49 protein-coding genes (2 of these 49 running past the window's edge) are annotated in these 57,671 nt (G+C 38.7%); 46 read left to right on the top strand and 3 right to left on the bottom strand.

The window, feature by feature from the left end; all coding sequences use genetic code 11:
* The 18 genes from yfmH to pduL form a co-directional block, all read left to right on the top strand.
* Positions 1 to 735, top strand: the 3' portion of a protein-coding gene (gene yfmH / locus ABE099_RS07355) for an EF-P 5-aminopentanol modification-associated protein YfmH (RefSeq protein ID WP_430028868.1). Its footprint begins 549 nt before the window's first position; the window shows 735 of its 1,284 coding nt (coding positions 550-1,284); its start codon lies beyond the left edge, outside the window; it ends in the stop codon at positions 733 to 735.
* Entirely contained in the window at positions 736 to 1,500 is a 765-nt protein-coding gene (gene ymfI, locus ABE099_RS07350) for an elongation factor P 5-aminopentanone reductase (protein WP_430028866.1), read from the top strand.
* 78 nt (positions 1,501 to 1,578) lie between these two features.
* Entirely contained in the window at positions 1,579 to 1,833 is a 255-nt protein-coding gene (locus ABE099_RS07345; RefSeq protein WP_210087792.1) for a DUF3243 domain-containing protein, read from the top strand.
* A 192-nt stretch (positions 1,834 to 2,025) separates the two neighbouring features.
* A complete protein-coding gene (locus ABE099_RS07340) occupies positions 2,026 to 2,784 on the top strand; it encodes a DUF3388 domain-containing protein (protein ID WP_430028864.1) in 759 nt (252 codons plus the stop codon).
* A gap of 39 nt (positions 2,785 to 2,823) precedes the next feature.
* Positions 2,824 to 3,840, top strand: coding sequence for a RodZ domain-containing protein (locus ABE099_RS07335; protein WP_430028862.1), 1,017 nt, complete (start codon positions 2,824 to 2,826; stop codon positions 3,838 to 3,840).
* A gap of 106 nt (positions 3,841 to 3,946) precedes the next feature.
* Complete coding sequence (locus tag ABE099_RS07330; protein ID WP_430028860.1) at positions 3,947 to 4,117, top strand: hypothetical protein; 171 nt, start codon at positions 3,947 to 3,949, stop codon at positions 4,115 to 4,117.
* 131 nt (positions 4,118 to 4,248) lie between these two features.
* Entirely contained in the window at positions 4,249 to 4,740 is a 492-nt protein-coding gene (locus tag ABE099_RS07325) for a YajQ family cyclic di-GMP-binding protein (protein ID WP_430028858.1), read from the top strand.
* Between the two features lie 129 nt (positions 4,741 to 4,869).
* A complete protein-coding gene (gene pgsA / locus ABE099_RS07320; protein WP_430030526.1) occupies positions 4,870 to 5,469 on the top strand; it encodes a CDP-diacylglycerol--glycerol-3-phosphate 3-phosphatidyltransferase in 600 nt (199 codons plus the stop codon).
* A gap of 56 nt (positions 5,470 to 5,525) precedes the next feature.
* Positions 5,526 to 6,800 carry a competence/damage-inducible protein A gene (locus ABE099_RS07315; protein WP_430028856.1) on the top strand — a complete coding sequence of 425 codons (1,275 nt, stop codon included), beginning with the start codon at positions 5,526 to 5,528 and terminating at the stop codon, positions 6,798 to 6,800.
* A gap of 253 nt (positions 6,801 to 7,053) precedes the next feature.
* Positions 7,054 to 8,115 carry a recombinase RecA gene (gene recA / locus ABE099_RS07310; RefSeq protein ID WP_430028854.1) on the top strand — a complete coding sequence of 354 codons (1,062 nt, stop codon included), beginning with the start codon at positions 7,054 to 7,056 and terminating at the stop codon, positions 8,113 to 8,115.
* A 229-nt stretch (positions 8,116 to 8,344) separates the two neighbouring features.
* On the top strand, positions 8,345 to 9,121 hold the full coding sequence (locus ABE099_RS07305; RefSeq protein WP_430028852.1) for a regulatory protein RecX: 777 nt from the start codon (positions 8,345 to 8,347) through the stop codon (positions 9,119 to 9,121).
* A gap of 288 nt (positions 9,122 to 9,409) precedes the next feature.
* Complete coding sequence (gene rny / locus ABE099_RS07300; protein WP_430028850.1) at positions 9,410 to 10,954, top strand: ribonuclease Y; 1,545 nt, start codon at positions 9,410 to 9,412, stop codon at positions 10,952 to 10,954.
* A 72-nt stretch (positions 10,955 to 11,026) separates the two neighbouring features.
* Positions 11,027 to 11,821, top strand: a complete 795-nt coding sequence (locus ABE099_RS07295; RefSeq protein ID WP_430030523.1) for a TIGR00282 family metallophosphoesterase — start codon at positions 11,027 to 11,029, stop codon at positions 11,819 to 11,821.
* A gap of 115 nt (positions 11,822 to 11,936) precedes the next feature.
* Complete coding sequence (locus tag ABE099_RS07290; RefSeq protein ID WP_210087783.1) at positions 11,937 to 12,197, top strand: stage V sporulation protein S; 261 nt, start codon at positions 11,937 to 11,939, stop codon at positions 12,195 to 12,197.
* An 80-nt stretch (positions 12,198 to 12,277) separates the two neighbouring features.
* Positions 12,278 to 13,261, top strand: a complete 984-nt coding sequence (locus ABE099_RS07285) for a dipeptidase (RefSeq protein ID WP_430028848.1) — start codon at positions 12,278 to 12,280, stop codon at positions 13,259 to 13,261.
* A 99-nt stretch (positions 13,262 to 13,360) separates the two neighbouring features.
* On the top strand, positions 13,361 to 14,095 hold the full coding sequence (locus ABE099_RS07280; protein ID WP_430028846.1) for a tRNA(His) guanylyltransferase Thg1 family protein: 735 nt from the start codon (positions 13,361 to 13,363) through the stop codon (positions 14,093 to 14,095).
* A gap of 30 nt (positions 14,096 to 14,125) precedes the next feature.
* Positions 14,126 to 14,581 (top strand): AAA family ATPase, encoded by a 456-nt coding sequence (locus tag ABE099_RS07275; RefSeq protein ID WP_430028844.1) that lies wholly within the window; start codon positions 14,126 to 14,128, stop codon positions 14,579 to 14,581.
* A gap of 122 nt (positions 14,582 to 14,703) precedes the next feature.
* Positions 14,704 to 15,276 carry a phosphate propanoyltransferase gene (pduL, locus tag ABE099_RS07270; protein ID WP_430028842.1) on the top strand — a complete coding sequence of 191 codons (573 nt, stop codon included), beginning with the start codon at positions 14,704 to 14,706 and terminating at the stop codon, positions 15,274 to 15,276.
* Positions 15,277 to 15,363: 87 nt separating this feature from the next.
* On the opposite strand, the gene ABE099_RS07265 is transcribed toward pduL, so the two are convergent.
* Complete coding sequence (locus ABE099_RS07265; RefSeq protein ID WP_430028840.1) at positions 15,364 to 16,230, bottom strand: DUF421 domain-containing protein; 867 nt, start codon at positions 16,228 to 16,230, stop codon at positions 15,364 to 15,366.
* A 315-nt stretch (positions 16,231 to 16,545) separates the two neighbouring features.
* On the bottom strand, positions 16,546 to 16,932 hold the full coding sequence (locus tag ABE099_RS07260; protein ID WP_430028838.1) for a helix-turn-helix domain-containing protein: 387 nt from the start codon (positions 16,930 to 16,932) through the stop codon (positions 16,546 to 16,548).
* Positions 16,933 to 17,129: 197 nt separating this feature from the next.
* Between ABE099_RS07260 and ABE099_RS07255 the strand changes: the two genes are divergently transcribed.
* The 15 genes from ABE099_RS07255 (at position 17,130) to ABE099_RS07185 (ending at position 36,156) form a co-directional block, all read left to right on the top strand.
* Positions 17,130 to 17,366: a helix-turn-helix domain-containing protein gene (locus ABE099_RS07255; RefSeq protein WP_430028836.1), complete on the top strand. Its 237-nt coding sequence runs from the start codon at positions 17,130 to 17,132 to the stop codon at positions 17,364 to 17,366.
* A 40-nt stretch (positions 17,367 to 17,406) separates the two neighbouring features.
* On the top strand, positions 17,407 to 19,416 hold the full coding sequence (locus ABE099_RS07250; protein WP_430028834.1) for a chemotaxis protein CheW: 2,010 nt from the start codon (positions 17,407 to 17,409) through the stop codon (positions 19,414 to 19,416).
* 38 nt (positions 19,417 to 19,454) lie between these two features.
* Positions 19,455 to 21,179 carry a methyl-accepting chemotaxis protein gene (locus ABE099_RS07245; protein ID WP_430028831.1) on the top strand — a complete coding sequence of 575 codons (1,725 nt, stop codon included), beginning with the start codon at positions 19,455 to 19,457 and terminating at the stop codon, positions 21,177 to 21,179.
* A gap of 27 nt (positions 21,180 to 21,206) precedes the next feature.
* Positions 21,207 to 21,698, top strand: coding sequence for a chemotaxis protein CheW (locus tag ABE099_RS07240; RefSeq protein ID WP_430028829.1), 492 nt, complete (start codon positions 21,207 to 21,209; stop codon positions 21,696 to 21,698).
* 19 nt (positions 21,699 to 21,717) lie between these two features.
* A complete protein-coding gene (locus ABE099_RS07235; RefSeq protein ID WP_430028827.1) occupies positions 21,718 to 22,524 on the top strand; it encodes a CheR family methyltransferase in 807 nt (268 codons plus the stop codon).
* A 12-nt stretch (positions 22,525 to 22,536) separates the two neighbouring features.
* Positions 22,537 to 23,619, top strand: a complete 1,083-nt coding sequence (locus ABE099_RS07230; protein WP_430028825.1) for a protein-glutamate methylesterase/protein-glutamine glutaminase — start codon at positions 22,537 to 22,539, stop codon at positions 23,617 to 23,619.
* Positions 23,620 to 23,859: 240 nt separating this feature from the next.
* Positions 23,860 to 25,443: a tRNA (N6-isopentenyl adenosine(37)-C2)-methylthiotransferase MiaB gene (gene miaB, locus ABE099_RS07225; RefSeq protein WP_430028823.1), complete on the top strand. Its 1,584-nt coding sequence runs from the start codon at positions 23,860 to 23,862 to the stop codon at positions 25,441 to 25,443.
* A gap of 11 nt (positions 25,444 to 25,454) precedes the next feature.
* Positions 25,455 to 25,862: a RicAFT regulatory complex protein RicA family protein gene (locus ABE099_RS07220; RefSeq protein ID WP_430028820.1), complete on the top strand. Its 408-nt coding sequence runs from the start codon at positions 25,455 to 25,457 to the stop codon at positions 25,860 to 25,862.
* Between the two features lie 112 nt (positions 25,863 to 25,974).
* Positions 25,975 to 26,373: a PaaI family thioesterase gene (locus tag ABE099_RS07215; protein WP_430028818.1), complete on the top strand. Its 399-nt coding sequence runs from the start codon at positions 25,975 to 25,977 to the stop codon at positions 26,371 to 26,373.
* Between the two features lie 43 nt (positions 26,374 to 26,416).
* Positions 26,417 to 27,202, top strand: coding sequence for an NUDIX domain-containing protein (locus tag ABE099_RS07210; protein ID WP_210087773.1), 786 nt, complete (start codon positions 26,417 to 26,419; stop codon positions 27,200 to 27,202).
* Positions 27,203 to 27,264: 62 nt separating this feature from the next.
* Positions 27,265 to 28,719 carry a nicotinate phosphoribosyltransferase gene (locus ABE099_RS07205; protein WP_430028815.1) on the top strand — a complete coding sequence of 485 codons (1,455 nt, stop codon included), beginning with the start codon at positions 27,265 to 27,267 and terminating at the stop codon, positions 28,717 to 28,719.
* A gap of 1,016 nt (positions 28,720 to 29,735) precedes the next feature.
* Positions 29,736 to 30,749, top strand: a complete 1,014-nt coding sequence (locus tag ABE099_RS07200; protein WP_430028813.1) for a 2-oxoacid:acceptor oxidoreductase family protein — start codon at positions 29,736 to 29,738, stop codon at positions 30,747 to 30,749.
* Positions 30,750 to 30,776: 27 nt separating this feature from the next.
* Positions 30,777 to 33,083, top strand: coding sequence for a thiamine pyrophosphate-dependent enzyme (locus tag ABE099_RS07195; protein WP_430028811.1), 2,307 nt, complete (start codon positions 30,777 to 30,779; stop codon positions 33,081 to 33,083).
* A gap of 26 nt (positions 33,084 to 33,109) precedes the next feature.
* Positions 33,110 to 34,114 carry an acryloyl-CoA reductase gene (locus tag ABE099_RS07190; RefSeq protein ID WP_430028809.1) on the top strand — a complete coding sequence of 335 codons (1,005 nt, stop codon included), beginning with the start codon at positions 33,110 to 33,112 and terminating at the stop codon, positions 34,112 to 34,114.
* A 299-nt stretch (positions 34,115 to 34,413) separates the two neighbouring features.
* Positions 34,414 to 36,156 (top strand): SGNH/GDSL hydrolase family protein, encoded by a 1,743-nt coding sequence (locus ABE099_RS07185; protein ID WP_430028807.1) that lies wholly within the window; start codon positions 34,414 to 34,416, stop codon positions 36,154 to 36,156.
* 32 nt (positions 36,157 to 36,188) lie between these two features.
* On the opposite strand, the gene ABE099_RS07180 is transcribed toward ABE099_RS07185, so the two are convergent.
* Positions 36,189 to 36,983: an AraC family transcriptional regulator gene (locus tag ABE099_RS07180; RefSeq protein WP_430028805.1), complete on the bottom strand. Its 795-nt coding sequence runs from the start codon at positions 36,981 to 36,983 to the stop codon at positions 36,189 to 36,191.
* 118 nt (positions 36,984 to 37,101) lie between these two features.
* Here ABE099_RS07180 and ABE099_RS07175 point away from each other — a divergent pair, with 118 nt between their 5' ends.
* The 13 genes from ABE099_RS07175 to ABE099_RS07115 all read left to right on the top strand — a co-directional run.
* On the top strand, positions 37,102 to 39,969 hold the full coding sequence (locus ABE099_RS07175) for a glycosyl hydrolase 115 family protein (RefSeq protein WP_430028803.1): 2,868 nt from the start codon (positions 37,102 to 37,104) through the stop codon (positions 39,967 to 39,969).
* A gap of 259 nt (positions 39,970 to 40,228) precedes the next feature.
* Positions 40,229 to 42,325 (top strand): alpha-glucuronidase family glycosyl hydrolase, encoded by a 2,097-nt coding sequence (locus ABE099_RS07170; protein ID WP_430028801.1) that lies wholly within the window; start codon positions 40,229 to 40,231, stop codon positions 42,323 to 42,325.
* A gap of 215 nt (positions 42,326 to 42,540) precedes the next feature.
* Positions 42,541 to 44,100, top strand: a complete 1,560-nt coding sequence (locus ABE099_RS07165) for a helix-turn-helix domain-containing protein (protein WP_430028799.1) — start codon at positions 42,541 to 42,543, stop codon at positions 44,098 to 44,100.
* Between the two features lie 75 nt (positions 44,101 to 44,175).
* Positions 44,176 to 46,005, top strand: coding sequence for a sensor histidine kinase (locus tag ABE099_RS07160; protein WP_430028797.1), 1,830 nt, complete (start codon positions 44,176 to 44,178; stop codon positions 46,003 to 46,005).
* Positions 45,995 to 47,527 carry a response regulator transcription factor gene (locus tag ABE099_RS07155; protein ID WP_430028795.1) on the top strand — a complete coding sequence of 511 codons (1,533 nt, stop codon included), beginning with the start codon at positions 45,995 to 45,997 and terminating at the stop codon, positions 47,525 to 47,527. The genes ABE099_RS07160 and ABE099_RS07155 overlap by 11 nt, the downstream gene beginning before the upstream one ends.
* Positions 47,528 to 47,647: 120 nt before the next feature.
* The gene (locus ABE099_RS07150) at positions 47,648 to 49,336 is read left to right on the top strand and encodes an extracellular solute-binding protein (protein WP_430028793.1); all 1,689 of its coding nucleotides are present in this window, start codon (positions 47,648 to 47,650) and stop codon (positions 49,334 to 49,336) included.
* A gap of 73 nt (positions 49,337 to 49,409) precedes the next feature.
* The gene (locus ABE099_RS07145; RefSeq protein WP_430030520.1) at positions 49,410 to 50,381 is read left to right on the top strand and encodes an ABC transporter permease; all 972 of its coding nucleotides are present in this window, start codon (positions 49,410 to 49,412) and stop codon (positions 50,379 to 50,381) included.
* Complete coding sequence (locus ABE099_RS07140; protein ID WP_430028791.1) at positions 50,381 to 51,325, top strand: carbohydrate ABC transporter permease; 945 nt, start codon at positions 50,381 to 50,383, stop codon at positions 51,323 to 51,325. Before ABE099_RS07145 ends, ABE099_RS07140 begins: the two co-directional genes overlap by 1 nt.
* A complete protein-coding gene (locus ABE099_RS07135) occupies positions 51,326 to 52,882 on the top strand; it encodes a glycoside hydrolase family 43 protein (RefSeq protein WP_430028789.1) in 1,557 nt (518 codons plus the stop codon).
* Between the two features lie 22 nt (positions 52,883 to 52,904).
* Positions 52,905 to 53,915 carry an endo-1,4-beta-xylanase gene (locus ABE099_RS07130; protein WP_430028787.1) on the top strand — a complete coding sequence of 337 codons (1,011 nt, stop codon included), beginning with the start codon at positions 52,905 to 52,907 and terminating at the stop codon, positions 53,913 to 53,915.
* Positions 53,916 to 53,965: 50 nt separating this feature from the next.
* Positions 53,966 to 54,952, top strand: a complete 987-nt coding sequence (locus ABE099_RS07125) for a glycoside hydrolase family 43 protein (protein WP_430028785.1) — start codon at positions 53,966 to 53,968, stop codon at positions 54,950 to 54,952.
* Positions 54,953 to 55,152: 200 nt separating this feature from the next.
* On the top strand, positions 55,153 to 57,468 hold the full coding sequence (locus ABE099_RS07120; RefSeq protein ID WP_430028783.1) for an endo-1,4-beta-xylanase: 2,316 nt from the start codon (positions 55,153 to 55,155) through the stop codon (positions 57,466 to 57,468).
* A 150-nt stretch (positions 57,469 to 57,618) separates the two neighbouring features.
* On the top strand, positions 57,619 to 57,671 hold the start of the coding sequence (locus tag ABE099_RS07115) for a CobW family GTP-binding protein (RefSeq protein ID WP_430028781.1). Its footprint extends 958 nt past the window's final position; 53 of the gene's 1,011 nt are visible here — the first part of the coding sequence; its start codon is at positions 57,619 to 57,621; its stop codon lies off the right edge, out of view.

Below are 57,671 nucleotides of genomic sequence, written 5' to 3'. Positions count from 1 at the left end.
AAGGAAACGCTGTACACCTGTTACAATTCGTTTTACCACCCTAGCAACATGTTATTGTTTGTGGTTGGTGGGGTTGATGCTGAGGAAGTAATAAATGTGGTTAGAAGTAATCAGGAGCAAAAGAAATATGAGCCACAAGGCAATATTGAGCGTTACTTTGAACCTGAGCCAACCGCTGTACACGAAGCAAGAAAAGTGATTAATTTACCTGTTTCGTTACCAAAATGCCTATTTGGATTTAAAGAAAAAGTTACAGGCTTAACGAAGGAAGCATTAATTCGGCGAGATATGGTCACTAAATTAGGTTTGGATCTGTTGTTTGGTTCAAGCACTAAGCTGTACCAAAAGTTATACGATGAAGGCTTAATTAACGATGGATTTGGTCATGAGTACAATAGTAATCCTAACTATGGCTTCTCAGCGGTTGGGGGAGATACAAAAGACCCTGAAGCATTACTATCTATTGTTAAGCAAGAAGTAAGTAAGATGTTAGAGACAGGTATTGCGGCTGAAGATTTTGAACGTGCTCGCAAAAAGAAAATGGGTGGGTACTTACGTATGTTGAATTCACCTGAAAATATTGCTCATGAATTTACAAGATATGCGTTCCGCGGTGGTGATTTGTTTTCTGTACTTAATGTGTATGAATCTATTACGCTGCAGGAAGTAAATGACCGCTTACATGAGCATATTGATTGGGAGCAGGTATCTGTGTCGCTTGTGGTGAGCCCATAAATGTTATCAAATAAATTGGATAAGACGTTACAGGAAATGACGGTATTAATTACAGGGGCAAGTAGAGGTATTGGTGCAGATATTGCACTTCGCTTTGCCTCTGTAGGCATGAATGTCATCATTCATTATCTTAATTCGCATGAAATGGCGAACGATGTCGCAAGAAAGTGTATGGAGCTGGGTGCTAATGTGTTAACGGTATCTGCGGATTTAAGGCAACGTGCAGATATTGTGAAAATGAAAGAAAAATTAGACTCCCATCAATTAAAGCCGGATATTTTAGTTAATAATGCGGGTATCTCTCACTATAGTATGGTTGCAGATGTAGATGAAGATAAATGGGACGAAGTCATGGCAGTCAATTTGAAAAGTGTATTTTTATGTAGCCAGCTTTTTATGCCATATATGATCACACAGCGCTTCGGAAGAATTATTAACGTTTCCTCAATATGGGGGATTTCTGGAGGATCATGTGAGGCTGTTTATTCTGCAGCTAAAGGTGGGGTAAATGCTTTTACTAAAGCACTTGCTAAGGAGCTAGCCCCTTCTGGTGTTACTGTTAATGCAGTTGCACCTGGTGCAGTAAAAACCGATATGATGGAGCGCTTTGGTGAAGAGGAACTAAAAATGTTGGCGGATGAAATTCCACTTGGACGATTAGCTGATCCTGAAGAGATCGCTTCACTTGTATACTTCCTTGCTTTGCCGGAATCGAGCTATATTACAGGACAGATTATTTCTCCAAATGGTGGATGGCATACGTAGTGTATAAAAAGTAATCCTTTAACGCATATTACAACTGTTGATTTTAAATCTATAGCTTCAGGTGAAGGAGGATTTAGGATGTCAACAGTGCTTAAAAATTTCGATACCTGGAAAAAGTTTTTGGGTGAACGTGTCAAGCAAGCAGAGAAAATCGGCCTAAGTGAAGATACAATTTCTAATCTCGCATATGAGATTGGTGGTTTCCTCGATGAAAAGGTTGATCCTCAAAACACTGCTAACCGCACACTCAAAGAACTTTGGGATGTGGGCACCGAAGAGGAGCGTAAAACAATTGCGCATCTAATGGTGAAGCTTGCGAAGAAAAATGCATAGCTTGATGACGGAAGAGCTCTCCTGTGTAGGAGGGCTTTTCGCCCATTTTTGTATAGAACTTGCCTTTCAAAAAGAAATTATATATGATTAGACACGTATTGTTTTTTTTTGAAATATGGCAGGAAATAAGACCTAATTTGTCGAATTTCGAATAATAATGTTTTAGAATTTAAAAAAAGGTGTTTTTGTATAATGAAACAGTGGTATATGGAATATAAAATTCATAAAAATAGACCAGGCTTACTTGGAGATATTGCTTCGATGCTTGGTATGTTAGGCGTAAATATTATAACTATTAATGGTGTCGAAGGACATACTCGTGGTATGCTGTTAGAATGTAATGATGATGAAAAAATGAAGCAGATTGGCGAATTACTAAGTAATGTAGATGGCATTACAATTACAGCCTTTCGAAGTCCTAAGCTTGTTGATTTATTAGCAGTAAGACATGGGCGTTACATTATGCGAGATTCGGATGATGAAAAAACATTTAGATTTACGCGTGATGAACTTGGATTGTTAGTCGATTTTTTAGGTGAAATTTTTAAAAGACCAGGTCATCAGCTTATTGGTCTTAGAGGCATGCCCAGAGTAGGGAAAACAGAGTCGCTAATTGCTGGAAGTGTATGTGCCATGAAACGTTGGACTTTTTTGTCTTCCACGTTATTGCGTCAGACAGTACGTAGTCAGCTGTCAGCAGAGGAAATGAACCCAGAACATATTTTTATTATTGATGGCATAGTAAGTACGATTCGATCAAATGATAAGCATTACCAACTGTTACAAGAGGTTATGTCGATGCCTTCTACAAAAGTTGTGGAGCACCCTGATATTTTTATTCAGGAGTCTGCTTACAATTATGACGATTTTGACATAATTATTGAATTGCGTAACAATTATGATGAGCAAATCGTTTATGAAACGTTTACTACTATTTATGAAGATATGTAACTATAAATTATATACTGAATAACAATGGAGGTGATGATGGTGTCTGATTTGGGTCAGAAATTAAAGGAAGCCCGTCTTGCGAAAGGGTTGTCCTTAAATGATATACAAGAATTAACTAAAATTCGTAAACGATATTTAGAAGCCATCGAAGCGGGGGATTATAAAGTATTACCAGGGAGCTTTTATGTGCGGGCATTTATTAAAACCTATGCGGAAACCGTTGGACTTGATCCTGACGAGCTACTAGCAGAACATAGTGATCATGTTCCTGCTGCAGTGCAGTCAGAACAAACGATGGAACCAGTGATCCAAAAAAGACGTAGTCGGTCAGAAGTAACTCAAAATGCAAAATGGTTATCCACGGCATTAATGTGGTCGTTTGCTGTTCTTATTTTAGTCGTTATTTATTGGTATATTTCAAGCTATGGCAAAACAGATGAAGTTAAAAATACGCCTGATGATGGTAAAATTACACAAACGCAAGATCCAAAAAATTCAACAAATCCATCGAATCAAGGGAATACCACAACGCCTACTACACCAAGTAATAATGAAACAAAAGAGCCACAAAATAACACAGAGCAGCCTCCTACGGGACAGCCTAATTCCGAACAACCCCCTGGGACAAATGAGCCTAACCCAGTTGATTCATCTTCTAATCAGCCTACAGGTCAAATTGTAGTGGCCCAGGATGGAAAGGACGGCAGTGCAATTAAGTATAAAGTACAGAACTCTGGTGGAAAACCTGTAGAGGTAGTCATTACAGCAACAGGAAAAAGCTGGATGGAAGTGCGTAAAGGAAATAAAAATGGCGAAAAGCTTTATTATGAAACAATAGATAACGGAACTGAAATAAAATTTGAATTAGCTTCTGAGGGACTATTTATTAAATCTGGAGCGGCTAAAAATACATCGATTAATGTAGGTGGTACCGTTGTTGAGGATGGAAGAAATACAGCTCGTATCCAGTTAAATCTTAGTGATGAAACTAATACAGATGCATCGAATGGAAATTCATCAAATACAGATAATAATCAAAATGTGACAACACCATAACGAACTAACTAGATAACTAGTTTTTTGGTGAATAATGGATGTTTCTTATGGAGAGACTAGTGTTTGCATGGAAAACTTATCTCTTCATAAGTGAGGTGTTAGCATAATGACAGTCAGCTGGATAGTTACTGGAGTTGGTATCGTTGTAACTCTGTTAGGTTACTATTTAACGCCTAGTGCTTGGGGCTATGGGATTTTAGGATTTGGCTTAGCTCACGTTGTACTGGGGATTCTGGATATGTTTCGTAGTCCAGAGCGTCGCAAGAGTGGAAGTTAGGTTGACGCTTTAAGCGTTGCAGTGTTTTTAAAAGCTGCAACGCTTTTGTTTCGTACAAAACAACCTCCCATGGACTTTGGGAAAACTTTTACATATAATTAAATGATGATAAAGAGAAAGGGTTGTTGATGATGGCTTCAGAAAGTTCTTATGATATTGTTTCAAAAATGGATATGCAGGAGCTTACAAATGCAATAGACCAGACTGAACGTGAAATTGCAAGTCGGTTTGATTTTAAAGGGAGTAAAAGCGAATTGAAGCTAGAGAAGGATGTCCTTGTTGTCTTATCTGATGATGAGTATAAGCTCAATGCGGTTATTGATATTTTGCAGTCCAAAATGATTAAACGAGGTTTACCGATTAAAAACTTGGATTATGGCAAAATTGAGCCAGCTTCTTTAGGTGCAGTTCGTCAACGTATTGGGCTGAAAAGTGGAATTGATCAAGAAAATGCTAAAAAAATTAATGTGTTAATTCGTGATTCAAAATTAAAAGTAAAAAGTCAAATTCAAGGTGATCAAATACGCGTCACAGGTAAAAGTAAGGATGATTTACAGCAAATTATGCAGCTTTTACGTAAAGCGGATTTAACTGTTGATGTACAATTTACAAACTTTAAATAAAGATGATGGTAGTGAAAGCTGATGGCTTGATATTATTGGGGGTAGACTAATGCCGGAAAATGTAAAACATGACATGGCGGTTGAATATCTTTACACTTCTCTGTTTGTTAGGGAGGAATTAGTGTGAATCTGAATTTACCAAACCGTATTACGCTTCTTCGAATTTTTATGATTCCTTTAATGCTTATTGCTTTGTTAGTTGATGGACAATGGTGGACACAGGAATTAACGATGGGTACATATCATTTACCACTTAACCAGCTTGTAGGTGCGGTTTTATTTATTGTTGCTGCTGGCACTGATGGAATTGACGGTTATCTCGCACGCAAGCATAATCAAGTTACCAATTTAGGTAAGTTGCTTGATCCGTTAGCGGATAAGCTGTTAGTAACAGCTGTATTAATCGCACTTGTTGCAATGGGCAAATGCGAGTCTTGGATGGTCATTGTAATTATTAGCAGAGAGTTTGCGGTAACTGGCTTACGTGAGGTTGCTTTACTGGATGGCTCGGTCATTGCTGCTAGCAAATGGGGGAAGGCAAAAACAATTACTCAGATTGTAGCTATTTCTGCGCTTTTATTAAACAATTTCCCATTTGAATGGTTAAATATTCCTTTTGATTATTATGCAATATGGTTAGCGGTCATTATTACTATCTATTCAGGTATTGACTATTTTGTAAAAAATAAAAAATTGTTTTTATTTTCTAAGGTGAACCCAAAGTCGTAAATCATTAAATGTATTTTGACTTGATTGCTACTCTAATTCGCAAGGAGACATATGTAATGAAGGCAGAAATTATTGCAGTTGGTACAGAATTGTTGTTGGGACAAATTGTGAACTCCAATGCTCAATACTTGTCTCAGGAGCTTGCATCCCTTGGTATTGATGTGTATTTCCAAAGTGTTGTTGGTGATAATATGGGGCGGTTATGTGAAGCGATCCAAATTGCTTCTGACCGAGCAGATGTTGTTATCTTTACTGGTGGGATTGGTCCTACTCAAGATGATTTAACTAAAGATGCGCTTGCTGCTGTATTAAAGAGACCACTGCATATTGATAGAATGGCGATGGATCATGTTGATCGTTTTTTCAAGGATCGTGGTGTTCCGATGACAGAAAACAATCGTAGACAGGCTTTAGTGATAGATGGAAGTACACCTCTGCCAAATGAAACTGGACTAGCCGTAGGAAATGCCATTGCACAGGATGGACACTTTTATATCGTACTCCCTGGTCCTCCTAAAGAAATGAAGCCAATGTTTGAACTGCAAGCTAAGCCATGGATACTACAGCATGTTTTAACGGATGAAATGCCGATTTATTCTAAAATGCTTAAGTTTGCTGGTATCGGAGAATCTTTGCTTGAAACTAAGCTATTGGATCTTATCGAAGCACAAAGCGATCCTACAATTGCTCCTTATGCTAAAGAGAGTGAAGTCACAATTCGTATTTCAACAAAGGCGAATAGTGAGCTTGAAGCGATGAGTAAGCTTGCAGGAACAGAGCAAGAAATTCGTAATCGTTTAGCAGAGCATTTGTATGCAACAGAAGATGTACCCATTGAAAAAGTGATTGTAGATATGATGACTGAACAAGGGACTACAGTAAGTGTTGCAGAGAGCTGTACTGGTGGATTGCTTATGGAGACGATCACAACGATTCCAGGAAGTGCTACTGTCTTTTCAGGTGGTATCGTTACATATTCTAATGCAATGAAGGAAAAGCTGCTGAATGTGCCTCATAAGCTGTTAGAGGGTGAGGGGGCTCCTGGGGCTGTAAGTGAAGAGACTGCAATTGTAATGGCTGAGCAAGTTCGAATGATTGGTGATGCCGATTATGGATTATCGATTACGGGTGTAGCTGGACCCGCTTATTCTGAACGCAAACCGGTTGGATTAGTTTATGTTGCCCTAGCAATTCGTGATCAAGGGACAGAGGTATACGAGTTGCACCTCAAGGGGAATCGTGATACGATTCGTGTAAGATCAGCGAAAACGATTCTTTATTATTTGTGGCGAAAGTTGAAGCAAAAAGAGTCTGAAGGCTCGCAAGCCTAATATGTTCAACGTAATCGTATATAACGAAATGCATTTAATTTAATAAGGTACGGAAGCGCCGTAACCAATAGTAATTACTATCTGGTTGCGGTTTTTTTGTTTTTTTAATATGTATTAATTCCTTGGTTAGGAGGTGAGGGATACGGAGCTAAAAAAATGTGCGAATGTATGTTCGAAAAAATGCTTGGCAAAGTAACAAAAACAAGGTACAATTAATTACAAGAAGTTTAAAGATGATAAGGATGTGAGCTGATTGTCAGATCGTCGTGCTGCGCTGGATATGGCGCTTCGTCAAATAGAAAAACAATTCGGTAAAGGTTCCATTATGAAGCTTGGAGAGTCCACGCATATGCAAGTTGAGATTATTCCTAGTGGATCTCTTGCGCTTGATATCGCACTTGGTACTGGTGGTCTTCCTCGTGGACGAATCATTGAGGTATATGGTCCGGAATCTTCAGGTAAAACAACGGTTGCGTTGCATGCTATTGCAGAAGTTCAAAAGGTTGGTGGACAAGCTGCATTTATTGATGCAGAGCATGCACTTGATCCTACTTATGCAAGTAAATTAGGCGTCGATATAGATGAGTTATTGTTATCCCAACCGGATACTGGAGAGCAAGCGCTAGAGATTGCTGAAGCATTAGTACGTAGTGGTGCAGTAGACATTATTGTTATTGACTCTGTAGCAGCTCTTGTTCCAAAAGCGGAAATTGAAGGGGATATGGGTGATTCTCACGTTGGTTTACAAGCGAGATTGATGTCCCAAGCACTTCGTAAGTTGTCTGGTGCGATTAGCAAATCTAAAACTATTGCGATCTTTATTAACCAGTTGCGTGAAAAAGTTGGGGTTATGTTTGGTAACCCAGAAACAACGCCAGGTGGTCGTGCATTGAAGTTCTACTCTACTGTTCGTCTAGATGTTCGTCGTATTGAGACAATTAAGATGGGCAACGATATGGTAGGGAACCGTACAAGAATTAAAGTAGTAAAAAATAAAGTAGCACCACCGTTTAAACAAGCGGAAATTGATATTATGTATGGTGAAGGTATTTCAAAAGAAGGTAGTATTATCGATATTGGTGTAGAGCAAGATATTGTGGATAAAAGTGGTGCTTGGTATTCATATGAAGGTGAGCGTCTAGGTCAAGGTCGTGAAAATGCGAAGCAATACTTGAAAGACCATCCAGAAATTTGTAATAAAATTGAGCTGAAAATTCGTGAAGTAAGTAATTTGTCTTCTACTACGACTTCTCCTTCTGAAGCAGAACTTGCAGAGGAAGCAAAAGAAGAACAGGCATTATTTAGCGAAGAATAATAGTTTGCTTATATTTTAGTGGTTTAATGATCTAATTGATGTCAAAATGCTCTGAACGCCGATAAAATGAGGCGGTATCAGGGCATTTTTTATATTACTCAGCTAGTATTATTGAATTTAGGTGAAATCATTTACATTTTTGATGATGTTGCTTAAGCAGAACATGCGTTAACCGCTTAACGAGATGATATAATGAAGTAGGGTTCTACAGGTAACAGGAGGGAAGGAATTGAATCCAAAAAAAAATAAGTATAACAGCTATGATGATGACGTTATTGATATTTCAGAGCAAGATGATTGGACGAGGCTACAAAGGGATGAAAAAGCTGAGGAAGCTACTTCACTATCTTCAATTTTAGAGCTAAGTGATGAGACAGAACTCACTGTGACAGCTGTTCAAAAGCTAAAAAAACCAAAATGGCGTTATCGAATTATATTTGGTCAATACAGTATTGATGTCCATGAAGATATTATGATTAAATATCGTATGCTTCAAGGTGCTGTGTTCTGTAAGGGGGATTTAGAAGATATTGTAGCGGCAGATGAACAGCAGCAGACTTATGCGGATGCCCTGTCTTATTTAGCACGAAAGCCTAGAACAGCCTATGAAATAAGTATGAAATTACGTGAAAAAGGCTGGGGAGAGACGGCGATTGTAACTAGTATTGAAAGATTAAGCAACGAAGGTTTCATTGACGATACAGCATACGCACAGCAATGGGCAAATCAGCGAGTTAAAAGCAAAGCTAAGGGAAAGTTATGGGTCAAACAAGAATTGCGTCAGAAAGGCATTTCTAAGCCGCTCATAGAGGAAGCTTTAAATGGAATAAGTGAAGACGAAGAATTTGAGAGTGCATTACAGCTCGCAACAAAAAAATGGAACCAAACTTCTGGTGAACGGATAGACAAACAGAGGAAAACAGGATCATTTTTGCTTAGACGTGGTTATTCTGGAAGCTTAGTGTCAAGAGTATTAAGACAGGTCGATGAAGATAATACAACATAAATAGGCAATTGCTTGACAATATCTTTCTGACAATAATAAAATGGAATGGAATCTATAATTATTTGAGTCCAATTTTCCTTCCAGTAATGTTGGATTCGTTAAGGTTCTGTTCGCCAATCATGAAGGTTTGTTGCTCCGTCTTGAGTACGGACGGTCATGCTTGCATGCCAACCTATCTGAATCGGCTTATAATCGATTCTTAGTATGAATGATGAATGAGAAGTAGAGGAAAAAATTGAAAACAATCCCAAGGAATGCCTTGGAGGAACCAGCGAGGGGGGTGAACAGATGTTGCCAATCTGGGTCGAAATCGTTCTCGTTGTAGCCGCTTTATTCTTGGGGTTCGTAGCAGGATATTTTATTCGCAAATCTCTTGCAGAAGCTAAAATTTCCAGTGCGGAGCATGCTGCAAGTCAAATCTTGGAGAGTGCTAAGAAAGATGCCGAGGCACTGAAAAAGGAAACAGTTCTTGAAGCTAAGGATGAGGTCCATAGAGTGAGAGCTGAAGCTGATAAAGACATTCGTGAACGTCGCAATGAAATTCAACGGCAAGAAAGACGATTGTTGCAAAAGGAAGAGTCGCTGGATAAAAAATTGGATTCGCTTGAACGCAAAGAAGAGCAAGTGGCAAGCAAAGAGAAACGTATTGAAGAAACACAACAGCAGATTGATTTAATTTACAAAAATCAAGTGCAGGAATTGGAGAGAATTTCCAATTTAACGATGGAGGATGCTCGGGGCATTATTTTAAATAATGTGGAACAAGAGGTTCGCCATGAAACCGCACAAATGATCAAGGATATTGAGCAACAGGCAAAAGAAGAAGCAGACAAAAAATCTCGTGAGATTATTACTACTGCTATCCAACGTTGTGCTGCTGATCATGTCGCAGAGACTACAGTATCTGTTGTTACATTGCCTAATGAAGAGATGAAAGGACGTATTATCGGTCGTGAAGGTCGTAATATTCGTGCCTTGGAAACTTTAACAGGAATTGATCTCATTATTGATGATACGCCGGAAGCCGTAATTCTATCAGGATTTGATCCGATTCGTCGTGAAATTGCTCGAACTGCTTTAGAAAAACTAGTAGCAGACGGTCGAATTCATCCTGCTCGTATAGAAGAGATGGTTGAGAAATCTCGTCGCGAAGTAGATGAAAGAATTCGTGAGTATGGGGAACAAGCTACGTTTGAAGTAGGTGTTCATGCACTTCATCCGGATTTGATCAAGATATTAGGTCGTTTAAAATTCCGGACAAGTTATGGTCAAAATGTGCTCAAGCATTCCATGGAAGTTGCTTATCTAGCTGGCTTAATGGCTGGCGAGCTAGGCGAAGATATTGTACTTGCGAAAAGAGCAGGATTATTACACGATATCGGTAAAGCACTTGACCATGAAGTGGAAGGTTCTCATGTTGAAATTGGTGTAGAGCTAGCTAAGAAGTATAAAGAACATCCAGTTGTCATTAACAGTATCGCTTCTCACCATGGAGATTGTGAAGCTACATCTGTAATCGCAATGTTGGTTGGTGCAGCTGATGCATTATCAGCAGCAAGACCTGGCGCACGTCGGGAAACACTTGAAACGTATATTCGTCGTCTTGAAAAGCTTGAGGAGATTTCTGAATCCTTTGAGGGTGTTGAAAAATCGTATGCAATTCAAGCTGGGCGTGAAGTACGTGTTATGGTACAACCTGATAAGATTGATGATGCTGAAAGCTTCCGCTTGGCACGTGATATTACGAAGACAATTGAGAATGAACTGGATTATCCTGGTCATATCAAGGTTACTGTCATTCGTGAAACTAGAGCGGTTGAATACGCGAAGTAAAAGCTTTGTGAGAAGGGGCCTCTTATGGGCCTCTTTTTCATTCAAGGCAACCTAAGTTAGGAGTGGAGTATCATAAAAGTTTTATTTATTGGTGATATCGTAGGAAACACTGGAAGAAAAGCATTAAAGGAAACTTTACCGCGTTTGAAAAGCAAATATAACCCACATATCATTATTGCAAATGGTGAAAATGCGGCAGCAGGTCGAGGGATTACAGGGAAAATTGCTAGGGAATTTTTTGAAATGGGGATTCATGGCTTAACGATGGGGAACCATACCTGGGATAATAAAGAGATTTTTGACTTTATTGATGATGAACCACGAATGATTCGTCCAGCAAATTATCCAGAGGGAACACCTGGACGTGGATATACAATTATTCAAGCGGGCGGTAAGGAATTAGCGCTAGTAAATTTGATGGGAAGAACGTTTTTGCCAGCAATTGAAGACCCGTTCCGCTATGCGGATGAAATTGTGGATGAGCTTCGTAAAAAATATAAGCATATCCTTGTTGATTTTCATGCTGAAGCAACCTCTGAGAAAATTGCAATGGGATGGCATTTAGATGGACGTGCTTCTCTTGTAGTGGGTACGCATACGCATGTGCAAAGCAATGACGATATTATCTTGCCACAGGGCACTGCCTATTTAACGGATGCGGGTATGGTTGGCTCACGTGAAGGTGTATTGGGGATGCAACGTGAAGCTGTGTTGCAGAAATTTATTACTCAACTTCCAGTTAGATTCCAAGTATGTGAAGGAAAATGGCAGTTCCATGCGGTTATCGTTGATTTAGATGATCAGACAGGACGAGCTAAAAAGATTGAAAAGATTCGTTTACTTGAAGACGAATGGATTATGGATTAACCTCCATATAATATAAATAATTAGATCACGTCATAAATAAATGACATGTTCTGGGTAAGTAGTGAATATCCTCTAAGTAGTGGAATCAACCATTATTCCCAGGGAGGTACTTACCATGGAAGTATTAAAAGTTTCAGCAAAATCCAATCCTAACTCCGTTGCGGGCGCGTTAGCTGGTGTGTTAAGAGAACGAGGAGTAGCTGAGCTACAAGCAATTGGGGCAGGAGCATTAAATCAAGCGATTAAAGCTGTTGCAATTGCTAGAGGATTTGTAGCGCCAAGTGGTGTTGATTTAATTTGTATTCCTGCTTTTACGGATATCGTTATTGATGGAGAAGATCGAACAGCGATTAAACTAATTGTAGAACCAAGATAGCATGAAAAATGCTAAGAACAGACCTGTTTACGATGTAGACAGGTTTTTTTGTCAGTTTTACAAATTGGGGTGAAGAGCTAATGAAAAATAAAAATAACGAAAATATGAATTTGAACAAAAATATTTCAGTTATTGATTTTCATTGTGATGTATTAAGTAAGCTACAGCAGCAACCAACGCTTAGTTTTGTTGATAGTGATCAGCTTGATATGTCGTATGAAAAAATGAAGGCGGGTAACATTGCCTTACAATGCTTTGCAATTTATTTATCGGAAAAGCTAGGTCAAGCTTCTTTTAGTCATATTGATGAGCAGATTCAGATTTTTAATGAGCAGGTCGTTCCTTATGGTATTTTCCCGATAACAAATAAGCAAGAGCTTTTAAAAGCCAAGCAGCTAGGGCAGATAGGAGGGATTTTATCAATTGAAGGCGCAGATGGACTAGCAGGTAATTTCAATAATCTGGAGCAATGTTATGAGCGAGGTGTACGCCTCCTTGGTCTAACATGGAATTATGCGAATTGGGCAGCAGATGGCGTTTTAGAGCCACGTAATGGTGGATTAACAGATAAAGGAGTTCAGCTTGTACATAAGTGTCATGAGCTAGGGATGATTATGGACGTATCACATTTGTCTAAAAATGGGTTTTGGCATTTAAGTGAATTGGCTCATGAAGTGAATAAACCATTTATTGCATCACATTCTAACGCGATCGAGGTTTGCAGAAATGTCCGTAACTTAAGTGATGAGCAAATCCGTGACATTATTGGATTACAAGGCAGAATCGGCTTGAATTTTTACCCACCGTTTGTTACTAGTGAGCCTTTTCCAACTGCAAAAAGTTTATTGCCACATATTGAACATATTTGTGAGCTAGGTGGAGCAAAGCATATAATGATGGGTGCTGACTTTGATGGCATAGACCGACATTTAGCTGGATTAACAGACGGAGCCTGTTATCCTTATTTAACGGAGCTTCTACTACGATACTATGATGAGGATTTAGTAAGAGACTGGATGTATAACAATGCTTATTCTTTTTTGGAGTCATGGCTCCCTCACTAAGGATAGGGCATTGGAGACATGCTCGTTGATTATAGGTTAAATATGATAAAATAATCTCGTGAATATTTATTTAGTATAAATGCAGGAGGTTATTTTATTATGCAAAGAGATGATTTTGGAAATCGTATGAAAAAATATGAAAATTGTTATCGTTATCAGCTTCCTCAAAGACTTCCCGTCATTATTCGTATAGATGGCACTCATTTTCATACATATACTAAAGGCATGGAAAAGCCGTTTGATCAAAAGTTAATTGAAGTATTTTGGGAGACTGGCAAATATCTTGCGAAAAATATAATGGGCTGTAAGCTCGTCTATCACCAAAGTGATGAAATATCGTTGCTCCTTACAAATTATGATAAATTAACGACACAATCTTGGTTTCAAAACAACCTACAAAAAATGGTGTCTGTTGCAGCATCTATGACTACGGCTAAATTTAATTATGAGATGGCAAAGGTATATCCAGATAGAGGTTTGGCTACATTTGATGCAAGAGCATGGGTACTTCCGCTAGATGAAGTAACAAATTATTTTTTATGGAGACAACAGGATGCTACAAAAAACAGTATTTCTATGGTAGCTCAAGCTCATTTTGCCCAGTCGGAAATTCAAGGCTTAAGCGGAAAGCAGCTTCAGGATAAGTTGTTTTTAGAAAGAAATATAAACTGGAATGACCTCGAAGTATGGAAAAAGAGAGGAATTTGTATCCTCAAGCAAAATTACCTTAAAGGGGAAACTACAAGAAGTAAATGGGATGTTGATAACAATACTCCGATATTTTCACAGCAAAGAGAGTATATTAATCAATTTGTTTATTTAGATAATAAATGACTTGGGAGATTACTGAAAGAGGTGTAACGATTGCAATGTGTTATTTTTATAGGCATCCAAGCATCAGGGAAATCTACATTCTTTAAAGAAAACTTTTTTGCTACACATATGCGTATTAACTTGGACATGTTAAAAACGAGGAATCGTGAAAATATTTATTTGGATGCATCTATAAAGGCAGTACAGCCATTTGTAATAGATAATACGAATCCAACTGTTGAGAGTAGAAAAAAATATATTTCATTAGCAAGGGCTAATCGTTTCGAAGTCATAGGGTATTATTTTGAGCCAAATTATGAACAATCAATTCGACGTAATGAGACAAGAAGCGGTAAGGCTAAAATCCCTGATATCGGTATTAAAAGTGTTTTGGCGCAGTTAGAGCCACCTACCTATGAGGAAGGTTTCGATAAGCTATATCGTGTATATGCTGAAGATGGTGAATTTGTTGTGAATGAATTTGACAATCCTGTTGCAAAAGGTTGAAAAGTGCATGAAAATGATGAATTTATCACCTTGATTTTTTCCTTTTTCATGAAAACAGGTGTATAATAGATGCTGATGTCAACTGTTATTATATAGAGAACAAACGAGGAGTGTTTGCAAAAATGAGCAAAACAGTACCTGTCGGCGTATCAGCCCGTCATATTCATTTAACTCAAGAACATATTGAAGTATTATTTGGACAAGGTTATCAATTAACTGAGTTCAAGCCTTTATCTCAACCAGGACAATTTGCTGCAAATGAAACTGTGGCTGTAATTGGTCCAAAAGGTCAATTTGACAAGGTTCGTATTTTAGGACCAGCTCGTCCTGCTTCTCAGTTAGAAATTTCCCGTACTGATTCATTTGCAATTGGTGTAAAAGCTCCAGTTCGTGAGTCTGGAAGTATTGAAGGTACACCAGGTATTACAATTAAAGGTCCTGCTGGTGAAGTTGAATTGGACAAAGGTGTCATTGTCGCAGCTCGTCATATTCATTTCCATACCTCTGATGCACAAAAATGGGGAATTGCAGACAAGCAATTGCTTAAAGTGCGTTTAGGTGGAGAACGTGGTTTGGTATTAGAAAATGTCATTGCACGTGTCGCTGATTCTTTTGCACTTGATATGCACATTGATACAGATGAAGCAAATGCAGCGGGTGCAAAAACTGGAGATACAGCAGAAATTATTGACTAAGCTTAAAAACGAGACCATCAACTTCTATCTTTTGTAGGAGTGATGATCTCGTTTTTTTGTTTTATTTGATAAAAAGTAGTTAAAAAATTAGTTAGAATTTTGAATCATATTGATATCTGAGGAGATTTGCTGGAGCTGGATGTAACAATTTTCATATATTTTTTTTATTTCAGCATTTTGTGACGTATTCGCTAAATATTGCACTTGATATCCGCATTTTTTTAGTTGCGATACAACAGTAGGTTTTTGTTTTGACTTTAAATTTACTGTAGCCTGATCCTCGTATAAATCAATGTATAACTCTCCAGAGGTGTCCACCTGCGCTAAAAAAACATCTTTGTGATTGATCCCGAGCTCCTTTAGCTTATTATCTAACCACTTTCGGTTAATGCCAGCGGTAGCCATCGTTTTATCCATAATTTCCCCGTCCATAATAATGACTTGGGGCTCACTTTCCGGAGTAACATCAATTCCTAAAATGTCGGCAGTTAAAGGCAAATGCTGTTTTTTTAGCAAGGTATTTATTTCTCCGTCTGGTTCAATAACCGCAAATTCCACCTCGCTCAGCTTGAAAATGTTCTTCTTTCGTAGCTGCTCTAGCAATTCCTCGCTCGTCAACTTTTCCTTTTTGAGATTTTTCTCTAATACCCGCCCATTTTTAATAAGAACAGTTGCACTACCGTCAACAAAGTTGCGAATTTTTTTGCTTTTTAGTTCGATCTTTTCAATACCCAGTGAAACAGTAACCCATGCAACTAAAGCAATAATTCCTAAATACCAGTTGCTGCTTTCTTCGATTGAAATATAGGCAGTCAAGTTCCCGATTGTAATCCCTGTAATATACTCAAACAACGAAAGCTGAGAAATTTGACGTTTACCTAATAGCTTGGTGAGTGTAAATATAACAACAACTGCAATTAATGTTTTGCATAAAATCATTACCCAGAGTGGCATATTTCTGCTCCTCCTCATGTTTAATGTGAGAATAGCCGTACGTAAAGCCCTAGACAAGACACTATGTCTAATAACTTCAAGCATGTGCAACATTTATACTTTTTACTAATGCAAAAAATGGATAAGGAAATAAATCTATACCACAGTGGGATCGAGCCGAAGAAGTGGAGGAAATCTTCGGCTGTGTCGAAAAAAGGGGGAGGGTAGCAGCTAACTTCGGAGGAGAAGCAGATACATTTTTTTAAACATGCATAAAAACGCTTCATACCTTATGTGAGAAGCGGTTAGTAATACCTATAATGAATTTAATCAGGTTCATGGATGTGTATGTTCCGCGCTTAGTAAACCTTCGATATATCCCTCTACCTTAGCTTGCTGTCTATCTGTTAGTTGATGGTACAGCGATAAAAAATGCTGATCGCCTGCACTAATACTATAATCCTGAGGTCCTTCCTTTTGAGTGTCATCATTTGAAATTGGGCAATTTGATTCATTTTTATGGTTTGGCTCTGTCCCTAACAATAACCAATCTGTCGTTACATTAAAAAAACGTGCTAAATCAATGATTAGATCAAGTTTAGGTAACCGTTCATTTAGCTCGTATTTACCTAAATTGTTGAAATGAAGCTCCTTCATTAGCAGGTTTTGTGACATCTGATTTTTTTTTCGTAAAAATGCAATCCTTTCTCCTAGAGTATCCATGCTATGTTTTATCACCTCTCTGTCAATTTGACATTGATTATTCCCGAATATTGAGTTAAAATGTCGAAAAAGAACTAATTTTTTTCCTTCTAATGTCATATTGACTTTAAAATGCCCACGTGATACGATTTCATGTCATTTATTTTATCATAAATCAGTATCAACAATCGAAAATGAATAGAAAGGGATGGGAGGGCTTGGATTCTGTACAAAATAGTAACTCATCCTTACTTTTTAGGGTAGAAGTGAAGAAGCGACTCATTGAGTTAGATATGACACAACGAGAATTAGCTAAAAAAATTGGCGTTAATGAAAACTATTTAACTGATATTTTACGTGGGCGACGTTCAGGAAAAAAGTATCAAGCAGCCATAAGGTGTGTTCTTGGTATTAGTTCTAATTCAACACAAACAGAGGAGGGAAATTACAAATAACAAAATAACGTTGTTTATACGGTAAGAGGGGGATATTCTTTTGGACTCGTCATTTTCGCTTGAACCTTTACTTGAAGTATTTATCTTCGAATCTTCCCAGCTTTTGGAGCAGCTAGAGCAATCCGTTATAAGTGGTGAAAGCACAAGTGACTTCTCGCCAGCCTTAATCGATGAAATCATGCGTTCGATGCACACGATCAAAGGCTCATCTGCAATGATGAAATTTGAAAATATTGCTCATCTATCACATTCGCTCGAAGATTTATTTTATTTTTTACGTGAGGATCATCCTGCTATCGTTGATTATTCTACCTTATCTGATCTTGTTTTAGAAGGCTGCGATTTTATTAAGCTTGAAATATACAAAATACGTAATGGAGATGATCCAGACGGTGAAGCATCGGCATTAATAGAAAAAATTGAGCAATTTCTAACTGAGCTTAAACAGGAAAATGACACTACACAAATCGAAAATCCTATGCATACATACAATGTGATTATTACATTTGAATATGATTGTCCAATGCCTAATGTTAGAGCCTTTGCCCTTGTACATCAGTTAGAGGAGCTTGTGGATCATATTCACTATTATCCAGAGGATATCGCTAGCAATTCAGACAGTGCATCTAAAATTCAAGAAAAAGGATTTTCCATGTGGCTTCAAACTAGTAAAACAGAAGAAGAACTATATACTTTTTTTGCAGGCACACCATTTTTGAAAACCATTGATTTTTGTCAGTGTGAGCCAGCTTCCTGTTTAGATGATTCATCTCAAATTAGTGAAACTGTAATTCGCGAATCTGTAATTTATGAATCTTCAATTGGTGATTCTGCAATTGTTAATAATTTGCCTAAAGCCACCACCGATTCTACATTAACTCAGTCCAGTATGATTAGTGTTCAGGTTGGGAAATTAGATAAATTGATGGATTTAGTAGGAGAGCTTGTCATTTCTGAAGCGATGGTTACCCAAAATCCTGAACTTAAGGATCTTCCTTTAGAGCAATTCACCAAAGCGGCTCGTCAACTGAAAAAAATTACGAGTGAAATTCAGGACATGGTAATGTCGATTCGTATGGTTCCATTAGCAACAACCTTTCACAAGATGCGCCGTATCGTTAGAGATATGTGTAAAAAAATGAATAAAGATATTCATCTTGAAGTGATTGGTGAGGACACCGAGGTAGATAAAAATATTATTGAGCGTATTTCTGATCCCTTAATGCACTTAATTCGTAATGCGGTGGATCATGGCATCGAATCACCAGATGATCGCGAGACTAAAGGAAAAAATAAAACAGGTGTAATTACACTTGAAGCAAGACATGTAGGTAGTGAAGTCATTATTATTTTGAAGGATGACGGAAAAGGTTTAGATCGCAGCAAGATTTTAAGTAGAGCAAGAGAAAATAAGCTTCTGCTAAAACCTGAAGAGGAGATGAGTGATAAAGAGGTGTTTGGACTCATTTTCCTACCTGGATTTTCAACAAAAGAAGCAGTCACAGAGTTTTCTGGTCGAGGTGTCGGGATGGACGTCGTTACTCGTAACCTTGAGGTGGTAGGTGGTAATGTTCTTGTTGAAAGTGAATATGGTCAAGGCACTACGATTACTTTGCGTTTACCGCTCACATTAGCCATTATTGATGGAATGAATATATCAGTGGGACAATCGCGTTTTACAATTCCAACTGTATCGATTCGTGAATCATTCCGTACTGATGAAAGAGATATTATTACTAATCCAAATGGACAAGAAATGTTAATGGTGAGAGGTCATTGTTACCCTGTTCTCCGTTTGCATAAGCATTACAACATTTCTACTAACGTAAGCAGTATGTCAGATGGAATTATTATTATGGTTGAAAATGAAAGAGATACGGTATGCATTTTTGCAGATCAACTACTTGGAGAACAGCAGGTTGTTGTGAAAGCTCTACCTGAATACATTCGCAAGGTGAAGGACATTCGGGGCTTAGGTGGCTGTACATTGCTTGGCGATGGCAGTATCAGCTTAATTTTAGATATATCAGGCTTGCTACAACTAAATTAAGACCAGCTATTCAATTATGGAGAGACGGGGGATTATTTATGAAATGGTTTTATGATTTAAAGCTTGCCAAAAAGTTAATTATTAGCTTCGTGTTGGTTGCGATTATTGCAGGTATTGTGGGAACAGTAGGTATAGTAAATTTAAGTAAGCTAGAACAAAAGGATACTGAATTGTATGACCTTATGACAGTGCCAATTTCTGAAGCTGGGCAAATGTTAAACCTAATGCAAAGAATTCGTGTAAATACAAGAGAATTAATTTTGCAGGATAATGCAGAAAACAAAAAACAAATCAATGATACGTTAAAAACGCTTAGAGATCAATTAGATCAGACGGCACTTAGCTTTGAGAAAACAATCCAAAGTGAAGAAGTACGAACTAGCTTTAATAAATTTCAAACGGCTAAGCTTGAATATCGAAGCTTTATGGATGAATTAATGGTGTTTATTAACAGTGATGAAGATGATAAAGCCTATGAATATTTAAATAACACAATGAGAGAATCAGCTAAAAATCAGGAGGATGCCTTAAATGAAACCGTTTTGTTAAAGGTGGCAAATGCTCAAAAAACCTCCGATGACAATACCGCACAAGCTAGGCAAGCGATGGTCATTATGATTGTACTTGTATTGTTGGCTATGACAGTTGCGATCGTGTTAGGAATCTGGATTGCAAGATTAATTAGTAAGCCGATTAACCAAATTGTAGAGATGGCAGGCAAAGCGGCAGAGGGGGATCTAGATGTCGAATTGACTGTAAGCTCTAAGGACGAAATTGGTAGGTTAGCAGCGGCTTTTAATCATATGACGCACAACATTAATGAGGTATTGGTGAACATTAGCGCATCTGCTGATCAAGTTACCTCTGGTTCCACTCAGGTAGCTGAAACGGGAATGGTGTTATCACAAGGGGCAACAGAGCAAGCAAGTACGATTGAGGAGTTAACAGCTTCTTTAGAAGAAATCTCATCTCAAACGAATCAAAACGCAGAAAATGCAGAGTCAGCTAACAAACTAGCGACAGATGCTCGTAAAGATGCTGTGATTGGTAATGATCAAATGAAAGAAATGCTAAATGCGATGCATGATATTAATGAATCCTCTAATAACATTTCCAAGATTATTAAAGTGATAGATGAGATTGCATTCCAAACGAACATTTTAGCATTAAATGCGGCAGTAGAAGCAGCAAGAGCTGGACAACATGGTAAAGGTTTTGCGGTTGTCGCAGAGGAGGTTAGAAATTTAGCTGCAAGATCAGCAAATGCGGCCAAGGAAACGACAGAATTGATTGAAGGTTCAATCCACAAGGTAGAAGATGGCACACGAATCGCAAATGAAACTGCAGGGGCACTCAATCAAATTGTCGATGTCGTAACAGAGGTTACTGAGATCGTAAGCCAGATTGCTAGAGCTTCTCATGAACAAGCGATAGGCATTTCTCAAATTACCGAGGGTGTTACTCAGGTGTCACAAGTCACGCAAACAAATTCTGCGACATCAGAGGAAAGTGCAGCAGCAAGTGAAGAATTGTCTAGCCAAGCTGAACTGTTAAAAGAGCAAGTATCTAGGTTTAATTTGAAGCGGACAAGAACATATCGCAATAGTTCTGATTCACAACTAGAGGAATATAGCCCTGAGGTTATGCGAATGTTGGAGCAAATGTCGGGTCAATCCCAATCTAGTAAATCTAATAGTAGACGAAAAAAATCAAATTCTAATATGAAAATTGAGCTGAGTGATCAGGAATTTGGCAAGTATTAAGCTTAGGAAGGGAGGTTGCTTTTTACCATGTCAAACCTACAACATGAAGTTGTTGAAGCACTAGAGGATACACAAAAGGATAAGTTTTTAACATTTGCGTTAGGTGAACAATCATATGGCATCGATATTAAATATGTGACAGAGATTATTGGGATTCAATCAATTACAGAAGTGCCAGAGCTTCCAAATTATATTTGTGGCATTATTAATTTGCGTGGCAAAATTATTCCAGTCATGGATGTTAGATTACGTTTTAAAAAGCAATTCCGGACTTATAATGATCGAACTTGTATTATTGTTGTAGACATTTCCAATATTTCAGTAGGACTCATTGTTGACCTTGTATCAGAGGTGCTAACTATTCCAGAAGCTGATATTGTTCCACCGCCGGAAATCAACCAAGGTACTCACCGATTTATTAGAGGGATAGGCAAAGTCAATCAAGAGGTCAAGCTGATTTTAGATTGTGATAAATTGTTAAATGAAGATGAACTGGAGCAGTTGGAAGATTTTGAGTAGACAGGGGGAGCTTGTGTCTATGACAGCAGAGGAATTTTCCAAGCTTGCGCAATTTATTCAAGCGACTTACGGCATTTATTTAAAGCAGGAAAAAAAGGTAATGTTAAAAAGTCGATTGGATCAATTGCTGGCTAAAAAGCATATATCGTCTTACAGCGAATATTTTGATTATGTAAAAAATGATCAGACAGGACGAGCTGCTAGTGTGTTGGTGGATAAAATCACGACAAATCACACCTATTTTATGCGTGAAGTAGAGCATTTTCATTTCCTTCGAGATCAAGTAGTTCCTATGCTTGCACGAAGTATTAAGGATCGCGATTTACGGATCTGGAGCGCAGGTTGTTCAACGGGGGAAGAGCCCTACACGTTAGCCATGATTTTAATGGATTATTTTGCAGGACAACATCATGGGTGGGATACGAAGGTGCTTGCCACCGATATTTCCTCAAGAGTGCTTCAAGTCGCTCAGCAAGGTCAATATCAAAGTGAGCAATTAGGGAAGCTACCACAGCATTGGAAAGATAATTATTTTGTAAAAATGGATGAGGATCACTATGTCGTGGATAAAAAATTAAGAGCAGAAGTCATTTTTCGTAAATTAAATTTGATGGATGACGGCTTTCCTTTTAAACGAAAGTTTCATATCATTTTTTGTAGAAATGTAATGATTTATTTTGACCATCGTACAAGACAAAACCTGATTCAGAAATTTACGAATTTGTTAGAGCCAGGTGGATATTTATTTATAGGTTTTTCGGAAACGCTGGATAAACGGGAGACATCATTAAAATATATTATGCCTGCTGTCTATCGCAAGGTTTAGGAGGTTGAGGATTTGCGTAGCAGCAACAAAGCGATCTCTGTTTTAGTCATTGATGATAGTGCTGTATTTCGTGAAATTTTGGTACGTGGCTTGTCTTCTAATGACACCATCCATATAGTTGGAGCTGCTAAGGATGCTTATGAAGCTAGAGATATCATTATTGCTACCTTGCCGCAAGTACTGGTGTGTGATGTCGAGATGCCTAAAATGAATGGGATTGAATTCGTAAAGCAGCTAATTCCTCAATATGCTGTTCCAGTTATTGTAGCAAGTGCGCTAAGTCATAAAGTATTTGAGGCAATGAATGCTGGTGCAGTTGATTTTATTAGTAAACCAGATTTACATTCTGTGAATGGAGTTAAAGCATTTATTTTAGAATTAATTCAAAAAATTAAAGATGCTTCTAAAGCCAAATTGCCAAGTCATTCATCAACCGCATTAGCTACCCCAAGTACCTCAAGTGGTACAGGTAGTACAAGTAATACAAGTTTAAGTGCTTCAAATAGTGCTGCTAAGTATAAAGGTAGCGTGCGACTGATTGCCATTGGTGCCTCTATGGGCGGGGTACAGGCCTTACATTATTTGTTACAGCAATTACCTACAGATTTGCCTGGGATTGTTGTTGTGCAGCATATTCCTGCTGGCTTTTCAAAAATGTTTGCTGAACGACTAAATATGTCGACTCGTTTTGATGTAAGGGAAGCGAAGCAAGGTGACGTTGTAAAGCCGGGTCAAGTGTTAATTGCACCAGGAGGCAAGCATATTCGAGTGAAGAAACGTGATAATAAATATGTAATTGAATGCTTTGCAGGTGATAAAATAAGCGGGCATTGTCCCTCGGCTGACCTTCTCTTTGAGTCGGTGGCGACAAGTGTAGGTAAGGATGCGCTGGGTGTTATTTTAACAGGAATGGGTTATGATGGGGCGCGTGGGCTGCTTGCATTACGCCGAAAGGGCGGAAAAACAATTGGGCAAGATGAGGAAAGCTCTATCGTTTATGGCATGCCTAAGGTCGCTTTTGAGGTCGGAGCAGTCCAGTTACAGACAAGTCTTAGTAAAATGAGTGAACAAATTGTTAGTATGGTGAGAAAATAAGAGGAGCTGTCAAATACTGATTTATAAATAAAGCCAAGATATTGTTGCTATTTCCTAGTAGTTAGTAAGAGGGCTCTTTCACGCAAGTGAGTTAGAGCCTTTTTATTTTCCCTATGTATTTGGGGCAGTATTTAGGCATTTATAGATTAACAGCAGTGCATTGTGATATAATTTTAAATTAGCGATATATGACACATATGGTACATGAAATATAAGTTTAAAAAAGGGGAAGTGTTAGCGATGACAAAGGAGAACCAAAACTCAGCGGACTTAAAATCCGCCAAGGGCAAGGATTACTCCAAATATTTTGACTTTAGTGACGCTAAAGTGATTAGTGAAGAGGAAGGCAAAACGACGTATCGAATTAAGGGACGTAACATCCAAATTAACTCGAATCCAGACTATAAGGAAGGAAAACGTCGGGGCAAGGAAGAAATTCAAGTTCATTATAACGAAGTGATCCCAGACGAGCTGAAGAAGCTAGGAGAGGGACGCTTTTACAATATTACTACGTATGGCTGTCAAATGAACGAGCATGATACTGAAATTATTAAAGGGATGCTTGAGGAAATGGGTTATCAGTCTACTGATGATCGAACACAAGCAGATCTTATTTTGCTGAACACCTGTGCAATTCGTGAAAATGCGGAAGATAAAGTGTTTGGCGAATTAGGGCATTTAAAAACGTTGAAAACGGAAAAGCCTGATCTATTGCTTGGTGTGTGTGGTTGTATGTCTCAAGAAGAAGGCGTCGTTAATCGCATTATGCAAAAGCATAGCTTTGTAGATATGATCTTTGGGACACATAATGTCCATCGTTTGCCATACTTAATTCAAGAGGCGTTGTTTAGTAAAGAAATGGTGGTTGAGGTATGGTCTAAAGAGGGCGATATTATCGAAAACCTTCCTAAGAAGCGTGAAGGGATGCGGGCATGGGTTAACATTATGTATGGTTGCGATAAGTTTTGTACGTATTGTATCGTTCCGTATACACGTGGGAAAGAGCGTAGCCGTCGACCAGAGGATGTCATTGCAGAGGTACGTGAGTTAGCAGCTCAAGGCTATAAGGAAATTACGTTGCTTGGGCAAAATGTAAATGCTTATGGTAAAGACTTTAATGACATTAACTATTTGTTTGCAGATTTAATGGATGATATTTCGAAAATAGATATTCCTAGAGTTCGCTTCATGACATCACATCCTCGTGATTTTGATGATCATTTGATTCAAGTGCTTGCCAAAGGTGGCAATCTTGTTGAGCATATTCACTTGCCGGTTCAATCTGGTAGCACACAAGTTTTGAAAAAAATGAGCCGTAAATATACACGTGAGCATTATTTGAACCTTGTATCTAAAATGAAAGCAGCGATCCCAGGCCTTGTTTTGTCTACAGATATTATTGTTGGTTTTCCTGGGGAAACCGATGAGCAATTTGAAGAAACGATGTCTTTAGTACGCGAAGTTGGGTATGACTTTGCTTATACATTTATTTATTCACCACGTGAAGGAACTCCTGCTGCGGGGATGGAAGACAATATTCCGATGGAAGTAAAGAAGGAGCGTCTCCAGCGCTTAAATGAAGAAATTAAGAAGCATTCCTTCAAAAGTAACGATGCTGTAGTTGGACAAGTAGTTGAAGTATTGGTTGAGGGCGAAAGTAAAAATGATGCTAATGTATTATCTGGACGTACCCGTAGTAATAAGCTAGTGCATTTCGAGGGTAGTAAAGATTTGATTGGTACATTTGTGCATGTAGCGATTACAGATCCTAAAACTTGGTATATTAAAGGTAACCTTATTACTGAACAAATTACAACTGTATAGGAGGGAGCACGTTGGAGCCTCAAAGCCGAGAAGATATTATTAAAAAAGCGAAGGAGCTTGCTGGATTGATTGGTTCAAGTGAAGAGGTCCAACATTTCCAGAAGGCAGAAAAGCTAATTCAAAACCATGAGCGAATACAGTCACTGATCAGTGTGATTAAAAAAAAGCAAAAGGAAATTGTTGCTTTTGAGAGTATGAAAAATCAAACTATGGTTGATAAAATTGAAGCTGAAATTTCAGAGCTGCAAGCCGAACTGGATAGTATTCCTTTAGTAAACGAATTTCAGCAAAGCCAAAGCGATATTAACTATTTGCTACAGCTTGTTATTTCCGTTATTCATGATACTGTTTCAAAGCGTGTCTCTGTTGAAAATGGAAACGAGGTCGTAACTGATCAGACATCTGGTTACGGTGAATAGATTATCTTCAATAACCATTTGTTCAAGATATCAGTGAATGATAACCGTGTGAGTAAAGATGTACTTGCATAGTAATAACAATGCAGACAGACATCTAGGAGGAAAGCTTGATATGGATTGGTCTGAGATGATGAGCCGCAATGAGACCTCATTTTGGGGGTTTATCGGCTTTAAATTACTAACCAACGAAGAGGATAAGGTTGAAGTAGGATTAGCAGCTACAGAGCAACACTTGAATCCGATGGGAATTGTGCATGGTGGTGTTTTAACAGCTATGATGGACCAGGCAATGGGAACATTAGCGATGTCACATTGGAAAGGGACTCCGGGTGTCACAACACACATTGATGTCAATTTTTTAAATGCAATGAAGAGTGGCGAGCTTGTGGCAACGGCTCATATCGTTCATGCTAGTCAACGCACTCTTATACTTCGTGCAGAGATTCATAATGAGAATGGTATTTTAGGTTGTATTTCAACCGCAACATTTCGTAAGATGAAAAATAATTAATACAATTAATCAGTTTTATAATTAACTATGGATGATGTGGTGAATGCGAATGGGTAAGGGCGGAAGGGAAGCCCCTAAGAGGGATGATGTGAAAAAATATCGTACTCCTGATGGAATACCAGCGGATATTGTTATGTTTACATTAGCAAAACAAGAGCGAAAAGCGGCAACAAAAGCGTTGCCTAGATTTGATCTTAAAGTGATGCTTATTAAGCGTAAAAGCTGGCCATTTGCTGGTGCATGGGCACTTCCAGGAGGCTTCTCGCAAGAGGATGAATCGTTATTTGAAACAGCACAACGTGAGCTAATGGAAGAAACGGGTGTTGATGGACACCATTTAGAATACTTAGGTGTTTATAGTAAGCCAGGGCGGGATCCAAGAGGCTGGGTTATCTCGCATGCTTTTTTCGCGTTAGTTGAGGAAACGGTGCTAGAAAAAAGACAAGCAGCCGATGATGCGCATACTGTAGGCTTGTTTACAGTGCAAGAAGCACTTGATGAGCTTGACTTGGGATTTGATCATCGTGAGATTTTAGAGGATGCGTATAAACGGATTCAACAACAAATGCTTCATACGACCATCGCTAAGCAGTTCCTTCCACCACATTTCACGTTAGGTGAGCTGTATCAGGTCATTCAAACGGTAGTTCCAGATTTTGCTGAGCTTAACTTTATTCGCAAAATTACGTCTACTCGGAGTCGTCAAGGTATTTTAGAAGAAGTAAGAGATGAAGAGGGTAAACCTCTATTATCTAATCAATATTCACAGCGCCCGGCTCAGTTATATCGCTTTACAGACTTTACACCACGTTTATCGATATATACTTGAGTTCTTTAAGCACCGCTTATATTTGTAAAGGTTGGCTTAAAGAGAGAGGATGACAAACAATCATGTATGGTGAAGGCTTAGCTCTACATACGGATAAATATCAAATTAATATGATTTATGCCCATTGGATGAATGGCTCCCATGAGCGTAAAGCCGTATTTGAAGCCTATTTTCGTAAGCTTCCATTCGGTAATGGCTATGCTGTTTTTGCAGGCTTGCAGCGTATTGTGGATTATATTTCGAAGCTTCGCTTTACCGACAGAGATATTGATTATTTAGCCAAGCAAGAAGAGCAATACGATCCTGAATTTTTGGAATTACTCCGTAATTTTTCATTTAAGGGGACCATTTATTCGGTTCAAGAGGGAGCATTAGTGTTTCCAAATGAACCTTTAATCCGAGTGGAGGGGACGATTCTAGAGTCTCAGTTAATTGAAACCGCCCTTTTAAATTTTATGAATTTTCAAACCTTAATTGCAACGAAGGCATCCAGAATTAAAAGTGTAGCTGAAAATGATATTTTATTGGAGTTTGGTACACGCCGCGCTCAGGAAGCGGATGCTGCAATTTGGGGTGCAAGAGCTGCCTATATTGCTGGCTTTGACGCAACCTCTAATATGCTTGCTGGTGAAATATTTGATATCCCAACAAAAGGCACACATGCCCATTCATGGGTGCAAATTTTTGATTCAGAGCTTGAGGCGTTTGAGATCTATGCCAAAGCTTTGCCTAATCAGGTATCATTGCTCGTTGATACATTTGATACATTGCATAGTGGAATCCCAAATGCGATTAAAACAGCTAAAAGCCTAGAGAAAATCGGCAAAAAGCTTGCAAGCATTCGGCTCGATAGTGGTGACCTTGCTTACTTATCGATAAAAGCTCGTAAAATACTTGATGCGGCAGGACTCGCCGATGTTAAAATTGTCGCGTCCAATGATTTAGACGAAAATACGATGTCTAATCTAAAATCCCAAGGTGCAAAAATTGATACATGGGGAGTAGGTACGCAGCTTATTACGGCTGCGGATCAGCCTGCGCTGGGCGGCGTCTATAAGCTAGTTGAGCGTGAACGTGAGGGTGAAATGCTACCGACAATCAAAATTTCAGGTAATCCTGAAAAAGTAACCTCACCCGGTAAAAAAGAAGTTTTACGTATCATCAGCAACGAGGATGGCAAAGCGATTGCGGACTACGTGTGTCTGCCTCATGAGGAGCAAGCGCGAACTGGGGGTAAGCTGCGTTTGTTTGACCCCGTTCATCCTTACATGAAAAAAACAGTGAACAACTATAGCGTCATGTCGATGCTTGAGCCGATCTTTGTTAATGGGGAGCAGGTTTATACCTTGCCATCATTGTCACAAATCAGAGCTTACCACCAAAGCCAACTTGACCTATTCTGGCCCGAATACCTGCGTAAACTCAACCCACAAATTTACCGCGTAAATTTGAGCCAAACAGCATGGGAACTCAAACAAAAAATGCTAGAAGAATATATGAGCGTGCACGAGGATTAGATCAATTAGAGATGGACCCTATACTCATGATTCGTTAGTCATTTACAAAAATAAGCTATTCACGAAATTAGATCTGAATTTCGTAGAATAGCTTATTTTTATTTGCTGGGAAAATGGCGGAAAACGAATGCGGTTGGTGTAAAGAGTAACTAGCTAAGCTATGCACGAAATCCAAGTAGATTACGTAGAATAGCCAATGGTTTTGATTTTGTTAGTACATAAAGTAACGCGAGTAGCAGAAATCTCAGCCCTATAGCGAGTAAACTGAGCTATGCACGAAATCCAAGCAGATTTCGTAGAATAGCAAAATTCTTTTGAATGTTGCTTTCCGCCCTTATCATTGATGAGGGACAGAGGGAATGTGGAGAAGCGAAGCGGTCGTATTTAAAACTGGATTCCACCCAAATGCTGTCCTACAATGAAGGAATCCAGTTTTAAGAGCGATCGAAACCCTGCCCTCTGTCCCGAATCTATAGCTTTTTGCTTTTCCCTTTGAGCCGTCCCCTATAAAGGCTCGATGCTTTTAAATGAGTGCTTTGGCTGAGCTGGTGGAAGTGGTGGGAGTAGCGGGAGGGACAGAGGGATTGTGGAGAAGCGGAGCGGTCGTATTTAAAATCGGATTCTTACCTATAGAGAAATATAAAATGGAAGAATCCGATTTTAAGAGCGATCGAAGCAACCCTCTGTCACGTAGCGCCCGACCCACCACATCCTCCCAGCACCAGCACACCTCATTTCCAGCATCCAGCCACCTATTCCCCCTAATTATTTCTCGGGAAACCGCAGAAACCGATAATTTCAGCACTATCCTATCGATTGAAGGCGAATACTTTATTTTTGTGACATTTTGTGTTTAATACAGCTCCCTCCTTGTTCATTGTGCGGTTTATCACATCGGTAGTTGATCAGCTATGATAAATTGAAAAATTAATCGGGGCCTTTTTGTCTCGTTCTTTTAAACAGTATTTTGCATTAATGGATTATATTAAAACATTACCCATGAAGGGGGAAAAAATGTGGTAAGCTTACCCAAAATAAATGACCTAGGATTTTTTGAAATCCGTCTAGAGTCCATTGGCGGTCTGGGGGCAAATCTTGCTGGGAAAATGCTCGCTGAAGCTGGTGTAGAAGGGGCTGGATTGAATGGTGTCAGCTTTTCTTCATATGGTTCTGAGAAGAAGGGGTCGCCTGTAAAAGCTCATATTCGTTTTTGCGATTTAAATACACCGATTAGAGATACCTCACCTGTTGAAAGACCACATGTAGTAGGCATTTTTCAGGAAGCACTTGCGAAAACAGTAAACGTTATTAATGGAATTTATGAAGATAGCACAGTGCTAGTCAACTCACGTAAATCACCAGAAGAACTTAAAGCTAAAATGAAATTGTTAGGTGGAACAATTGCAGTTATAGATGCGACAGGAATCGCGTTAGAAGAAAAAAATCGTGTAAACATGGCTATGCTAGGGGCATTATTTCGGTTATGTCCATTTTTAGATGCAAGCACGATGAAGGAAGTTATTACAAAATCACTAGAAAAAAAATATCCACAAACGGTTGCTCCTGCTATTCGCACCTTTGAGCGTGGGTATAATGAAGTTGAGTTTCATAGCTATGCTTTACCAGAAGGTGTAACGATGCCGGAGTTTGTGCGTGCAGATACACCTGTTTTAGGTTATGCAACGCAAGCGATTGGTGGGATTATTCCTAACCCAGGTAATAGTATATTAAAAGATTTAAGTATTTCACGTTCTGGTATGATGCCGCATTTCAATCAAGAGACATGTATTCATTGTGCCGCATGTGACAACGTATGTCCTGATAACTGTTTTGTATGGGAGGAACAACCTGATAAAAAAGGGCGTCCGCAAATGTTTCTACAAGGCATCGATTATCAATATTGCAAAGGTTGCTTAAAATGTATCCATGCTTGTCCAACCGATGCATTGTCAGAGGAACGGGAAGAGGACGGTTATGCTGACACTAATCGTGTACCTCATTTATTTGAGCTGGCAATGAGTAATCGTTAAAGAATACGAAGGAGAGGCGGGGCTAAGATGGCAATAGATATTCAAAAGGAAAAAACAGTAGGGCAAGTAGAGCAACGTGTTGTTTACGAGTCAGGAAATGAAATGGCAGCTTATGCGGCACACCAAATTAACTATCATATTATGGGATATTTCCCAATTTCACCTTCTACAGAAGTAGCACAATTTCTTGATTTGATGAAAGCAAATGGAGAACATGATATTAAGCTTATTCCTTCAGATGGAGAGCATAGTTCAGCAGGGATCTGTTATGGTGCTTCCACGGCAGGAGGACGGGTATTTAACGCAACAAGTGCAAACGGATATATGTATATGCTAGAGCAAATGCCTGTTCAATCAGGTACACGTTTCCCAATGGTTATGAATCTAGTATGTCGTTCTGTATCTGGACCTCTTAACATTCATGGCGATCATTCGGATTTATATTATGCACTTAACACGGGATGGCCCATCTTAATGTGTCGTGATCCGCAGGCTGTGTATGATATGAATATTATGGCAATTAAGTTAGCAGAGGACCCAGAGGTGCGGTTGCCAGTTATGGTGGCGTCTGATGGTTATTTTACATCTCACCAAAAACGTCGTGTGCATACCTTTGCAAATCGTGAAGATGTACAAAAATTTGTTGGAGAACAACCTCCAGCAGGTTTTGCTCATACGTTAGATCGTAACAATCCAATTACTGTGGGTCCTTATATGAATGAACCTGACTTTATTAACAACTGCTATCAACAATCCGAAGCGATGTACAGGGCAGAAGCAGTGTTTGAACGGATTGCAGGAGAATATGCACAGTTAACAGGACGTCATTACGGTATGTTGGATATGTACCGCATGGAGGATGCGGAAGTTGCTGTATTTTTGATGAATTCGGCCTCTGAAATTATTAAAGATGTAGTAGATGATTTACGTAAGCAAGGAATAAAAGCCGGCTCAATTGCGCCTAACATGATTCGTCCTTTCCCACAAAAGCAAATTGCTGAAGCATTAAAAAATGTAAAGGCGATTACAGTAGGAGATCGTGCAGATTCCTACGGGGCTCATGGTGGTAACATGGTAAATGAAATTAAAGCTGCTTTGTTTACGCATGGCAATCATAATACTAAAGTTATTAGCCGTATTTATGGTCTTGGTGGCAAGGAGTTTTATGCTGAAGATGGTCATCATTTGTTCCAGTTAGCGATAGATGCAGTAGAAAAGGATAAAGTTGAAGTTGCATTTGATTATTATGGTCATTCCGCAGGTGACTTGGAGCATACACAAGAACGTGTATTAAAGCCACTTAATTTTGACGATTTAAAAACTGGCTTAATTACAGTCACTCGTAATGAGGAAACTGGCAAATTAGGTGTACGGATTCCACCACTTCGTTCTTTGACTAAAAAACCAAAACGGATTGCTCCAGGTCATGGCGCATGTCCAGGATGCGGTATATTCTCGGGCTTAGAGCTGTTCTTTAAAGGAATTGAAGGTGACATCGTCGCATTGTTCCATACAGGTTGTGCGATGGTGGTAACGACAGGTTATCCTTATTCCTCCCACAAAGCGACCTACATTCATAACTTGTTCCAAAATGGAGCAGCAACGTTGTCAGGGGTCGTTGAAATGTTCTGGGAGCGTAAACGTAGAGGGGAATTAGATAATCTTGGTCTTCAGGATGACTTCACCTTTGTTATGGTCACAGGCGATGGTGGGATGGACATCGGTATGGGCCCAGCGATTGGTGCTGCATTACGTAACCATAAAATGATTATTGTGGAGTATGATAACGAAGGTTATATGAATACAGGCGCGCAATTGTCCTACTCAACACCAATTGGACATCGTACTTCTACGTCCAATCTTGGTGAGGTACAGCAGGGTAAAGTGTTCCATCATAAGGATACTGCACAAATTATGGCGGCAACAAATATCCCTTATGTCTTTACAGGAAGTGAAGCTTATCCGCAGGATTTAGTGAAAAAAGCGGCAAAAGCACAATACTACGCTCAAAACGAAGGTCTAGTATATGGTAAAATATTAATTGCGTGCCCACTAAACTGGATTACGCCAGATGATGTTGGTACAGAGGTTGTAGATGCTGCGGTTAGCTCGTGCTTCTTCCCATTATATGAGGTGGAGCATGGACAAACCAATATTACGTATAATCCAGAGGATAAAAATAAACGAGTGCCAATCGAAGACTGGCTGAAAAAAATGGGGAAAACACGCCATTTATTGAAGCCGCAAAACGAAGCAGCACTTGAATCGTTCCGTCAAGAGATTGAACGCCGTTGGCAACGATTGCTTGCTAAGCACGAGAATCCATATTTGTAATCTATTTAATGAATGGTGGCTAACAAATGAAACAACAATTTTGGGCGTATCAGGTCAATAAAAATGAGGATACCTTTGAAGCAGGATTAAAGCAAGTTACATGGTCAGAGTTACCACAGGGGAATGTTACAATTGCAGTACAATATTCCAGTGTAAATTATAAGGACGGCTTAGCTAGCATTCCTGATGGAAAAATAGTAAACTCATATCCATTTATTCCAGGTGTTGATCTGGCTGGAGAGGTTGTAGCTTCTGATGATACACGATTTGCTGTGGGTGATGTTGTAGTATGCACAGGTTATGGCTTAGGTGTGTCTCATTATGGAGGATATGCTGAATACGCTCGTGTACCTAGTGAGTGGGTTTTTCCACTTCCACAAGGATTGTCTGCATTTGAAGCTATGGCAATTGGAACCGCAGGTTTCACGGCTGCACAATCTATTCATTCGTTGTTAAATCATGGGCTTGCTCCTGATCAGGGACCAGTACTTGTTACAGGCTCTACTGGTGGGGTAGGTAGTATGGCTGTGTCTATTTTGTCCAAGTTAGGATTTGAGGTTGTGGCTTCCACAGGGAAGCTAGAGGCCATTGATAAGCTTAAGGCATTAGGCGCTACTACTGTCATAAGCAGAGAGGAAGTCTCCCAAGCTAAGCGTGGTGTTTTATCTAAAGAGCATTGGGCTGCTGTGGTTGACCCTGTTGGTGGGACGGCTACGGGTGAGATTGTGAAATCAATAAAATATGGCGGAGCCATTGCTTTGTCAGGACTAACTGGCGGGGGTAAAATCGAAACCTCGGTCTATCCATATATTTTACGTGGAGTTAGTTTGCTTGGCATTGATTCAGTCTATTGCCCTGCATCCCTGAGAAGTGAGTTGTGGAGCAAGCTTGGGGACGAATGGAAGCCAGACAGTGCGTTAGAGCAACTTATTTCAACGACCACATTGCATGAGTTGCCAAGTATACTAGATATGATTCTCAAAGGTCAGATGTTAGGTAGATATGTTGTAAAATGTAGTTCAGAAGAATAGTAACCTTCATGTGGATTAAACAGAATCTAATGAAGTAGTAGCTAAAAATATGAGGAAAAAACGATACACATTTAAGAAATTTAAATGCTGTGTCGTTTTTTTTGTAAAAAATCATGTTTTTTTATTCCTATGAATGTTTAATTTCTACAAAGACGAAAACATAGAAATATGCCATACTAGTAAAAGAAGAATGATCTTTTTCTTCATTATTTATAATCAGTTTCACTTCAATAATTACAACAATATTACAAGTACTTTATTCTAGTTCATTTTAACTTGAAAAAGGAGATTTACGAACGATGAGTGATTCTACGACTGGAGTATCTAATAATGGGATAGCTAAAGAAGGTCCAAAAGCACCAAAAGATCCAACGGCAAGACGTAGTGGCTTTTATATTATGTATGAAAATATGGTCGAAGCAAGCGCTACTCCGGAAGGAAAGTTTTGTCACCCTATTTTTTTAGAAGGTAGAGTGGTTGATAAGGCTAAGTTTACAGGTGGAGTGACAGATGAAAATATATTAAAGCTGTTAACGAATTGTGAAGGCATTTCTAAATTAGTGCATAGCATTGGAATTACGGTTACAGCAAAAAGTGCTGACTTAACTAGCGTGGGATTCGCATATCACAATTTAGGCAAAACAAACCGATTTGAATCAGGCACTCGTATTGAGCTTACTTGCCCAGCAGATGGTTCAGAAACCTTACTTGTTTTAGATGATTATGAGTGGTCAGCAGATGACGACGTTCCAGGTAGCTTTACTTTTTTCTTTGATCAGGTTGGTCAATTAGCGTCTGTAAGCGTAATGTTCTACTTAAATGATGGTTATCATGTTCCAGAAGTTTCCTTAGAGGCTGCGGTTGATTATGAGTCTAGTGCTTATGAGGAAATGATTAAGAAATCTTTGCTTAACGTGGGCAATAACAAGCGGTTAAAAAAAGCAATTGAAAAGGCAAAACGTGGGGAAGACGTAACGATCGCTTGTATTGGTGGTTCTATTACACAAGGTGCAGGGGCGGTTCCGATTCAGGAAAATTGTTATGCTTATCAATTTTATAATAAATTTAAGCAGCAATTTGGTAAAGATGGTGGGAAATCAATTTCGTTTATTAAAGCAGGTGTGGGTGGAACGCCATCAGAACTTGGGATTGTTCGTTATGATCGGGATGTGCTTCGCGATAAAAGTGTTCAGCCTGACATCGTTGTCATTGAGTTTGCGGTGAATGATGCAGGCGATGAAACTGAAGGGAACTGCTTTGAAAGCCTTGCCTTAAAGGCACTACAGGAGCCAAATCAACCTGCAGTTATTTTATTATTTAGTGTATTTGTGAACGACTGGAATTTACAAGATCGCTTAGCGCCTGTTGGTTGGCATTACAATCTACCTATGGTTAGTGTTAAGGACGCCGTTGTTGATCAATTTAAGCTAAGTAAGTCAGAAGGTAATGTCGTTTCTAAACGTCAATTTTTCTATGACATTTATCATCCAACGAATGATGGTCACCTTGTTATGGCTGATAGCTTGCTCTGGTTAATTCAAACGGTGGATGCTGCTGATATGGATGAGGAAGATATTGAGCTAAATAAAGCGCCGATTATTGGCAACGACTTTGTAGAAACAAAGCTACTTGATCGAAGCAATGTGGCAGAGCTTGCAAAGATTGAACCAGGTGGTTTCATAGATATAGATACCGATTTGCAGATGGTTGAGATGGATGCTGATCCACATCGCTCACCTCAGTTTCCACATAACTGGATGCACAATCCACAGCAAGGAGCACCAGAATTTAAATTAACGATTACAAGCAAGCGATTGCTTTTGGTGTTTAAGGATTCAGGCAGCAATGAATTTGGTAGTGCGGATATCTATGTAGACGGTAATCACTTAAAAAAGGCCGATCCTCACGAAAACAATTGGACACATTGTAATGCGGTCATTTTATATAACGAAGAGGTTGCCAAAGAGCATACGATCGTAATTAAGATGGCTGAAGGTGACGAACAAAAATTGTTTACAATTTTAGGCTTTGGTTATTGTTAATATTGTTTTTGTTAATCACCTTCAAGCTGGTTCTATAAATTTTTTCTAATTGATGATGGGGAGTACCCTTTTATTTGCTTAAATAGATTACTGAAATAAGAGATATCATGAAAGCCACAACGCTCGGCAGTTTCAGAAACGTTAAAATCACCAGACGATAACATCATTTCAGCATTATTAATGCGAATACGATTGACATATTCTTTACACGTCGAGCCTGTGGCTTCCCTGAACAATTTACCAAAATAGATCGGATTTAAATTTGCTTGCTCTGCTAGGCTTTTAACGGTAATCTCCTCATAATAATACTCTGTAATATAATATGTCGCTTTTTTAATGCGGGGGTCTATCGTATCCATTGCTAACATATGGTGGCTTGAGAGCAAGCGATGGAGTATAAGCTCAAACAAGGCGCGTGCCTGAAAAGTATAAAAGGGTCCACGATTCATCCATACCTGCTTAAAGTCACGTATGTGGTCGAGAATCTCTTTAGTAATCATTTTTTTCATAACATGCTCAAACGGAAGCTGAACGTGATTATAGGGAGCCGCCCAATAAAAGTTGAAAGGGTAGCAATGCATAGGTGATTCTTCAAATGTATACGCTTCTCTACTACACCCTTCCGGTATATATAATAAATCTCCTGCTTCCACAATATGCTTTTTGCCATTGATATAATAGCAGGCTTTTCCGCTAACGACGAAGGTAAGGTCGTGAAAGTCAATTTTTGCTTGTGCGATCGACCAATCAGCAAAACATTTGCGGTCTACAAACAAGATGACTTCAGGAATTAAATGATTATGATTAACGAGTTCTGCTAATTCCAAAATACGTTTCCTCCTAGACAAGTTGATGTAAACGTTATCACGTATAGTTTGAACTTATTAGTTAACGAAAATTATTGATTTCAACAATTAAGTACAAAACATGAAGGAGCTGCTAACTATGCAAGTTTTACAGGAAAACACATCTCAGAGCCCTGTGCTTGTCCAACATGGTCAAGCAACACCGATTTATATTGACCCACAAGGAAAAGATTTTGGGGGACTAAAGCTTGTAGCCTCATCTGTGGCTAAGGATATTGAGATGGTAACAGGTGTCTTACCTGAAATCGTAACTGAGAAAAGCAAGTTAAAGGGCACGGCCATCGTTGCAGGCACTATTGGAAATAATGATATCATCGATTCACTGATTGCAAAAGGTAGAGTTGATATTTCAGAGCTGAAGAAACGCAGAGAAAGCTTCATAATTAGATTTGTAACTGAGCCTAGTGCAGAGCTAGAGACAGCGATTGTCATTATAGGAAGTGAAAAAAGAGGCGTCTTTTATGGACTATATCATATTTCTAAGCTATGTGGAGTAAGCCCATGGGTGTATTGGGGAGATGTTCATCCTGCTAAGCAGTCACAGCTTGTTTTTACGAAGGAGCAGCTTGAATATACCTCTAAGGAACCTTCCATCCGCTTTCGTGGCTTTTTTATGAATGACGAATGGCCTTCACTTGGCTCATGGTCTAGGGATCATTGTGGTGGCTTTAACGAAAAAATGTATGAGAAAGTGTTCGAACTTTTATTGCGTTTAAAGGCAAACTATTTATGGCCTGCGATGTGGAGTGCTGTATTTAGTGAAGATGGAGAAAGTTATCCGTTAGCAAATGCAGAGCTTGCCCATGAATATGGCATCATTATGGGGACGTCACACCATGAACCTTTGTTCAGAGCAGGTGAGGAATGGAAACATATCAATCATCGCTATGGTGATAATGGGTTATGGGATTACTGGGAAAATACAGAGGCCATCACGAGATTTTGGGAAGATGGTGTTATTCGAAATAAAGATTTAGAAAGTATTATTACTTTAGGGATGCGTGGGGAGCAGGACTCAGCATTAGGGGGCACATTTGAAGAAAATATACAGCGTCTAAAGGATATTATCATTACGCAAAAGAAACTACTCCAGAAGCATGGTTTAGAGCATGCACCCCAGGTGTTAACGATTTATAAAGAAGTCGAAGCGTTTTGGTATGGAAGTGATGAGGTTCCAGGCTTAAAGGATTGGGATGTATTAGATGATGTTACGATTATTATGTCTGATGATAACTTTGGCAATATGAGAAAATTGCCTGATGAAGAGGCACGCACCCGCAAGGCGGGATGGGGAATTTACTACCACTTTGATTATCATGGGGGTCCACGATCCTACGAATGGGTTAATACCGTTCCACTAGAAAAAATATGGGAGCAAATGTCGCTTGCTTATGATTACGGGATTCGTGATCTATGGATCGTAAATGTAGGTGATTTGAAGCCAATGGAGCTTCCACTTTCATATTTTATGGAGCTAGCTTATGATTTTGAGGCTTGGGGAACAGCAAACCCAAATAAAACGACATTATTTTTGCATGATTGGGTAAAGATGCAGTTTGGTCATACCGTACCGGATGACGCCCTAAGTGGTATTGCAGATGTTCTAGAGAAGTACACACGATTAAATGGGACTCGTAAGCCAGAAATTACGTACGCGGATACTTACAGTGTGAATCATTATAATGAAGGACAACGTGTACTAGCAGAAGCGATCAAATTAGAAGAGCAAGCAGAGGCGTATTATAAGCTCACTGCTGATGAGCATAAGGATGCTTATTATCAGCTTGTCTACTATCCTGCTGTTGCTAGTGCAAATGTGAAAAAAATGCATGTGTATGCGGGGTTGAATCAGAAGTATTACAACTTTCAGCCACAAAGCATGCTTGCCAATCACTATGCTGGTTTAGTAGAGCAAGCCATAAAGAGGGATATTGAGTTACAGGATTTTTACAATAATGAGTTATCTAATGGAAAGTGGAAGGGCATGATGTCTTCTCTTCATATTGGATATGTGAACTGGAACGACGAAGGTGCACAGTTCCCTAATGCAGTTTATATAGAGTCAACACAAGAGGCGCCAGTTTTAATTGTGGATGTAGAAGGGAATGCGGATTGCTATACATCTGGTGAAGTCGAACTTCCTAACTTTAGTAATCTGCAACAGGAAAACTATCGAATTACGATAAGTAATGGGGGGACACAGCCATTACAATACAGACTTGAGGCTAGTCATGATTGGATTAAAACAAGTCAGCAGCAAGGAAATATCATTTATGGCGACGATATTATCGTTTCAGTAGATTGGGATCAGGTTTATGAAGATGTCACTGGTGAAATTATCATTTCATCTGGAAATGACAGCGTGAAAGTAATGGTACAGGCACAGGTTATCCAAGTTGATGAACTTCCATCTATGACGTTTGTTGGAAGTAACGGTGTCATTGTTATTGAGGCAGAGCATACATGTGATCGTCAAGCAGGGGAAAAGGCTCATTTTGAAGTAATTGAGAAGTATGGTCGCTCCCTATCTTCGATGAAGCTATTTCCAACGACAGCGCAATTTGAATCTAGTGAAGAAGCACCTTATTTGGAATATCGTTTTTATGTGGGGGAGGAAGGCACTTATACGGTGATTGTGCATACAGCGCCAACCAATCCACTGACTGAAGAAAATCGTTTACCGTATGCGGTTGGTATTGATGGCGGTAAGCCAGTGAAGGCAGACATGTTGCCTGCTGATTTTGCTGCTGGTGAATCATGGGATTGGTCAGAGTCGGTTATGAATAATGTTCACACCCATGCAACAGAACATCATTTGACGGCGGGCGTGCATACTTTACGTTTTTACGTGCTACATGCGGCTATCGTTTTACAGAAGCTTGTTATTACAAAGAATACGCTGCCTTATTCCTATTTTGGCCCTCAGGAAAGCTACTTTAAAAAATAAAACTATAATAAAGGCTCAAGATTGAAATTAGCACTTGATGATCCAACCCAACCTAGCGAAGAGACAGAGAGATTCTGGAGAAGTGGAACGTTCATCTCTTAAAATCAGATTTTAACACTCAAGTTATTATGAAATACAAGGAATCTGATTTTAACAATGATCGGAAGAACTCTCTGTATCGTAGCTACCAGCTTCCAGTCGTTGTCAAGTACTGATTTATAAATAGAGCCATAATAAAACGATTAAAAAGGAGAACCTCATGAAAACGAAAAGCTATCAATGTTGGTTACAATTTGACAAAATTCAAAATGAACAAATACGACTAAGTTACTCCAAGCAATGTGGGGCTGTAATTGTCCCGCGTTCCTCAGATTTATTAGCTACTGCAAAACATGAACTTATTATTGGTCTACAATCCCTATTAGGTGTGAGTCCAATTGTGCAAGGAGAAGATGCGCAAGCTGGTAATGGACGTATCATTATTGGAACAGCAGGGGATCACCCTTTACTAGAGGGGGCGTTGACACAACTAGGCACTTCCACCATCAAAGCCAACACAAACAATAGAGATAGAGCAAATGATAGTTATGTGATCTCCACTGGTCAAGATGAATTAGGTAGCTATATTGCTCTTGCAGGTGCAAGTGACCGCGCTGTTATTTACGCGGTATTCCATTTCTTAAAGCTGCTACAGCTTGAAGCTGATGTAACTGACCTTAGCATTCAAGAGATTCCTGTAAATGGCATTCGTATGATGAATCAATGGGATAACATGGATGGTTCTATTGAGCGTGGTTATGCAGGTGAGTCTATATTTTATGAAAACAATAAAATTGTTGAGGATTTAAGCCGTATTCAGGACTATGCGAGATTGCTTGCTTCAATTGGCATTAATGCAATTACGATTAATAATGTGAATGTGCACGCCCACGAAACAAAATTAATTTCTGATGAGCAACTTCCAAATGTGGAGCGTCTTGCCGCTGTATTTCGTGCATATGGTATTCAGCTTTTCCTATCCATTAACTATGCAAGCCCAATAGAGTTAGGGGGATTAACAACTGCGGATCCACTTGCGACAGAGGTTGCAGCTTGGTGGAATGAGCGGGCAAAAGCAATTTATAAGATCATCCCTGATTTCGGAGGTTTCCTTGTTAAAGCAGACTCTGAAAATAGACCAGGGCCGTTCACCTATGGACGTAATCATATGGACGGTGCAAATATGCTAGCAACCGCTTTGGAGCCTTTTGGTGGTATCGTGGTATGGCGTTGCTTTGTATATAATTGCCATCAGGATTGGCGAGATCGCAAGACGGATCGAGCTAGAGCGGCTTATGATCATTTTATGCCGTTAGATGATCAGTTTAAAGATAATGTCATTTTACAAATTAAAAATGGTCCAATGGATTTCCAAGTCAGAGAGCCGATTTCACCGCTGTTTGGTGGATTAGAGCATACAAATCAGATATTAGAGCTTCAAATTACTCAAGAATATACAGGTCAACAACGTCATGTATGTTATCTCGTGCCTCAATGGAAGGAAATTCTTGATTTTGATACGTGTGCAAAGGGAGAAGGTTCTACCGTTGCTAAGGTTGCAAGTGGCGAACTGTTTGGCAACCTGTATGGGGGAATTGCGGCAGTATCTAATATCGGAAACGATATGAACTGGACAGGGCATGATTTAGCGCAAGCAAATTTATATGGCTATGGTAGATTGATTTGGAACCCATCATTATCTGCGGAGGAAATTACAAATGAATGGGTTAAAATGACCTTTAGGGCATCTCCAGAAACTATGAATATCATATCGGATATGTTGTTACGTTCATGGTCTATTTACGAGAACTACACCTCACCACTTGGGGTCGGCTGGATGGTTAACCCTGATCATCATTATGGTCCAAATGTGGATGGTTATGAATATTCGAAGTGGGGAACATATCATTTTGCAGACTGTAAAGGTATTGGTGTGGATCGCACCGTTGCCACAGGAACGGGTTATTCTTCACAATATCGGCCTGAAGTTGCTAAAATGTATGATTCGCTAGAAGCTTGTCCAGATGAATTGCTTTTATTTTTCCACCATGTTTCTTATGAGCATGTATTAGATTCAGGAAAAACAGTGATCCAGCACATTTATGATTCTCATTTTGACGGAGCAGCGCAAGCGGAAGAGTTGATAACATCTTGGAAGGAAACCGAGAAGGAAATTGATGCTGAACGTTTCCAAGCTGTTTTGCTAAGATTAAAAGAACAAGCAGAACATGCTGCCTTCTGGCGTGATATGATTAACACTTATTTCCTTCGTAAAAGTGGGATTCCAGACCAAGGAAATCGCAAAATTTACAGCTAATGATATAAAAATAAATCTCAAATTTTCTGAATAGTACTTATATACTGTGAAACCGGCTAACTACAGACATCACGTCTCTATTAAGTCGGTTTCGTTTTTTGTAAAACAATATTTGAATAGTTAAAAAAAGGGGATACATATGATATGATTAACATAAATACGCTCTCAATTACACAGGCGAAAATATTGATTTAAATGGAGGGGGCGAGTGATTCATGATGAATGTACTGTTAGTTGATGATGAGCCATGGGTGCTTGAAGGACTTCGCACCATAGTAAATTGGAACAAGTATGGGTTTAAAGTTTGCGGAGAAGCTGCAAACGGAAATACGGCTTGGGCAATGATTGAAGAGCTTCAGCCTGATGTAGTGTTTACAGATATTCATATGCCTGCTGTTAGCGGTCTTGAATTAATAGATCGATCGATGCATGAGCTAACTAAGCCTCCTAGATTTGTAATATTAAGTGGACATGACAATTTTGAATACGCCAGAGCAGCACTGAAGCAACAAGTGGAGGACTATTTGCTTAAACCGATTGATGAAGATGAGATTGAGCTAGTATTGAAGCAGATGAGTCAAAAAATTCAAAATGAATTAGAGTCAGAGTCACTATATCGACTCGAACGTTCTCTGTATGTTAATCGTTTAGTGAATCGTTTACTGCAAGGAGAATATAGTGAACAATTAAATGATGAAGCAGAAGCGCTTTTAATGATAAAAGGTGATGAGGAAGTAGCTTGTGTCTTAATTGAAACAGAGCTTAAAGAAGAGCAATTAAAGGAAATCGTTGCAGGGCTTATAACGCCTACGGCTCCTGAGCTTTTTTCAGATTCAGAAGGAAGATTAGGACTTATTGTCCCTAATAGCTTATACAGTATAGACGAATTAGAGCTGCTTGGCTCAAAAATTTATGAGGAATGCCCACAAGAGGTGCCTATTATTGTTGCAGTAGGGCATAGCACTGGAGGCGTAGCCTCTTTACATTTAGCCTATCAGAAGGCATTATCAGCACTGGGGTGGAAGCGTTACCATAACCGTGAAGGAATTATTGACTTTAATGACCTCTCACATAGTTATGATCCTAAGGCGATTAATAAGCAAGTAAATAAAGAAGCATTGTCTACCTTAATGGAAGCAATTAATGGGGATGAGCCCAATCACATTGAAGCTGCCGTAGATTTATTACTTGCCGCTCCTTTGTCAAGAATTCCGTCCTCAGATGAGGAATATGTACGGCTCCAATTGCTTTCCCTAGAAATGGATATTTTGAAAAAGTTAAAGGAACTGGGTGGCAATGTGGACCAATTTGTTCAGCGTTTACAGCAAAGTCTAGGAAAATTAACTGAAATTAATAGTTATTCTGAATTCCATCAATATGCGGTGACATTAAGCTTAATTGGTTTTGAAACACTTCGTAAGCAACGTAAGCAAAGTGAAAATAATACATTATTTCATGTTATCCAATATGTGAACCAAGAATTCCGTGAGAAAATTCAACTTCAGGAGCTTGCGCAAAAATTTCATATGAACCCTAACTACTTGGGGCAAGTTTTTAAACAGGAGACGGGGAAATCATTTCGTGAATATTTGAATGATAAACGAATTGAAGAGGCAAAACGACTTTTAAGACAAGGACGACAAAGCATTAGTGAGGTTGCAGCTAATTCAGGTTATCCGAACACGGATTATTTTGTTAGTCAGTTTAAACGAATGACTGGTGTCGCACCATCTGCTTATAGAAAGCAGGAGAAAAGTGAATATATAGACGGTTGATAGAGATGATGTTTAAAATTTAATATTGATAGTGGAAACGGGTTTGTTATGCTGCTTTAGGATGGAGATTACGTTATGAGAAAAAAATTCCGATTTCGTAGTATCGTCAATGATATTCCTTTAAACTACAAATTTACTTTCATTGTAATCGGAGTTTTACTTCCTATTATTGTGATGAACTTATTGTTTATGAATCGGATGTCAGGAATTATTAAAGAGCGAGAAGAACAAAATTTACAAATTTCATTAGAAAGAGCAAGGAAAGATATTCATAGTATGATCGATGGTGGGGTGGCTGTTAGTCACGCCATCATTACAGATAAGTTTTTGTATGATGCAATGGATCGAATTTATACGAATCAATTGGATTTTTATTACACCTTTGATGAACAGCTTCGGCGCCGGGTAACGTCCTATATTCCAGTTAATAATCAAATTCAGCGTATCGGAATTTATACGAATAACCCTACAATTGTTCCTGGTGGTGACTATTACCTCATTGATGAGAATGTGCTGGGCAGTAATTGGTATGCAGAATGGCAAAAATCAAAAGGTTCATTTAAAGTATTAGCTTATCGTGATACATCTGTAAATAATGCTGTGTCCATGTCGTCCTACCTCAGTATTATTGAAAAAATGAACTATTACAATCCAAATGGTTCATATCAGAAGCTAGTTAAAATCGATTTTTATTTGAGTCGTTTTTATGATGTAATTGCAAGAGAACGAAGTTACCTTGATTTGTATTTAGTTAATGATAAGGGACAAATTATTGTTTCAACAGATGATCGTTATCAAGGTGAAGGTGATACTGATTATACTTTGTTTGATATGAATAAGTACACTAAGGATATCAATAAAGAATTACATGTGATTCCGATCGGAAACGCAAGCTATGTAAAAGGCTGGAAGCTGATTGGGGTGCCGCAGGAAACCCGTATCAAAAAAGCAACGCTTGATATGTGGCTATATTTTGGAGTGTTGGCAGCTTTAATGACATTAGTTACGTCTATGTTTATTTATGTGATGTTACGTTCGTATAACTATCGTGTAAAGCGATTATCTAGACATATGCAGAAGGTGCGTAACGAAAAATTTGAATTAATTAATATTGATGGTGGTCGGGATGAGATTGGTGATTTAATTCGTAACTTCAATATGATGACGGCACAGATTAATTCATTAATCAATAATGTCTATAAGCTTGAAATACAGCAACGAAGTCAAGAGGCTGAGCGTGTGAAAGCAGAGCTTAATTTATTGCAAAGCCAGATGAATCCACATTTCTTATTTAATACATTAAATGCTCTGCTTGTTGTGAGTACAAAAAATAACTATATAGATGTTAAGGATATAATTAAAGATTTGTCCAAGCTACTTAGACGTCTATTAAATTGGAAAGATGATTTAGTAACGCTAGAGGAGGAAATAAGTTTTACGACAATGTATCTTGGGATTGAAAAATTCCGTTTTAGAGATAAGTTTCAATATGAAATTGATATTCATGATGACGTTCGACATTACAAAATACCTAAAATGAGTATACAGCAGCTAGCTGAAAACGCGTGCAAGCATGGGATTCAAGCGATTGAAGGCGTAGGAACGGTCACGATTAGTGCAGAAATTGTGGATGGATATTTAAATATTGTCGTTGCCGATAATGGGCAAGGAATGGACAAAGACCAACTTCGAAAAGTGTTAAGTAACATGCGTAGTAAAGAGGAAAGTGCAGGAAGTAATATCGGGATTCGTAATGTATACCGACGTCTGGAGCTATATTATGAAGATAAAGTTAATTTTAACATTGTAAGCACGCTGGGAGAGGGAACTGAAGTGTCCTTCAAAATTCCGTTAAGTCTGCTTGAATGGCAGGATGGAGAAGGAGGAAGTCGTAATGGCATTTAAAGTATTACTGATCGATGATGAGCCTTTGGCACTAGAGGGTTTGCAAATTTTGGTGAATTGGGACGAATTGGGATTTGAAGTGTGTGGAATCTGTGAAAATGGACTCCAAGGCTTAAATGTAATGGAAGAGCTACAGCCTGATCTGGTCATGGTAGATATTCATATGCCTAAAATGGATGGCCTACAAATGATAGAAGAATGGCGTAAAAAAGGTAATCACCATACCAAATTTATTATTTTAACGGGATATAGTGATTTTGGTTATGCACGTAAGGCACTTAAATATAGAGTTTCTCGCTACTTGCTTAAACCACTTGATGAGGAGCAAGCACAAGTTGAAATTAGTGCGGTTCTAAAGGAGTTAATCGAGGAAAAAGCCCAGCTTCATATTGGTCAAGTGGCTCAAAGAGAAAAGGAGCTTATCCTAGTAAAGGATTTGCTCCTTGGAAAGCCATTAAGTTTAGAGGATGAAATATATGCGGGCTCTCTATCCTTACAGGCAAATGATTGGAATGTATGTTTAGTTCAGGTGCCTAAAGATCAGTTAGTACGTGTAAGCGAAATTGCAAAAGAGTTTTTGGAAGGGATTTATACCGTATATTTTATACATCTACGTAAGGAATACTTCTCTATTGTTTTTGGAAATACAGCGAAGCAAACCAAAAAGGAAGATGTATGGGATAAACTACAAAAACTTGCCTGCCGTTTGGCGGGTTTTCGTCTGTTTATGGCAGTAGGACAACCTGAACCTTCATTAATCAACATTAGAAATTGTTATTTGACTGCCACGGAAGCTTTATTGCATGCATTTTATGAGTCAGAGGAAAATGGGATTGTTAGCTACAATCAAATTGAGAAACGAGAATTTCAAACTTATTTTAAGCAAGTAGAGCTATTGGAACGTATCATTAATTCCCTGCAGCTTATTGATCACACCAGTTATCAGGAAACAGTGAATCATATTGAACATACTTTTCGTGAGATAAGGGTACATCCTGATGAGGCGCATAAGTTTGTCATTTATATTTTGCATGAGATTAAAATGTACTTGCGTGGGCAGATGGAGAAGGAGAAAGAGTCCTCTTGGCAATTATTTGATATTCCTGATTTAAATGAAACATTAATTACTTTCGATGATTTAATTGGGATGTTACGTTCATGTGGGCGGGTTTGCTTTGATTATTTGTTGAAAGAAAATACGATGGAGTCACAAGGCATTATACAAGAGATTAATGAATACATTATGACGCATTATCGCGAAGGTTTAACGATAAAAATGCTAGCAGAACGCTTTTTTCTTCACCCCGCTTATTTAGGACAGCTTTTAATGCGCAAAAACGGTATTGGTTTTAATGAATTGCTTCACGATTTACGAATTGAGGAAGCTTGTCGCCTACTTCGCAGTAATCAATATAAAAATAGTGAGATTTCTGAAATGATGGGTTACACCAGTTATAATCATTTTTTAAAGCAATTTGAGAAAAGAATAGGTGTTTCACCTAACGAATATAAGAAAACCTAAGGTTTTCTCGGAAACACCTATAATTCGAATATAGTTTAAGGTTGGATATAAATCTATAATGAAATCAGCCACTTGAAAGGGCTTACATTTCTGAAAAACAAATATTTTTGGAGGTGCTTTATGGGGGACAGAAAAAAATTGCTTCGCGTCGGAGTTACCCTACTGTTAACACTGAGCGTTGTGCTCGCAGGTTGCGGTGGCGGTAACAGCAAAGAGGCTAGCAATGGAAAAACAGGATCAGATAGCGAGGTAGTGGATGTTAGTCCGCAAAATCCAATTGAGATTTCTGTATTTTTAAATGAAGCTGGACAACAACCAACAGCTGACAACAAGATTTACAAAAAAATTAAAGATGAGTTAGGTATTACATTTAAGTTTGAGTTTTTAGCAGGAGACAAGGATCAAAAGCTTGGCGTAATGATCGCGGGTAGTGACTATCCAGATATTATGTCCGCTGACCAAAAGTTAACTGCTGCTGGCGCAGTAATTCCTTTGGAAGATTTGATTGAAAAGTATGGACCAAACTTGAAAAAACACTATGCAGCATATTGGAATCAAATGAAGGATCCAAATGATGGTCACATTTATTACATGCCAAACTATGGTGCATTTAACGGTGAAACTGCGGGTACTTATTATAATGGTCCTGCATTCTACCTTCAAAAGGCAGTACTCAAGGAGTTTGGTTATCCAACTCCAAAAACATTGGATGAATATTTTGATTTAATTAAGAAATATAAAGAAAAATATCCAACCATTGATGGTAAACCAACGATTGGATTTGAAATTTTGAACTATGACTGGAAAAACTGGGGCTTGTTTAACCCACCTCAACATTTGATCGGTCATCCAAACGATGGTGGTGTAGTAGTTAAAGATGGTGTAGCCGAAATCTTTGCTAACAAAGACTATGCTAAACGATACTATCAAAAGCTGAACGAAATTAATGAACAAGGCTTGCTAGATCGGGAAACGTTTACACAAAACTTTGACCAATATTTAGCTAAACTTTCTAATGGTAACGTATTGGGTATGTTTGACCAACGTTGGAACTTCCAAAAAGCTGAGGATTCCTTAACAACTCAGAAAAAAATCGAACGTACTTATGTAGCTTTACCTTTAACTTACGATTCAACAATCAAGGATTACTATCGTGACCGTACTGTACTTAACCTAAACAATGGATTTGGTATTACGGTTAATGGTAAAGATAAAGCAGCTAGAATCATTATGGCACTTGATAAATTGCTAGATGAAAAATGGCAAAAGTTGTTAACTTGGGGTGTTGAAGGCGAAGACTATTATGTAACTGATAAAGGTCGCTTTATGATGACGCAAGAACAACGCGATCATCAAACAGATGAAGCTTGGAAGCTTGCGAACAAAGCAGCAGCATTTTACGGCACTGCACCTAAGATTGAAGGTTACTTTAGTGATGGAAACGCAGTTTCTGCGAATGACCAACCTGAAGAATATAAAGCAGGTCTCAAGCCTTACGATAAAGAGATGTTAGAAGCATACGGATTTAATAGCTATGTTGATTTCTTTAGTCCTCCACCACCAAATGCGGTTACGTATCCAGCTTGGTCCGTTGACTTGGTTGATGGTTCTCCAGCTATGCTAGCTAATAAAAAGTTAAGTGATACTCAAACAAAATATTTACCTAAAGCAATTTTAGCTCCTAAAGCTGAGTTTGATAAAGTTTGGGATGAATATGTGGGTGAAATAGGAAAAATCGATATCAAAGCATATGAAGATCGTATTAATGAAGTGTTAAAATGGAGAATTGAAAACTGGACGACGAAATAAGTTGTGGTTAAATGGAAAGGGAGCAAAAACTCCCTTTCCTTCAATCTAAAGGATGGATAGGGAGTTTGATACTATGGAGGAGATTGTGACTGGCACTGAGCCACTAAAGCCGTTGAAGAAAAAAAGCAAGAAAAATAAACGGTGGACTTGGAAAACGATCGTAGAGCAAAGACAATTGATTTTTATGTCAGTACCATTACTAGCTTATATTGTTACATTTGCTTATGTTCCAATTTGGGGCTGGACAATGGCTTTTCAAGACTATAAGCCTGCACGTAGCTTTGGTGAACAAAAATGGGTAGGATTTAAACATTTCGAATTTTTATTTAAAGATGATAACTTTTTACGGGTATTACGTAATACGCTAGGTATGAGTTTAATTAACTTAGTTTTAGGGTTTACAACTGCAATTATTTTAGCATTACTATTAAATGAAATTAGAAAAGTGTTTTGGAAAAGAACGGTGCAAACGATTTCTTATTTGCCACACTTCTTATCTTGGATTATCGTTACAGGTATTGCCGCTACATCTCTAGCATCTGATGGAATTATCAACGACGTTTTGATGCGATTACATCTCATTGATTCACCGATTTTATGGCTAAGTGAAGGTAAGTACTTCTGGGGTATCGTTGGTGGAACCACGGTATGGAAAGAAGTGGGTTGGAATACAATTATTTATTTAGCTGCGATGGCATCTATTGACCCTGCTTTATATGAAGCGGCGGATATCGATGGCGCAAATCGTTATCAAAAAATGTGGAACATTACTTTGCCAAGTATTAAGCCAACGATCGTCATCCTGTTAATTATGCAGGTCGGACACATTCTTGAAGCAGGTTTTGAGTTGCAATATTTGTTAGGCAACGGACTTGTTGTGGACTGGTCGGAAACGATTGATATCTTTGTTCTCAAATACGGGATTGCAATGGGGAACTATTCATTGGCTACTGCTGGGGGTATATTTAAAACAGTCGTTAGTATTACTATGCTGTTACTTGCGAACTGGACTTCCAAGCGGCTTGGGGAAGAGAGGCTGTTATAATGAAAAAGAAAACTCAAATGTCCGGCGGCGCCGTTGCCCTTCCAAGACGACTTGGAAAATCAGATGCAGAGTCGGTCATATTCCATACATTAAATACAATTTTTATGATTTTTTTAGTAATCGTAACGTTGTATCCGTTCTTAAATACAGTCGTTGTATCATTTAATGCAGGGAACGATACGATTAGAGGTGGTTTATATTTATGGCCACGTCAATGGACGCTACAAAACTACAAAGCGGTATTTGCATCAGGGACGATCTTTAATGCATTTTGGATCTCTGTAGCAAGAACAGTACTTTCAACGATACTAAACATATTTTTGACTACAATGCTTGCTTATGCACTCAGTCGTCGAGAATATATTTTCCGTAAACCAATTACAACAATTTTTGTATTAACGATGTACTTTAATGCTGGTCTAATTCCAGGGTACTTCTTGATTAAAGATTTAGGCTTGCTTAATAGCTTCTGGGTATACGTAATACCAGGTATGATCAGTGCCTTTAACTTAATCGTTATTCGGACTTATATTTATACGATTCCTGAAAGTTTGGTAGAATCCGCACGTATTGATGGTGCAGGTGATTTTAAAATCTTCTGGAGAATTATGTTGCCGCTTTGTAAGCCAGTATTGGCAACGATTGCATTGTTTGTTGCAGTAGGTGCATGGAATGCTTGGTTTGATGCTTTCATCTACACCTCCTCAAGACAAGAATTAAGTACGTTGCAATATGAATTGATGAAGCTGATTTCTTCTAGTATGAATGCGAACAGTAACCCTTCAGTTGCGGCTGGGGTAGGAGCGCAAAACATCTCGCTTGTTACACCCGTTTCTATTCGTGCAGCGATTACGATTGTCGCATCCGTTCCAATTTTGATGGTGTATCCATTCATGCAAAAATACTTTGTCGTAGGACTTAATGTAGGGAGTGTTAAGGAATAAATGGATCAATTAACTTCACAGAAATATAGTTATTCTAATCCAATACTTCCTGGCTTCTATCCTGATCCAAGTATTACAAGAGCAGGAGAGTACTTTTACCTCATCTGTAGCTCGTTTGAATACTTTCCCGGTGTTCCGATTTTTCGGAGCCGGGATTTGGTTCATTGGGAGCAAGTCGGAAATATTATAGACCGTAAGAGTCAGCTTGATTTAACGAATCAAAAAAGCTCAGACGGAATTTTTGCACCTGCGATTCGTTATCATGACGGAACCTTCTATATGATCACTACCGATGTAAGAGGAATTGGGAACTTTTACGTGACGGCGACTGATCCAGCAGGACCTTGGTCTGATCCAATCTTAATTCCACATGGTGGGATTGATCCTTCATTATTTTTTGATGAGGATGGTAAGGTTTATGTCACTGCACAGCAAGGTGCAGATTATGATTCACATGCAATTCAATATGAAATTGATATTAAGACAGGGAAAGCTCTGTCTGAACCGAAGATCGTATGGCATGGGGATGGTGGTCCATGGACAGAAGGACCACATTTGTACAAAATTAATGGCATGTATTATATGATGTCTGCTTCTGGGGGGACAGCTAAGGATCACCGTGAAATTATTGGACGTAGTGAAAATCCATATGGTCCATTTGAACTTTATCCTGAACCTATTTTGACACATCGTCATTTAGACCACCCGATTCAATATTTAGGTCATGCAGATCTAATTGATGATTTAAACGGCAATTGGTGGGCAGTATTCCTTGGAGTGCGCTTAACTGAAGACGGTTTCAGTGTGCTTGGACGTGAGACATTTTTAGCTCCAGTCGTTTGGAATGAAGGTTGGCCTCATATCGATAACAATGAAGGTATCGTGAGCCTTAATATGGTTGTTGATCAATTGCCAATGATTGAGAAAAATCCTTCTCATTCTGCTATTATTACAGGTCGTGAACATTTTGATGGTGAAAAGCTTGGCTTTGAATGGATGTTTGTTCGTAATCCAACGCCTAATGTGTGTAAACTTGATCAACAAAACAGCAGATTGACGCTAACGGGTCAGGCAACAAATCTAAGTGAGATTGGACAGCTTACGTTTGTTGGAAGAAGACAACAACATGTGAATGCAAGCTTTGTAACTTCTATGGCATTTACGCCAACAAAAGAAGGAGAAGAAGCTGGTTTGGTTGCACGTCGGGATGAAGATGCTCATTATGAAATTGGGGTTATTCATTCTGGGGGTAGTAATAAGCTTATAGCACGTCTAACTGTTCGGGGACAGTCACAAATTGTGCATGAAGCGGCTATAAACAGCAACCGTATATTCCTTAAAATTAACTCTAGTGAGACTGAATACACATTACTATATTCGGAAAATGGGGAAACTTGGACAAGTGTAGCATCAGGCTCAGCAAGAGCTTTATCTCCAGAGGATTTTGTAAGCAAAATGTGCTTTACTGGTGTCGTTATTGGCTTATATGCTACTGGAAACGGACAAGACAGTCAGGCAGAAGCTCATTTTGATTGGTTTGAATACCTCCATACTTAAAATAGGAAGGAGATATGAGTGAATGCATCAGGAAGAAGCGTTAAAGGATTTATTTAAAAATGATTTTCATATTGGTGCAGCGGTGAATCCAATCACGATTAAAAATCAAAAATCGTTGCTTCTCCATCATTTTAATAGTATTACAGCTGAAAATGAAATGAAGTTTGTCAGCTTGCATCCAGAAGAGGATGTATATACGTTTGAGCAAGGGGACGAAATTGCAGCCTTTGCAAAGCAAAATGGGCTTGCATTACGTGGACATACGTTAGTCTGGCATAATCAGACGTCAAATTGGCTCTTTGAGGATGGCAAAGGTGGAGTAGCTAGCCGTGAGTTGGTATTAGAAAGACTTCGCTCACATATTAATACTGTCGTTGGAAGATATAAGGATACGATATATTGCTGGGATGTAGTTAATGAAGTCATTTCAGATGATGCCGAGGATAAGGATGCTTTTCTAAGACCTTCTAAATGGCTAGATATTGTTGGTGAAGACTTCATTGCAAAAGGCTTTCAGTATGCACATGAAGCGGATCCTAACGCTTTACTATTTTACAATGATTATAATGAATCTCACCCTTTCAAGCGTGATCGGATTTATAAATTAGTTTCTTCTTTATTAGATCAAGGTGTCCCTATTCATGGTGTTGGTCTACAAGCACATTGGAATTTGTATGATCCACATCTTGATGACATTAGGGCTGCAATTGAAAAATATGCGAAGCTTGGTCTACAGCTTCAATTAACAGAGCTAGATGTGTCTGTGTTCCGCTTTGAAGATAAGCGCACAGATTTACTAGAGCCTCCAGCAGAATTGCTAGAGCTGCAAGCAGCACGTTACGAATCTATCTTTAGTATGCTTCGCGAATATAGAGATCATATTAGCGCGGTTACTTTCTGGGGTGCAGCAGATGATTACACGTGGCTGAGCGATTTCCCAGTACGTGGACGTAAAAATTGGCCGTTTTTATTTGATGAAGCTCATAAACCGAAACCATCTTATGAACGGGTAGCAAAGCTAGTTAAGAAATAAAGATATAAACATATGTTAGAGATAAATATATAATTGGAAGGAGTATTTCAATGTCTGAATTGCCTAAGCAGCATCAACCTTTAGTCTCTCATATTTATACTGCTGATCCTTCAGCACATGTTTTTGAAGATCGTATTTACATTTATCCTTCTCATGATTTGGATCATGATGGAGAAATTAATGATAACGGTGACCAATATAGAATGGAGGACTACCATGTATTATCTATGGCTGACTTTAACTCGCCAGTTGTAGATCATGGGCAAGTATTGCATGTGAAGGACGTGCCTTGGGCATCTAGTCAGATGTGGGCTCCAGATGCAGCGTTTAAAAATGGAAAATACTATTTGTTTTTCCCTGCGCGTGATCATGAAGGAATTTTCCGTATCGGTGTAGCTACTTCAGCTTCTCCAGCAGGTCCTTTTGAGCCTGAAGCGAACTATATTGAAGGAAGTTTTAGTATTGATCCTGCTGTATTCATTGATGAAGATGATCAAGCTTACATGGTTTTTGGTGGATTATGGGGTGGACAATTAGAGAAATGGCAAACAGGTAAATTCGTTGAAGATGCCGAAGGGCCTGCTCCAGATGCACCTGCACTTGGTCCAAGAATTGCCAAGCTAAGTGATGATATGCTTTCTTTAACAACTGAAGCACATGAAATTTTAATTGTGGATCAGGATGGAAATCCAATCCCTGCTGGCGATGAGGATCGCAGATATTTTGAAGGTCCTTGGATTCATAAATATAATGGAAAATATTATTTATCCTTCTCTACTGGATCAACGCATAAATTGGTTTATGCGATAGGGGATAACCCAATGGGACCTTATACTTACCAAGGCACTATTTTGCCACCAGTAATCGGTTGGACGACACATCATTCTATTGTTGAATTTCAGGAGAAATGGTATTTATTCTATCATGATTGCTCATTATCTGAAGGGGTTGACTATAAGCGTAACGTAAAATATGCTGAGTTAACCTACAATCCGGATGGCACAATTCGTATGATTGATCCTTATCCGGAGAGCTAAAGCAACTGCAACCTGCTTCATTTACACCTATGATTAGAGCCCCTTGTGTATATAGCCCTATCCTTACGATTGGCTTTTGCTTCAAGGGGTTATTTTATTTCTCCTGAATTTTTTTGCTTTATTTATGTAAGCGCTTAAATTGGGTTTTATATGTATTATTTAATAAATATTTTACATTTTAAGTTTAAGGGGTGCACTAGATGAGTAAAAAACCATTAAAAGTATTTTTATCTAGCTTGCTGACGGTTGCATTATTGGTACCTATGGTAGGGCCAAGTGCAACAGCACAAGCAGAACAATCAGGGAAGAAGTTTACGACCATCACTTTTGAGGATGGAAAGGCAGGACCAGTTACAGGAAGAGCAGGAACGGAAAAGCTGACAATTACAGATAAAGAAAACCATACCGAAGGAGGAGGTAAAGCGCTAAAGGTTGAAGGAAGATTAGATTCCTGGCATGGACCTACTGCTCGTGTGGAGGAATATGTGCAAGCAGGTAAGCAATATGAAGTGAGTGCATGGGTTAAGTTAATTGAGCCAGCTACAACGTCATTACGATTGTCAACCCAAGTCGGTCAAGGTAGTGGAGCAGGTTATAACTCGATTAGCTCTAAAACTGTAAATGCAACTGATGGATGGGTTCAGCTTCAAGGAGAATATCGCTATAATAGCACTGGCGATGGATTTTTGACTATTTATGTAGAAGCTCCAGATAGCAAAACTGCTTCCTTCTATGTGGATGATATTAGTTTCACAGAAACAGGAGTAGATGCACATGAAATTCAAAAGGATATTAAAGCAATTAAAGAGGTTTACAAAAATGACTTCTTAATTGGAAACGCAATCTCTGCTGAAGATTTGGAAGGCAGAAGATTAGAGCTTTTAAAGATGCATCATGATGTAGCAACAACTGGCAATGCTATGAAACCAGATGCGCTACAAAAGGAAAAAGGTGTCTTTACCTTTAAAGATGCAGATACGATCGTTAATAAAGTTTTGGCAGAGGGTATGAAAATGCATGGTCATGTATTAGTATGGCATCAGCAATCCCCTGCTTGGATGTATAGTAAACTAGACAGTCAAGGTAAAGAAGTTCCCTTGTCTAGAGATGAAGCATTAAAAAATATGCGTACACATATTCGTAAAGTTGTTGAGCATTTTGGAGATCGTGTCATTTCATGGGACGTCGTAAATGAAGCAATGGGTGACAATCCTCAAAATCCAACAGATTGGAAAAATGCACTACGTAAATCGTTATGGTTTGAATCTATTGGTCCTGATTTCTTAGAGCAAGCCTTTTTGGCGGCAAGAGAAGTATTAGATGAGCATCCAGATTGGGATGTGAAGTTGTATTACAACGACTATAATGATGACAATCAAAACAAATCTACAGCAATTGCTGCAATGGTTAAAGAATTAAATGATAAATATGCTGAGAAGCATCCAGGTAAAAAACTTATTGATGGAATCGGTATGCAAGGACATTACGGAATTAACACCAACCCTACAAATGTTAAATTGTCATTAGAGCGTTTCATTAAAACTGGTGTTGAGGTCAGTGTGACTGAGCTGGACATTTCAGCAGGAAATAACTATAAAATGACAGACAAAGAAACTAAAGCGCAAGGTTACTTATATGCACAACTTATGAAACTGTACAAAGAGCACAGCGAAAATATTGCACGTGTTACTTTCTGGGGACTTGATGATGGCACAAGCTGGCGTTCAGAAAACAACCCATTAGTGTTTGATAAAAATCTTCAAGCAAAACCTGCATATCATGGTGTTGTAGATCCTGATAAGTATTTAAAGGAACATGTTCCTGACACATCAGAAGCAAATCAATCTAATGCATTTTATGGAACACCGGTACTCGATGGTAAAGTAGATGCCGTTTGGAATAAAATTCCCGCTATGCAAGTGAATAAATATCAAACCGCTTGGCAAGGTGCAACAGGCACTGCTAAAGCAATGTGGGATGACAAAAACTTATATGTCTTAGTACAGGTTAGTGATAAAGAGCTAGACAAATCTAATAAAAATGCATGGGAACAAGATTCAGTTGAAGTATTCCTAGATCAAAACAATGAAAAAACAACATTCTATCAAGAAGATGATGGTCAATACCGTGTTAACTTTGCAAATGAAACCTCATTTAACCCTGATGGAATCAAAAAAGGATTTGAATCCAAGGTAACAGTATCTGGCACAAACTATACGGTAGAGATGAAAATTCCGTTAACTGCAGTGAAGCCTAACAATGGTATGAAGCTTGGGTTCGATATTCAAATTAATGATGCTAAGTCCGGTGCACGTCAAAGTGTTACATCTTGGAATGACATTACCGGTAACGGATATCAAGATACTTCTGTATATGGCATCTTGAATTTGGTAGGTAAACCAGATCCAAAGAAACAAGAAAAAGCAAAACCAGTAAAAGCAAAACAAACTAAAACGAAGCAAACAAAAGCAAAGCAAACTAAAGTTAAACAAACTAAAGTTAAATCTACAAAATAAAAAAGCATTTAGCTACACCTCTAACTAGCATCAGCTAGTGATGGGGTGTAGCTTTTTTGTCTCCTTTATGAAATAGCCAGTCTGATCAAAATTGTGATAATATTAAAATGATCGTTTATGAAACTTTATGAAACAGTGGAGGGCTTACATATGACACAGCAAAATGGGGTTACACCTATTTATATATTATCTGGATTTTTAGG

The organism is Paenibacillus turicensis (assembly GCF_050461185.1).
GTDB classification, from domain to species: Bacteria; Bacillota; Bacilli; order Paenibacillales; family Paenibacillaceae; genus Fontibacillus; species Fontibacillus turicensis_A.
This window is presented reverse-complemented; position numbering and strand designations above follow the sequence as displayed.

Bases quoted from the DNA above. Each gene is read 5' to 3' on its own strand.
- ABE099_RS07150 (WP_430028793.1), top strand. From the start codon at position 47,648: ATGGGGGACAGAAAAAAATTGCTTCGCGTCGGAGTTACCCTACTGTTA.
- ABE099_RS07160 (WP_430028797.1), top strand. From the start codon at position 44,176: ATGAGAAAAAAATTCCGATTTCGTAGTATCGTCAATGATATTCCTTTA.
- ABE099_RS07265 (WP_430028840.1), bottom strand. From the start codon at position 16,230: ATGCCACTCTGGGTAATGATTTTATGCAAAACATTAATTGCAGTTGTT.
- ABE099_RS07215 (WP_430028818.1), top strand. From the start codon at position 25,975: ATGGATTGGTCTGAGATGATGAGCCGCAATGAGACCTCATTTTGGGGG.
- ymfI (WP_430028866.1), top strand. From the start codon at position 736: ATGTTATCAAATAAATTGGATAAGACGTTACAGGAAATGACGGTATTA.
- ABE099_RS07185 (WP_430028807.1), top strand. From the start codon at position 34,414: ATGAGTGATTCTACGACTGGAGTATCTAATAATGGGATAGCTAAAGAA.
- ABE099_RS07340 (WP_430028864.1), top strand. From the start codon at position 2,026: ATGAAACAGTGGTATATGGAATATAAAATTCATAAAAATAGACCAGGC.
- ABE099_RS07285 (WP_430028848.1), top strand. From the start codon at position 12,278: ATGAAAAATAAAAATAACGAAAATATGAATTTGAACAAAAATATTTCA.
- ABE099_RS07155 (WP_430028795.1), top strand. From the start codon at position 45,995: ATGGCATTTAAAGTATTACTGATCGATGATGAGCCTTTGGCACTAGAG.
- pduL (WP_430028842.1), top strand. From the start codon at position 14,704: ATGAGCAAAACAGTACCTGTCGGCGTATCAGCCCGTCATATTCATTTA.
- ABE099_RS07315 (WP_430028856.1), top strand. From the start codon at position 5,526: ATGAAGGCAGAAATTATTGCAGTTGGTACAGAATTGTTGTTGGGACAA.
- ABE099_RS07120 (WP_430028783.1), top strand. From the start codon at position 55,153: ATGAGTAAAAAACCATTAAAAGTATTTTTATCTAGCTTGCTGACGGTT.
- ABE099_RS07245 (WP_430028831.1), top strand. From the start codon at position 19,455: ATGAAATGGTTTTATGATTTAAAGCTTGCCAAAAAGTTAATTATTAGC.
- ABE099_RS07235 (WP_430028827.1), top strand. From the start codon at position 21,718: ATGACAGCAGAGGAATTTTCCAAGCTTGCGCAATTTATTCAAGCGACT.
- ABE099_RS07240 (WP_430028829.1), top strand. From the start codon at position 21,207: ATGTCAAACCTACAACATGAAGTTGTTGAAGCACTAGAGGATACACAA.
- ABE099_RS07125 (WP_430028785.1), top strand. From the start codon at position 53,966: ATGTCTGAATTGCCTAAGCAGCATCAACCTTTAGTCTCTCATATTTAT.
- ABE099_RS07190 (WP_430028809.1), top strand. From the start codon at position 33,110: ATGAAACAACAATTTTGGGCGTATCAGGTCAATAAAAATGAGGATACC.
- ABE099_RS07195 (WP_430028811.1), top strand. From the start codon at position 30,777: ATGGCAATAGATATTCAAAAGGAAAAAACAGTAGGGCAAGTAGAGCAA.
- ABE099_RS07170 (WP_430028801.1), top strand. From the start codon at position 40,229: ATGAAAACGAAAAGCTATCAATGTTGGTTACAATTTGACAAAATTCAA.
- ABE099_RS07330 (WP_430028860.1), top strand. From the start codon at position 3,947: ATGACAGTCAGCTGGATAGTTACTGGAGTTGGTATCGTTGTAACTCTG.
- ABE099_RS07205 (WP_430028815.1), top strand. From the start codon at position 27,265: ATGTATGGTGAAGGCTTAGCTCTACATACGGATAAATATCAAATTAAT.
- ABE099_RS07345 (WP_210087792.1), top strand. From the start codon at position 1,579: ATGTCAACAGTGCTTAAAAATTTCGATACCTGGAAAAAGTTTTTGGGT.
- ABE099_RS07145 (WP_430030520.1), top strand. From the start codon at position 49,410: ATGGAGGAGATTGTGACTGGCACTGAGCCACTAAAGCCGTTGAAGAAA.
- ABE099_RS07210 (WP_210087773.1), top strand. From the start codon at position 26,417: ATGCGAATGGGTAAGGGCGGAAGGGAAGCCCCTAAGAGGGATGATGTG.
- ABE099_RS07165 (WP_430028799.1), top strand. From the start codon at position 42,541: ATGATGAATGTACTGTTAGTTGATGATGAGCCATGGGTGCTTGAAGGA.
- ABE099_RS07280 (WP_430028846.1), top strand. From the start codon at position 13,361: ATGCAAAGAGATGATTTTGGAAATCGTATGAAAAAATATGAAAATTGT.
- miaB (WP_430028823.1), top strand. From the start codon at position 23,860: ATGACAAAGGAGAACCAAAACTCAGCGGACTTAAAATCCGCCAAGGGC.
- ABE099_RS07290 (WP_210087783.1), top strand. From the start codon at position 11,937: ATGGAAGTATTAAAAGTTTCAGCAAAATCCAATCCTAACTCCGTTGCG.
- ABE099_RS07135 (WP_430028789.1), top strand. From the start codon at position 51,326: ATGGATCAATTAACTTCACAGAAATATAGTTATTCTAATCCAATACTT.
- rny (WP_430028850.1), top strand. From the start codon at position 9,410: ATGTTGCCAATCTGGGTCGAAATCGTTCTCGTTGTAGCCGCTTTATTC.
- ABE099_RS07325 (WP_430028858.1), top strand. From the start codon at position 4,249: ATGGCTTCAGAAAGTTCTTATGATATTGTTTCAAAAATGGATATGCAG.
- ABE099_RS07140 (WP_430028791.1), top strand. From the start codon at position 50,381: ATGAAAAAGAAAACTCAAATGTCCGGCGGCGCCGTTGCCCTTCCAAGA.
- ABE099_RS07130 (WP_430028787.1), top strand. From the start codon at position 52,905: ATGCATCAGGAAGAAGCGTTAAAGGATTTATTTAAAAATGATTTTCAT.
- ABE099_RS07260 (WP_430028838.1), bottom strand. From the start codon at position 16,932: ATGGATACTCTAGGAGAAAGGATTGCATTTTTACGAAAAAAAAATCAG.
- ABE099_RS07175 (WP_430028803.1), top strand. From the start codon at position 37,102: ATGCAAGTTTTACAGGAAAACACATCTCAGAGCCCTGTGCTTGTCCAA.